Genomic DNA, 57519 nt, shown 5'->3' with positions numbered 1-57519 from the left:
CAGCCCTCGGCCCGGATCAATACTTCCAGTTGATCGCCACGCTGCCGTTGATCGGCTCGGCGTAGTAGCCCGATCCCTGCGACACGCTGTAGAGATATTTCTTGTTGAACACATTGTTCAGGTTGAGCGAGACGGAGAGGTTCTTGCTGATCTCATAGCTGGACATCAGGTTGAGCACCGAATAGCCGCCCTGGTAGGCGGCATTGGTGGTGTCGTAGCTGGTCTTGCCCTGGTAGAGCAGGCTGGCGCCGATCTTGACCTGCTCCAGCTGCGGCAGGCGGTAGGTGGTGGACAGGCGCAACTGCCGGCGCGGCACGTAGGTGCGCACCTGGCTGCCGTCGTCGCCGGTGATGCGCATGGCCACCAGGCCCGCGGTGGCTTGCCAGTTGCGCGACAGCTGGCCGTTCAGGTTGAACTCCACGCCTTCGGACTTGGCGCTGATGCCGTTGTAGTAGTACGAAAAGTCGGCGAAGGCGCCGGCGTAGTTGGCCAGGTTGTTCTGCTTGACGCGGAACACCGACGCCGACGCGTTGAGGCGGCGCTGGAAGAATTCTCCCTTCAGTCCCAGCTCATAACTGTTGCCGGTGGCCGCCGCCAGCGTGGCGTGGTTGGCGTCGACCTGGTATTGCGGGTTGAAGATCCTGGTGTAGCTGCCGAAGGCGGAGATGTTCTCGTTCAGGTCCACCACCAGGCCGGCGTAGGGCGAGACGGCCGACTGGCTCAGCACGTGGGTGTTGCTCTCGGTATAGCCGGTGGAGTCGGCCTGGGTGTAGTTGGCGCCCAGCAGCAGCTTGACGCGGTCATGCAGGTTCAGGCGGGTGGCGGCGTAGACGGTTTTCCGGGTGTCGGTGTAGGCCTCGGTGGTCATGTCGCCGTCATAGACCGGCGCCGGAAAGGCGCCGCCGAAGGCCTGCGACAGCGGAATATCGTAGTAGTAGCCGTCGCCGCTGGGCGAGGCCGTGTTGCGGCTCAGCTGGCTTTGCCGCGAGCGCGACCAGCTCAGGCCGACGGTCAGGTCGTGCTCGCGCCCGAACAGCTTGAATTTGCCGTTCACGTTGCTGTCGGCGAAGCTGCGCTTGTTGCTGCTGGTGGTCATCGAGGGGAAGCCGAACAGCCCGGTCCCGGTCGAGGCATCGTAGGCGCCGGCGACATAGAACAGCGAGCTGTCGCTGTCGATCTGGTCGTAGTTCAGCGAAGTCTTCCATTGCCAGCCGTCGCCGAGCTGCTGGCTCAGCTCGGCAAACGAGCGCTGCTCCTTCGAGTCGTAGTAGGACCAGTCGGCCGAGGTGTTGGCGCCGACGGCGTATTGCGCCTGGCTGCCGTCGGCGTTGGTCAGCGGCAGCGCGCCCCACATCGCGCCCTTGGCGTGCACCTTCTGGTAGCTGTAGCCCAGCGTCGCCACGGTGGCGTTGCCGAGGTCGGCCTGCACCACGCCGTAGAACAGGTCCTTGGTCGGCTGGTAGCGGTCGAGGTAGGAATTGCCCTCCTGGTGGGCCGCGACGATGCGGCCGGACAGCGTGCCGGCCTCGTTGAGCGGGCCGGAGATGTCGGCGTCCATGCGTTTGGTGTTCCACGAGCTCAGCGTCAGTCCGGCCGAAGCCTGGAATTGCGCGGTCGGGCGCTTGCGCACGAAGTTGACCGTGGCCGAGGGATTGCCGGTGGAGGCCGACAGGCCGTTGGCCCCCTGCAGCACCTCGATGCGGTCGAACATGGCCGTGTCGAGGTCGCCGGCCTGGGTGCTGTAGGTCAGCGGCACGCCTACGCCGTCGAACAGGAAATTGGTGACGTCGAATCCGCGCGCGGTGAAGTAGGTGCGCTCGGTCTCGGCCTTCTCGACCGTGATGCCGGAGCTGCTGGCCAGCACCTGGTTGATGTTGTTGAGCTTGAAATCATCCATCTTCGCGCGGGTGGTCACGCTGATGGTCTGCGGCGTCTCGCGCGGCGACAACGCCATCTTGGCGGCGGCGCTGCTCTCGCGCACGGTGTAGGTGTCCGAGCCCTGGGTCGGCATCTGCGTGGCCTGGGTGGCCGACACCGTCACTTCCGGCAGGCTGGATTGGGCGCCTTCCCCGGCTTGTTTGCGCCTGACGGTCAGCGTGCCGTTGCCGGTCTGCTGCAATTGCAGGTCGCTGTTGCCGATGGCCTGCTGCATCGCCTCGGCGGCGGTGAAGTTGCCGCGGATGGCGGGCGCCTGCAGGCCGCGCACCAGGTCCGGGTCGACCGAGATGGCTTGCCCGCTTTGCTGCGCGATCTGCATCAGCGTCGCGCCCAACGGGCCTGCCGGCAACTGGTAGGCGCGCACGGCCGATGCAGCGCCGGCCGGCGCTGCTGTTTGGGCCGTGGCGGCCGGCGCGCAGATGAGCGCGCACGCCGCCGAGACGGCCAGGGCGATGAGGCGGGGTTGCAATGCGAGACGCTGGGGCAGGAGACGCTGGTTCATGGCGAAGGGATTCCTTTTTAGAGTGAATGTGGCGTTCTAAAAAGGAGGTAACGCGAGGCGCCTGAAAGTGATCATCGGCGCAGAAAATTTTTCAGGGCGTTATTTCACGTCGATGCTCACCAGCAGGTCGCCGTAACGGCGTATGCGCAGCGGCATGGTCTGCTCCAGCGAACTGAGCACGTTGTCGGTATCGTCCAGCGGGAAGGCGCCCAGCACCCGCAGGCGCGCGGCTTCGGGCGAGAGGCGGATGAAGCCCTTGCGATAGGGGCGCAGCGCCGCCACCACGTCGGCCAGGCTTTCCTCGTTGGCCACCAGCATGCCGTCGGCCCACGCGGCCCGCCCGGAGACATCGCCCACCACCCGTTCGATGGCGCCGGCGCGATACCAGGCGGCCTCGCCGCGCGTGAGCACCTGTTCGCCGACGCCTTCGCCGTCGCGCACGCGAATGCTGTGTTCGAGCACCAGGGCCAGCGTGCGCTCTGCTTCGCGTCGCACCAGGTAGCGGGTACCCAGCGCGCGCGCCGTGCCATGGGGCGTTTGGACGATGAAGGGACGCGCGGCATCGGCGGCGACGGCGGCGATCAGTTCGCCCTGGCGCAGGCGCACGCGCCGCAGGCCCGCGCTGAAATCGACGTCAGCCGCGGAGCGCGCATTGAGGGTCAGGCGGCTGCCGTCGGGCAGGGTGAAGGTCTTGCGCTCGCCGGTGCCGGTGCGCAGGTCGGCGCCCAGCATGTCCAGCGGCCAGGTACGGTGCAGCAGCAGCCCGGTCGCCACGCCGGCGCCGGCGAAGGCCAGCGTCCTGCGCAACATCTTGCGCCGTTCGGGCGAGGTGGATGAGGTGGGCGGGCGCAGCATGACGCGCTCCACCGCCCCGGCCTGGCCGGGCGAGCGGGCCTGGGCGCTGCGCACCGGCGCGAACGAACGCTGCAATACGCCCTGCATGCGCTCCCAGGCCTGCGCATGGCGCGGATCGGCCGCACTCCAGGCGCCAAAGCGGCGATAGTCTTCCGGCGTCGCCTCACCCGAGCGAAACAGCACCATCCATTCGATGGCCTGCTCGGCGACCGGATTGTCCAGCGCGCCGGCGGCGTGTTCGGCGTTCGCCTTCATTGCGTCCCGGCCGCCAGCCAGCATGCCCGCAGGGCTTGCGTCATGTAGCGGCGCACGGTGATGACCGGCATCCCCAGGCGTTCGCCGATTTCCTTGTAGCCCAGCTCATGCAGCTGGCTGAGCAGGAAGACTTCGCGGACCCTGGGTTTGAGGCCGCCGAGGATGGCATCGATCTGCTGCAGGGCTTCCAGCACCAGCGCGCGATCTTCTTCGGAGGGCACGCATTCGGCCGGCAGCAGCGCCAATTCTTCGAGGTAGGCCCGCTCGATGTCGCGCCGCCGCCAGAAGTTGAACATCACGCGCTTGGCCAGCGTGACGAGGAAGGCGCGCGGCTCGGCGATCTGCTCCACGTTGCGCGCGGCCACGACCTGGATGAAGGTGTCCTGGCTCAGGTCGGCGGCATCGTGGCCGCAGCCGAGCCGCTGCCGCAACCAGCCTTGCAGCCAGTCGTGATGAGCTTCATAGAACTGCGTCAGGAGGACATCTTGCGCGCAGGCGGGCATGGCACGGTCTGTATTTGTTTTTAAAAATGAGAATTATTACTATTGACGTCGTTCTGCGCAAGAGGATGCGCCTGTTGCAGGTGTAAAGACGCGCCGCCTGTGGCTGGCCGGCCATTGCGGGCGTTGTCGTCACTGCAAGATGTGTCGTCGGGGGAAATGAATCGTCGCCGTCGCCCTGCTCGACAGCGGGAGGAGGGGGGAGGGGCGGAGGCGGTAAGGCTTCAGGCACCGGGATGGAGGCCATCCTTTTCGACCAGCAGGCTGAGCGTGGCGCGATCGGGCCGGTCGTTGAAATACAGCGCCAGCGCGGCGGCGAACTCGGGTTGTTCGGGCGCGACCTGGGCGAACAGCGTCATCGACGAATGGAATTTCATGTCGTCGGGCTCGCCGAAGATGTCATGGGCGCTGCGTCGCGGCTGAGCCTTGTGGACGTCGAGCACCAGCCGCGTGCATTCGGTCAGGCGCGGCCCCAGGATGGGATGGCGCACGTAGGCCTGCGCTTCGGCGGCCGACCGGATCGCATAAAGACGCGCGGTCTCGCTGCGGCCCAGGCCGGCCATTTGCGGGAAGATGAACCACATCCAATGGCTGCGCTTGGCGCCGGCGCGAAGCTCTTCGGTGACGGCGGCGAACACCGCCTCCTGGGCATCGACGAAGCGCTGCAGGGAGTAGGGATCCTTCATCGCGGGCCTCCTGCCGTCGCGGCTTCAGGCCCCGACGGGCGGCGCCAGGTCGCCGTCCTTGCGCGCGGCGGACTCGCGAGGCGCTGCGCGGTGGGCCAGGGTGCCATCGGCGACCACGCTGCTCTCCTGCGCCACGGCCTGCATGTCTTCCTCGGCCATGGTGGCCGGCAGGCCCGACAGCGTTTCGCCGCGCCGGCGGCGGATGATCTCGTCGGCCTTGCGCATGGCCGGCTTGGCCAGGGCCGCTACCGCCAGCGAACCCAGCGCAAGCATGAACATGGATTTCTTCTTCATCGCCGCTCCTGTTGAGGTGATCGTGGAAGGAATCTTCATTATCGCCACGATGGGGCGCTTTTCAATGTCGGACAAATGCGCAATGCGGCGTCGGCGATGGGAGGGAATGATCCGGCGCGGGGAGGGATGCGCGAGAAAGGGAAGAGAACGGGAACGTGGAAAAGAAAAAGGGCCCATCTTGCGATGGACCCTTTTTCATACTGCATATGGTGCGGCTGGCAGGAATCGAACCCACGACCCCTTGGTTCGTAGCCAAGTACTCTATCCAGCTGAGCTACAGCCGCGTAAGGAGCGAGATTATATAGCGGTTTTTGATTTATGCAAATCTTTTTTATCGAGCCCCCGCAACAAGCCTAGAAACGGTAGCCCAGCGTCGCCGTCATGGTCCGTCCTTCGCCGTACAGGCAGTAGGTCTTGGAGCACACGCCGGGGTAGTAGACCTTGTCGAACAGGTTCTGCACGTTGAAGGCGAAGCGCATGCCCTTGAAGGACGGGCCGAGCTTGGACAGGTCGTAGCGCAGCATCGCATCCACCAGCACGAACGACGGGATCTTCTGCGTGTTGGCGGCGTCGGCCCACATGCTGCCGGTGTAGCGTGCGCCGGCGCCCATGCCCAGTCCGGCCAGCGGGCCCTGCTGCAAGGTGTAGTCGGCCCACAGCGAGGCGGTGTGCGGCGCCACCGAGGTAGCCGCCTTGCCCTTGGTGGCGGCGTCCGAATTGCTGTAGACGGCGTCGGTATAGGTGTAGGCGGCGGTCAGGTTCAGGCCGTTCTGCAGCGTGGTCTTGGCTTCCAGCTCGACGCCCTCGGTCTTCATCTCGCCGGTCTGCACCGAGCACAGCGTGTTGCCTGCGCAGACGTGGGTCGGGTCGGGATCGGTCATCGTGATGTTCTTCTGCTTCTGGCGATAGAGCGCCGCCGACAGCATCGCGTTGTAGCCCTGCGGCTGGTAGCGGATGCCGGCTTCGTGCAGCACGCCGCGCGTGGGACGGAATTGCGCGCCGAAGAAGTCGGTGCCGCTGACCGGCTCGAACGACTCCGCATAGCTCAGGTAGGGCGCGATGCCGTTGTCGAACAGGTAGAGCGCGGCGATGCGCTTGGTGAAGGCGCTGTCGTCCAGCGACGCGGTGGTGGCGCCGCTGTTCATGTTACGCGTGCTGGTGCGCACCTGCTCGTAGCGGCCGGCCAGGGTGAAGCGCCATTTGTCCAGCGCGATCTGGTCCTGCACGTAGACGCCGGGGCGTTCCTGTTTTTGCAGCGTGGGCGCGGCGCTGACCCAGGCCGAGGTCGGGCGCGTGCCGTACACCGGATTGAAGATGTCGATGGAGGCCGCGCTGGCGCTCTGGCTGCGGGTACTTTCGTCATAGGCCGAATAGTCGAAGCCGGTCAGCATCGTATGGCGCAGCATGGCGGTGTCGAACCTGGCTTCCAGGTGCGTATCGACGTTGGTGGTCTGGCTCTGGCGCCAGGCCTGCGAGGCCGACCGCAGCACGGTGCGGTTGTTGGCCTGCAGGTTGGCGAATCCGGTCGGGGAGATCGAACGCGTGTAGGCGTTGATATCGGCGTAGCGGAAGTTCTGGCGCAGCGTCAGCGACTCGTTGAAGCGGTGCTCGAAGGCGTAGCCTATCGCGTGCTGTTCGCGCTGGTAGACGTTGTAGTCCGGCTCGCCCAGGTTGCGGTTGCGCGCGATCTGTCCCAGCGGATTGGAGAGCATGGTGCCCACCGTGGGCAGGAAATTGCGCGGGCTCAGGTTCTCGTTGAGGTAATGCGCCAGCAGCGTGAAGCTGGTGTCGGGCGTGATGTTCCAGGTCAGCGCCGGGGCGATGTAGCGGCGATCGTTGTGGACGCCGTCAACACTGGTGCCGGCGTCGCGTATCAGGCCGTTCAGGCGGAACAACAGCTTGCCGTCGGCGTCGATGGCGCCGCCCAGGTCGAAGGCGCCCTGCTTGCGATGGAAGCTGCCGCCCTGCAGTTCGACCGAGCGCACCGCTTCAGCCGTGGGGCGTTTGCTGACGGCGTTGGAAATCCCGCCCGGCGCGTTCTGGCCGTACAGCACGGAGGCCGGGCCGCGCAACACTTCCACGCGCTCCAGTCCCCAGTTCTCGGTGCGCATGGTGACCGCGCCGCCGCCGCCCGAGTAGACCACCCGCAGGCCGTCCAGGTATTGCGAGGAAAAGTAACCGCGGATGTAGGGCCAGTCGCCGTGCGGATCAGGGTAGGGCGCGCCCACGCCGGGCGTGTAGGCCAGCGATTCGACCAGGGTCTGGGCGCCGCGCGCGTCCATCTCGTCGCGGGTGACGATGGAGACCGACTGCGCCGTTTCCAGCAAGGGCGTCTCGGTCTTGCTGCCGGTCAGCGTCTTCTTCGCGACGAAGCCGCGCACCGGCCCGGTGGCGGTCTGTTCGGCATCGGCGTTGATCTCGATCTGCGGCAGCGTCTCGCCGGTTTGTGCGGCTGCGCCGAAGCTCAGGCCCAGGCTTGCAGTCAGGGCGCCGGCCAGGGCGCGGGGGCGCGCACGGCGGGTGCGCGGTCGGGTGATGCTCATGGTATCCCTCAGTCAGGTTGATGGTTTGCCTGGCCTGACGATCCTTGGGGATATCACGTGCTGGGTGCTTGTTGGCTCCTGTTGGCGCGGAGGGTCTTGTTGTTGTTCTTTACAAAATTTTGCGAATGATAATGGTTGTCATTTGCAAAGTCATCTTTTCTCTATGTTTTTCTGTTGTTCTTTATCCAAAAACGAAAAATAAAAAGGCCGGCGACAGCCGGCCTTCAGCGCGTGGAGAACAGCCGGTTCAATAAACCGGGCTGGTCTTGAACGGGTGATACTGGAACAGCCAGGTCTCGGACAGCGCCTCTCCCTTGTCGCGCAGGAACAGGCGCAGCTCGACCGGATCGCCGCCGTCCACCGTCAAATCGAACTGCGCGCGCCAGTGGCCGGCCACGCCATTGGGCACGGGTTCGGTGAAGACGTAGGAAAAGCTTCCGCGCGAGGCGCTCAGGACCGCTTCGGGTTTGGCGCCGAAGGGCAGCTTTTCCAGCGGCGCGCCCTTGAACTCCACCATGAACTTGCGCACGTTGGGCGGGCGCGGCTGGCCCGGCTGGCCGCCGTTGCCCAGGCGCGTGGCCACGCAGCGCGCCAGCGGCGAAGGGAAGGGCTCGTCCTGTTGCCAGTACAGCCGGTAGCGCAGGCGATAGGCGGCGCCGGCGACCGCTTTGGCCCTGGGCACCCACATGGCCACGATGTTGTCGTGGATCTCGTCGTCGGTGCGCAGCTCGATGAGCTGAACCTCGCCATCGCTCCAGCCCTCCAGCGGCTCGACCCACAGGCTGGGGCGGCGTTGGTACATCACGCCGTCCTGGTAATGGTCGAAATCACGGTCGCGCTGCAGGAGGCCAAAGCCGCGCAGCTTGCTGTCGGCGAAGGCCGACGCCATCGTGTGCGGCGGGTTGTTGAGCGGGCGCCAGATGTATTCGCCGTTGCCGCTCCATATCGCCAGGCCGTCGGAGTCGTGCACCTCGGGCCGCCAGTCCACGCCGGTGCCTTTCACCGTCTCCGAGAACCAGTACATCGAAGTGGCCGGCGCCAGGCCCAGGCGGGCGACGTCGCGGCGCAGGAACAGCGATTTGTCGATTTCCATCGTCACGCCTTCGGCGCGGCGCATCGTGAACTTGTAGGCGCCGGTGACGCTGGGGCCTTCCAGCAGCGCGTAGACCACCACGGTGTCGCTGCCGGGGGCTGCGGGCTCGAAGAAGAATTGCGTGAAGTCCGGGAATTCCTCCTTCTTGCCTGCCTCGGCCACGTCGATGGCGATGCCGCGCGCCGACAGGCCGTACTGATAGAGGTCGCCGATGGCGCGGAAATAGGAGGCCCCGAGGAAGGCCACCCAGTCGTTCTTGCGCCAGTCCTTCTTGTCCTGGTCGGCCAGCCGGCTCTCCTGGAAGCGGAAGCCGGCGAAGCCGCTGCCAGGCGGCAGCTTGTGCGCGGGGCTGTCGGCCGGCATGTCGAAGTAGCGGTCGTCGTAGAGGATCTCGCGCGCGCGGGTGGGCGGCGATGCGCTGCCAGCGCCGTCCAGCACGAACATGCGCACCGGCACCAGGAAGAATTTGCCGAGGTGGAAGAAGGTCAGCGGAAACTGGCCCGGGCCGTCGGCGAAGGGCGCGAAATCGGTATTGAAGCGGATCTTGCCGTGCGCTTCGTAGTCGATCTGGTCGAGGATCTCGCGCGGCACCTTGTTCTGCGGCCGGTAGGGCGTCTTCGCCATGTCGCGCGCGCGGGCGATCAGCGCGTCGAAGGAAAAGCGCTCGGAGGATCCCATCCTGATGCGCCCCGCCGCCAGCGCCTGCGGCGGCACGCCCAGCGCGCTCAGTGCGGCGGCAGCGGTGGCGGAGGCGAGGAAGCGGCGTCTTGTCGGCATAGGCGTCATAGGCGTAAGTGGTAGTCGCGGTAGGGAAGGTCGTGGCCGGAAGGCCGATGAAGGGCAGGCGATGCTCGGCCGTGCCTGATACAGAGTCGCCGGCCGCGGCGATGGTTCCGCGCGTCGCCCGCCGCGATGCCATCCTGCCAACGCGAGGGCGCCCGGCATGGACTGCGGGCGGCAAAGCCGGTACAATGCGCCCCGTCATTGGGGAGTAGTCGCCTTCCACCCTGAGGAGGGGCCTGCGTCAACATACTTGATCCACAGATCATGGCGCCGGCGGTTCCAACAGCTTGACAAGACCTTTGACCACGTTGCCTCTGGAATGGCCGGAGAGCGCGCGTGGTCATTCGTCCGTGTCCGGCCATGGAGAGAAAAACCCAATGGATGCATTCCTTGTTTCCACAGGCATCGTCGCACTCGCCGAGATCGGCGACAAAACCCAGCTGCTGGCCTTCATCCTGGCCGCCAAATTCCGCAAGCCCGTTCCCATCATTCTTGGCGTACTGGTCGCAACCATCGCCAACCACGCCTTCGCCGGCGCGCTCGGCGCATGGATCACCTCGCTGCTCTCGCCGGAAATCCTGCGCTGGGTGCTGGGCATCTCCTTCATCGCCATGGCCGGCTGGACGCTGATCCCCGACAAGTTCGACGAGAGCGAGGCCAAGTTCGGCCGCTTCGGCGTGTTCGGCACCACCTTGCTGACCTTCTTCCTGGCCGAGATGGGCGACAAGACCCAGGTCGCTACCGTGGCGTTGGCCGCGCAATACCATGCCTTCGTGCCGGTGGTGGCGGGCACGACGCTGGGCATGATGATCGCCAACGTGCCGGCCGTGGTGCTGGGCGACAGGATCGCCGGCAAGATTCCGGTGAAGGTGGTGCACGCGATCGCCGCGGCTATCTTCGCCATCCTGGGTGTGGCCACCTTGCTGGGTGCGGGCGAGTCGCTGGGTTTCTGATCCTGCGCCACCCCTAAAGAAAAAGCCCGCCGCATCTGGATGCGGCGGGCTTTTTCGTATCGATTGCCGATGGCGCGCCGGCAGGCGCGCCATCAGGGGCGATCAATATTCCCAGAACATCTTCTGGATTTCCTTGGTGTCGGTGGTCTTGGTCAGCGCCAGCATCAGCAGGATGCGGGCCTTTTGCGCGTTGAGCGTATCGGAGACCACGAAGTCCAGCTTGTCGTCGTCGGCTTCGCCGTTGCGCGCCACGATGCCCTGGCCGACGCGGCTCGAACGCACGATCACGACGCCCTTCTTGCGGGCTTCGGTCAGCGACGGCACGACGGTGTTGTTCAGGCTGCCGTCACCCACGCCGGCGTGGATGATGCCCTGTGCGCCGGCGGCCACGAAGGCGTTCAGTGCGATCGGGTTCATGTTGGCGTAGCCGTAGACGATGTCGACTTGCGGCAGCTTGTCCAGGTTGGTGATGTCGAACGGGGTGTCAGCGGTGTTCTTGCGGGTCGACTGGCGATAGAAGAACGGCTTGCTGCCCTGGATGTAGCCCAGGTAACCCAGTTCCGGGGTCTTGAAGGTGTCCAGCGTGGAGGTGTTGGTCTTGGTCACTTCGCGACCGGCGTTGATCTGGTCGTTCAGCGTCACCAGCACGCCCTTGCCGATGGCTTCCTTGGAGCCGGCCAGCAGCACGGCGTTGTACAGGTTGATCGGGCCGTCGGCGCTGATGGCGGTCGACGGGCGCATCGCGCCGACGATCACGACCGGCTTCTTGCTCTTGACCACCAGGTCCAGGAAGTAGGCGGTTTCTTCGATGGTGTCGGTGCCGTGGGTGATCACGATGCCGTCCACGTCGCTCTGCGCCAGCAGGACGTTGATGCGCTTGGCCAGCTTCAGCCAAGCGTCGTTGTTCATGTTCTCGCTGGCGATCTGCATGGTCTGCTCGCCGCGCACGTTGGCGACCTTCTTCAGTTCAGGCACGGCTGCGATCAGCGCATCCACGCCGACCTTGGCGGCGGTGTAGCCGACGGTGGTGGTGGTGGTCGCGCCGGTGCCGGCGATGGTGCCGCCGGTGGCCAGGATGACGACGTTGGGAAGGTTCTGCGCTTGCGCGGCCGCTGCTGCGGCCAGGCAGACCAGGACCAGGATCTGGCTGAAGAATTTCTTGATGAGCATGTGTGCCTCTGTACGTGTGGATTGGAATATTTTTTTATGCCCTTGCGCATCCGCCGCGCACGTCATGCCGGCGGACGCGGCAGGCTGCGGAGCGCGACCAAGATAGCACTCGCTCGCGTTGCGATCAAAGCTTTTTTTACCTGGTGAGAATCATGCACCGGCGCTGGGATGGCATGCACCTTGATGACTTGCGAAAGCACCATTGCGGAGCGAAAAAACGCGAGCTTTCGCCGCTGTTGCTCGCAATTTTGGATCCATCGTTTCCGGCTTTGGAGCCAAAGCACGTGACGACAAAGAAGACTTCAACGATATCACCGAACCGGCAGGGCTCAAAGCAAAGGAAGCGAGGGTTTGCCGCGCGTGTTGCCGCAATCGTGAAGGCTTGCCGACTCGGGTAATATGGATCGTGCACACGAGAAATTTTCAATGCCCGGCGCTGGCCGGAATGACGGAGAAAGACCATGTTTGCGACAGAAAAATTCACCGACCCTGAAGCCGCTTATGCGCGCGTGCTCGAGATCTACGAACACAACACCGCCATCCTGCGCGATGCCTTCCGCAAGTTCTCGGCCAACGAAGCACTGGAGCAGCGCGTGCGCGCCTGCTATCCCTTCGTGCGCATCACCACCGAGAAGGCGACCCACACCGATACCCGCCAGTCCTTCGGTTTCGTCGCCGGGCCGGGCGCCTACGAAACCACGATCACGCGTCCTGCGCTGTTTCACAATTACCTGCTGAGCCAGTTCAAGCTGGTGCTGCAGAACCATCAGGTGCCGCTGGAGGTGGGCGTGAGCGACATGCCGATCCCGGTGCACTTCGCCTTCCCCGAGGGCATCCACGTCGAGGGCAGCCTCGACCCGGATCACCTGCGCTCCCTGCCCGATCTGTTCGACCTGCCCGACCTGGCGGCGATGGACGACCGCATCGCCAACGGCACCTATGAAGCCGACAACGGCGCCTGGCGCGACGGCGTGCATCCGCTGGCGCTCTTCACCGGCCCGCGCATCGACTATTCGCTGCACCGCCTGCGCCACTACACGGCGACTTCGCCGGACCAGTTCCAGCGCTATGTGCTGTTCACCAACTACGCCTTCTACGTGGATGAGTTCGTGCGCCTGGGACGCGGCCTGATGGAAGCCACCGACGATCCGGCCGAGCGCGCCTATCGCCAGCAGTACACAGCCTTCGTCGAGCCGGGCAACGTCACCACCTACAGCGCCAACCAGGAAGGCGGGCGCGCGCCATCGTCGACCGGCGTGGCGCCGGCGCGCCAGCCGCAGATGCCGGCCTACCACCTGCAGCGCGCCGACGGCACCGGCATCACCTTGGTCAATATCGGCGTGGGCCCGTCGAACGCGAAGACCGTCACCGACCACGTCGCGGTGCTGCGTCCGCACGGCTGGCTGATGCTGGGCCATTGCGCCGGGCTGTCGGCCTCGCAGCGCATGGGCGACTATGTGCTGGCGCACGCCTATGTGCGCGACGACCATGTGCTGGACGACGACCTGCCGCTGTGGGTGCCGATTCCCGCGCTGGCTGAAGTGCAGCTGGCGCTGCAGGACGCGGTGGCCGGCATCACCCGGCTGGAGGGCTACGAATTGAAGCGCATCATGCGCACCGGCACCGTGGCGTCGGTCGACGACCGCAACTGGGAGCTGCGCGACCATCGCACCCCGCTTTTACGCTTTTCGCAGAGCCGCGCCATCGCGCTGGATATGGAAAGCGCCACGGTGGCCGCCAACGGCTTCCGCTTCCGGGTGCCCTACGGCACGCTGCTGTGCGTTTCCGACAAGCCGCTGCACGGCGAGATCAAGCTGCCGGGCATGGCCAACAGCTTCTACGAACAGCGTGTGAAGCAGCACTTGCAGATCGGCATCCGCGCACTGGAGCTGTTGCGCAACAACGGCATCGAACAGGTGCACAGCCGCAAGCTGCGCAGCTTCGCCGAACCGGCGTTCCGCTGACGAGGCTCCAGGTCCGGCGCCGACCGGGGCCGGCAAGAAAAACGCCCGCTGCATCTTCATGCAGCGGGCGTTTTTTCATGTGTGTCGGAACCGGCCCAGCTTGTGCTCAGGCCGTGCGGTGCTGCAGCTTGTGGCTCAGCGTCAGGCGGTAATACAGGAAGGCGCCCAGCAGCAACGCCACCACCGCCACGCACAGCGACGGCGTGAACGAGCCGCTGCTGTGCACCAGCGCCGTCGCCAGCGGCGGACCGGCGATCTGGCCGATGCCGTAGGCCGCGGTCATCAGGCCCATCAGGCTGCTGGCGTGCGCCTGGCGCAGGCGGCGCGCCTCGCGCATGGCGAACAGCGTGATGGCGGTGAACGGCAGTCCCAGCAGCAGGCAGCTCAGTGCGAAGCCGATGGCGTTGGGCAGCACGATGGACAGCGCCACGCCGGCGGCCTGCATCACGTAGCTCCAGGCCAGCAGCGTGCGCTGGTCGCCATGCACCGGCAGGCGGGTGGCGCCGAAGGCGCCCAGCGCCACGCCGAAACCGAAGATGGGCCAGAAGAAATCCGGCCAGCTGGAGCCGGGCAGGGCCTGGCGCGCGATCACCGGCAGGAAGGTGGCGGTGATGATGTAGCCGAAACCGGCCATGCCGTAGGCGATGACCTGCTGGCGCACTTCGCGCTTGAGTTCGGGCGTTTCTTCCTGGGTCTCCTGCGGGTGCGCGGTGGTCGCCGCCTGCGCCTGGCCGGCGTCGAAGCTGAAGGTCTTCCAGATCAGGGCGGTAAGCGCCAGCGCGATGATGCCGAAGGAGATCCAGCCGGCCGCGGCCAGCCAGCCGGCCGTGACCATGGCGCCGGTCAGCAGCCCGGTCAGCGCGATGCCGATGCCCGGCCCGCAGAAGATCACACCGCCCAGCTCCGGGTGCCTGAGTTGCGTCAGCTGGTGCAGGCACCAGCCGGCGGTGTAGACGAACACGTAGGCGCTGGCGATGCCCGAGATGAAGCGCAGGCCCAGCCACATGGCGTCGTTGTGCAGCACGCCCATGGCCAGCGTCAGCAGGATGGTGGCGGCCAGGCCGGCGCGCATCAGCGGTACCGGCTTGTTGCTGCGGTGGAAGGCGCACAGCATGGCGCCGACAAAGTAACCGAGGTAGTTGGACGTGGCCAGCCAGCCGCCCATCTGCAGGTTCAGGCTGCCCTCGTGCAACATCATCGGCAGCAGCGGGGTGAAGGCGAAACGTCCTATGCCCATCGCCACCGACAGCGCCAGCATGCCCGACAGACAGATCTTCCACGCCATGGCGCGGCTTTGTTCGGTATGGGATACGGTGTTCGAGGCGTTGTTCATGCGCGTTCTCCCAGGCTTGGAACGGGAGTGACCATCGCGACAATCGGGGCGGGACACTGGGGTCCGTGCCCCCGGCTACAGGGGAGAGTCATGGCGTCTGGATATTCTTATTGACAGGACGCTTATGCTATCGTGTTTCCAGCATTCGAAAAAATGAATAATTAGAATGACTTCATCTTGAATGGAGATTGTCATGGAACTGGCCGAACTGGAAATATTTCGCGCCGTGGTTGCAGAAGGAGGCGTCACGCGCGCCGCCGAGCGGCTCAACCGCGTGCAGTCCAACGTCACCACGCGCATCAAGCAGCTGGAAGAGTCGATCGGCGTGCCGCTGTTCGTGCGCGACCGCCGGCGCATGGTGCTGACCGCCGCCGGCGAAGCCTTGCTGGACTACGCCGAGCGCATCCTGGACCTGGTGCAGGAAGCGCGCGCCGCGGTGGCGCCGCAAAGCCCGCGCGGACGTCTGCGCATCGGCTCGATGGAAAGCTCCGCGGCCAGCCGGCTGCCGGCGCCGCTGGCCGAATTCCACCGGCGCTGGCCGGAGGTGCGGCTGGAGCTGTCGACCGGGCCCACCGAAATGCTGATGGCGCAGGTGCGCGAGTTCAAGCTGGACGGCGCCCTGGTGACCGGGCCGGTCGCCGATCCGGCCTTCGACGCCACGCCGCTGTTCAAGGAGGAGCTGCTGCTGGTGACGCCGAAAAGCCACCGGCGCGTGCGCGCGCCCGAGGATGTCACGCTCGATACGCTGATCGTGTTCGAGGAAGGCTGCGCCTATCGCCGTCACGCCGAGATCTGGTTCGCGGCCGGCGGGCGGGGGCGTCGCCCCGGACGGACGCTGGAGTTGGCGTCTTATCATGCCATCCTGGCATGTGTGGCCGCCGGCGCCGGCGTGGCGGTGGTGCCGCGCTCGGTGATCGCCATGCAGGGCGAGCCGCATGGCTTCTCGACCTATTCGCTGGGCAAGGACGGTCGCATCGCCACCTATCTCATCAGCCGCCGCGGGCAATATTCGGCCTCATTCCTGGCGCTGCGTTCTTTACTTATGGCGAGTGTTTGATATATTGAATTCAGTTCGCGCCGTGTTTTGGTGCGGCGTCGTGTGACATATGAAGGTGGAGTAACAATTTGTAAAAATCACTGCGACGCAACAGCGATTTTTTTATATTGAAGTTCCCCCTCCATTCTCCCCCCCGAGAATGGGATTTACCCCACGGACTGCAAAGGACGTGGGGTTTTTCTTTTCCGGAATCGAAAATCGCGATCGCCGGAAGTCCTTTACTGTACTGGGTTTGCGCCGGAAGGCATGGCGCCCGGAGAAGTGTGCGCGGGCACATCGGATCGCGAAGGCGCCAGGCGATCCCGTTGTGCGGGAAGTCGTTCTCAGGCTGGTAGACTCACCTCATCTGTTGTGCGCATCGCCATGCGGTAACAATTGCAGCGATCAAACTGCGCGATGGATGTTGTCAGGCAGATCATCCCCGTGCGCTGCCGACCACCAGGTTGTCGCGCGCGGACGACTGGATCGCCAGCACTGCCGGATGCGTCAGCCGGCGCTCCACCGAGATCGCGTAGAACTGCTCCCGCACCGCATCGGTCCTGCCGATTTCCACCAGTCCGTATTGCCTGCGCACCTGCGCCGCGATCGCCGCCGGCGCGGCGAAAATCCCGGCGCCCGCGTCGCCGAAGGCAAGCAGCAGGGCGCCGTCGTCGAATTCGCCGGCGATCTGCGGACGGACCTTCTCTTTTTCGAACCAGCGCAGCAGGCGCGGGCGCACCGCCGCGTCTTCGCCCGGCATCAGGAACGGCGCGCCGTCGAGGCTGGCCGGGAAGCCTTTCTTGTAGCGTTTGGCCAGGTCGGGCGTGGCAAAGAAGCTGGTGTCGCATTCTCCCAGCAGGTGATGGAAGCCGCGCACATCGATGTTGGCCGGCATGGGACTGTCGGCGATGACGATGTCCAGGCGATGGATCGCCAGTTCGCCCAGCAGCGCATCGAGCTTGCCTTCGCGGCAGACGATGCGAATCGGTTCTTCCATGGCCAGCGCGCTCTCCAGCAACAGATAGGCGATCGCCTTGGGCACCGCATCGGCCACGCCCACGCGCAATTGCAGCGCGCGACCGCCAGGCCGGAAGCGCAGCGCTTCTTCCAGTTCCTCGCCGATGGTGAAGATGCGGTCGGCGTAATCGAACACCATGCGGCCTTCATCGTTGAGCTCCAGCCGTCGCCCGACGCGGTTGAAGAGTTTGTATCCCAGGCTCTCCTCGAACAGCGCGATCTGCCCGCTGATGGTTTGCGCCGTCAGGTGCAGCCGCTCGCTGGCGCGCGCCACGCCGCCGGACTTGGCGACCGTCCAGAAGTAATGAAGATGTTTGTAGTTGAGCGCGGCCATGATTTCATCTCATCGGTTTTTCCGATGGATTATCTCAGAATATTCGAATTTTCATGAATGTCGCTTTCGCCTAAAGTGGCGTTGTCGTCCGGTGCGGCTTGCGCTTATCGTTGTCGTACCGGCATTTGCCAAACCTGCATGAAGGAGAAGCCGGATGAAATGCCCCGTTTGCACATCGACCAACCTGCTGATCTCGGAGCGCCAGGGCATCGAGATCGACTATTGCCCGCAATGCCGCGGCGTGTGGCTGGACCGCGGCGAGCTCGACAAGCTGATCGAGCGCGCACCGGCCGCCGCCGCGCCGGCGCCCGCCATGCACCAGCAGCGCGCCGCGCCGCCTGCGCCGCAGGCGTACGACCCGCGCTACGGACATGGCGGCCATAGCGGCCATCATCATCGCGACAGCCATGGCTATGACTACAAACGAAAGAAGAAGGGCGGCTTCCTCGGCGAGATTTTCGACTTCGACTGAGCGCCCGGATCGCGCAACCAACAAGAAAGAGTGAGGTAATGAAGTGAGCGGCGTAGAAACCTTTGCAACCGGCCCGATGTGGCTGGGATTCATCCTGTTTGTGCTGGGCATGCTGGCGCTGGACATGTTCGTCCTCGGCGGCCGGCATGCGCATCGCGTCGGGCCGCGGGAAGCGCTGGGCTGGTCGCTGGTCTGGGTGGCGCTGGCGCTGGCCTTCGGCGGGCTGATCTGGTGGTATCTCGACGCCAACGTGGGGCGCGAGATCGCCAACCAGAAGAGCGCCGAGTTCCTGTCCGGCTACCTGATCGAGAAGGCGCTGTCGGTCGACAACATCTTCGTGTTCCTGATGATCTTCAGCTACTTCTCGGTGCCGCCCGAAATGCAGCGCCGCGTGCTGCTGTACGGCGTGGTGGGCGCGATCGTGATGCGGGCCGTGATGATCCTGCTGGGCGCCTGGCTGATCGCGCAATTCAGCTGGATCCTGTACCTGTTCGGCGCTTTCCTCGTGTTCACCGGCGTGAAGATGCTGGTCTTCGCCGACAAGGAGCCGGACCTGGGCGACAACCCGCTGCTGCGCTGGCTGCGCAAGCACCTGCGCATCAGCCATGACTACGACGGCGAGAAGTTCTTCACGATGCAAAACGGCGTCAAGTACTTCACGCCGCTGATGCTGGTGCTGATCCTGATCGAGCTGTCCGACCTGATCTTCGCGGTCGACAGCATCCCGGCGATCTTCGCGATCACCAAGGATCCCTTCATCGTGTTCACGTCGAACATGTTCGCGATCATGGGCTTGCGTGCGCTGTATTTCCTGCTGGCCGATTCGGCGGAGCGTTTCCATCTGTTGAAGTACGGCCTGGCCCTGGTGCTGCTGTTCGTGGGCATCAAGATGCTGGCGGCGTACTGGTTCCACATCCCGGTGCTGTGGTCGCTGGCGGTGGTAGGCGCGATCCTGCTGGTGTCGATTGTGCTGAGCCTGGCCTTGTCAGGCAAAAACAAGGCGACGGGAAGCTGAATGTAGTGAGTAGCGTGGTGGAGGGCCCTTGCCGGCCGGAGCGATCCGGCCGGTTTTTTATTGCCTGTCGGAATGATGCCGAATTTGCATCTCCTGATTAATTGGGGACGGAGTACATTAGAATGTCGCCTCCATCATCCGCTTCCCAGTGAATTGCCATGGCCCGTCTTCCCCGCCTCGTCGTCCCCAGCCAGCCGCACCACATCATCCAGCGCGGCCATGATGGCCTGGTCGTCTTCCGCGACGCCGATGACCACCTGGCATTCCTGGGATGGCTGAAGGAAGCGTCGCGCCAGTTCAAGGTGGCCGTCCACGCCTATGTGCTGATGCCGGACCACCTGCACCTGCTGGCCACGCCGGCCGACGACCAGGGCCTGGCACGGATGATGCAATGGATAGGGCGCCACTACGTCCCCTATTTCAACCAGAAGCACGGGCGCAGCGGCACGCTGTGGCAGGGGCGTTACCGCGCCACCGTGGTGGATGCCGAGCTTTATCTGCTGGCCATCTGCCGCTACATTGAACTCAATCCGGTGCGAAACCGCCTGGTCGCAGCGCCCGGAGAGTACCCGTGGTCCAGTTACATGCATCACATTGGCGCAAAGCAGGATGGCTTGATTACCGACCATCCCATGTATTGGTCAATCGGCAACACGCCTTTCGACCGCGAGATCGCCTACCGGCAACTGACCGAAGAGGGGATCGCGCAGGACGACGTGGCGCGCATCACCGATGCCACGCTCAAGGGCTGGGCGCTGGGATCGGACGATTTCAAGCAGGCGCTGGAGCGCCAGACGCACCGTCGGGTCAGCCCGGCCAAGCGCGGCCGGCCGACGCTGGCGAAGTCGCCGGCCGAGCAGGAAGCCGCTCTCCAGGAACAGCAGAAGTAGGCATTTAGAAAATTAGTCTTTCGGATCAATGACTTAATTCGGGATCATTAACTCTGTCCCCAATTAAAAATTCCTAAAAATCGTGTGGAATTTAATATGACTCCGACCCCTTTTATTCTTATTGAACTATTGGGTGCACTGCACTATTCTTCAAATCCTTACTGTCAATGTGGTGGAGTACCGTTATGCACGCGCAAGGCCTTTACGACCCAGCAAATGAACATGACGCCTGTGGCGTCGGTTTCATCGCCCACATCAAGGGCAAGAAATCCCATTCCATCGTTGACCAGGGTTTGCTCATTCTGAAGAACCTGGACCACCGGGGCGCCGTGGGCGCCGACCCGCTGATGGGTGACGGCGCCGGTATCCTGATCCAGATTCCCGACCAGTACTACCGCGAAGAGATGGCCAAGCAGGGCGTGGACCTGCCGCCGCCGGGCGAATATGGCGTGGGCATGGTGTTCCTGCCCAAGGAAAACGCCTCGCGCATCGCCTGCGAACAGGAAATCGAACGCGCCGTGCTGGCCGAAGGCCAGATCGTGCTGGGCTGGCGCGACGTGCCGGTCGACACCGACATGCCGATGTCGCCCACCGTGCGCGAAAAAGAACCGGTGATCCGCCAGATCTTCATCGGCCGCGGCCCCGACATCATGGTCACCGACGCGCTGGAACGTAAGCTCTACGTGATCCGCAAGTCCTCCGGCCACGCCATCCAGGCGCTGAACCTGTTGCACGGCAAGGAATTCTTCGTGCCCTCGATGTCCGCCCGCACCGTGGTCTACAAGGGCCTGCTGCTGGCCGACCAGGTCGGCGTGTACTACAAGGACCTGCAGGACGAGCGTTGCGTCTCGGCCCTGGCCCTGGTGCACCAGCGCTTCTCCACCAACACCTTCCCCGAGTGGCCGCTGGCCCACCCGTACCGCCTGATCGCCCACAACGGCGAAATCAACACCGTCAAGGGCAACTTCAACTGGATGCGCGCCCGCGAAGGCGTGATGCAGTCGGCCGTGCTGGGTTCGGACCTGAAGAAGCTGTTCCCGCTGATCTATGAAGGCCAGTCCGACACCGCCAGCTTCGACAACGCGCTGGAACTGCTGGTCATGGCCGGCTACCCGCTGCCGCAGGCGATGATGATGATGGTGCCCGAAGCCTGGGAAAACCACACCTCGATGGACGACAACCGTCGCGCCTTCTATGAATACCACGCCGCCATGATGGAGCCGTGGGACGGCCCGGCCGCGCTGGCCTTCACCGATGGTCGCCACATCGGCGGCACCCTGGACCGCAACGGCTTGCGTCCGGCGCGCTACATCGTCACCGACGACGACCTGGTCGTGATGGCCTCCGAATCCGGCGTGCTGCCGATTCCCGAATCCAAGATCATCCAGAAGTGGCGCCTGCAGCCGGGCAAGATGTTCCTGATCGACCTGGACGCCGGCCGCATCATCGACGACAAGGAACTGAAGGACACCTACGCCAACGCCAAGCCTTACAAGCAGTGGATCAACTCGGTGCGCGTCAAGCTGGACGAGCTCGAGAACGAGCCGCGCCAGGCCGCGTCCGAGCTGTCGCTGCTGGACCTGCAGCAGGTCTTCGGCTACACCCAGGAAGACATCAAGTTCCTGATGGCGCCGATGGCCACCGGCGGCGAAGAGGCGATCGGTTCCATGGGCAACGACTCGCCGCTGGCGGTCATGTCCAACAAGAACAAGACCCTGTACAACTACTTCCGCCAGCTGTTCGCGCAGGTGACCAACCCGCCGATCGACCCGATCCGCGAAGCGCTGGTCATGTCGCTGGTGTCCTTCATCGGACCCAAGCCCAACCTGCTCGACACCAACAACATCAACCCGCCGATGCGCCTGGAAGTGACGCAGCCGGTGCTGGACTACGACGACATCGCCAAGCTGCGCAACATCAGCGCGCACAGCGGCGGCAAGTTCAAGTCCTATGAACTGAACATCTGCTATCCGGTCGCCTGGGGCAAGGAAGGCATCGAAGCGCGCCTGGCATCGCTGTGCGCCAAGGCCGTGGACGCCGTCAAGTCGGGCCACAACATCCTGATCATCTCGGACCGCAAGGTCGACGCCGACCAGCTGCCGATCCCGGCGCTGCTGGCCACCTCCGCGATCCACCAGCACCTGGTCAGCAAGGGCCTGCGCACCTCCACCGGCCTGGTGGTGGAAACCGGTTCGGCCCGCGAAACGCACCACTTCGCGCTGCTGGCCGGCTACGGCGCCGAAGCCATCCACCCGTACCTGGCGATGGACACCCTGTCGGAAATGGCCCGTGGCCTGCCGGGCGACCTGTCGGCCGACAAGGCCATCTACAACTTCCAGAAGGCGGTCGGCAAGGGCCTGCTGAAGGTCATGTCCAAGATGGGCATCTCGACCTACATGTCCTACTGCGGCGCGCAGATCTTCGAAGCCATCGGCCTGTCCAAGTCGCTGGTCGACAAGTACTTCAAGGGCACCGCCTCCAACGTCGAAGGCATCGGCGTGTTCGAAGTGGCCGAAGAAGCGCTGCGCCTGCACACCGCGGCCTTCAGCGCCGACCCGGTGCTGGCCAATGCGCTGGACGCCGGCGGCGAGTACGCCTTCCGCATCCGCGGCGAAGAGCACATGTGGACCCCGGACGCGATCGCCAAGCTGCAGCACTCGACCCGTTCGAACAGCTACAACACCTACAAGGAATATGCCCAGCTGATCAACGACCAGTCCAAGCGCCACATGACGTTGCGCGGCCTGTTCGAGTTCAAGATCGATCCGTCCAAGGCGATCTCGATCGACGAGGTGGAACCGGCCAAGGAAATCGTCAAGCGCTTCGCCACCGGCGCCATGTCGCTGGGCTCGATCTCGACCGAAGCGCACGCCACCCTGGCCATCGCGATGAACCGCATCGGCGGCAAGTCCAACACCGGCGAAGGCGGTGAAGACGTCAACCGTTACCGCAACGAGTTGAAGGGCATCCCCATCAAGCAGGGCGCGACCCTGGCATCGGAAATCGGCCGCGAGCACATCGAAGTCGACATTCCGCTGCAAGAAGGCGACTCGCTGCGTTCGCGCATCAAGCAGGTTGCCTCGGGCCGTTTCGGCGTGTCCGCCGAATACCTGATCTCGGCCGACCAGATCCAGATCAAGATGGCGCAGGGCGCAAAGCCCGGCGAAGGCGGCCAGCTGCCGGGCCACAAGGTGTCGGAATACATCGCCAAGCTGCGCGTGTCGGTGCCGGGCGTGGGCCTGATCTCGCCGCCGCCGCACCATGACATCTACTCGATCGAAGACCTGGCGCAACTGATCCACGATTTGAAGAACGTCAATCCGCGCGCTTCGATCTCGGTCAAGCTGGTGTCTGAAGTGGGCGTGGGCACCGTGGCCGCGGGTGTGGCCAAGGCCAAGTCCGACCACGTCGTGATCGCAGGTCACGACGGCGGCACCGGCGCTTCGCCGCTGTCCTCGATCAAGCACGCCGGCTCGCCCTGGGAACTGGGCCTGGCTGAAACCCAGCAGACCCTGGTGCTGAACGGCCTGCGCAACCGCATTCGCGTGCAGGCCGACGGCCAGATGAAGACCGGCCGCGACGTCGTCATCGGCGCCATGCTGGGCGCCGACGAGTTCGGCTTCGCCACCGCACCGCTGGTGGTGGAAGGCTGCATCATGATGCGCAAGTGCCACCTGAACACCTGCCCGGTGGGCGTGGCCACGCAAGATCCGGTGCTGCGCGCCAAGTTCTCCGGCAAGCCGGAACACGTGGTCAACTTCTTCTTCTTCATCGCCGAAGAAGCGCGCCAGATCATGGCCCAGCTGGGCATCCGCAAGTTCGACGAGCTGATCGGCCGCGCCGACCTGCTGGACCGCTCCAAGGCCATCGCGCACTGGAAGGCCCGCGGCCTGGACTTCAGCCGCATCTTCTTCCAGCCGGAATCGACCCTGCCGGTGTATCACACCGACAATCAGGATCATGGCCTGGACAAGGCGCTGGACCACAAGCTGATCGCACAAGCCCAGATCGCGCTGGAAAAGGGCGAGAAGGTTTCCTTCATCTCCCCGATCAAGAACCTGAACCGCACCGTCGGCGCCATGCTGTCGGGCGAGGTGGCCAAGCGTTACGGCGACGAAGGCCTGCCGGACGACACCATCCACATCCAGCTGCAAGGCACCGCAGGCCAGTCGGCCGGCGCTTTCCTGGCCAAGGGCGTGACCCTGGACCTGGTCGGCGAAGGCAACGACTACGTCGGCAAGGGCCTGTCGGGCGGCCGCATCATCGTGCGTCCGAACACCGAATTCCGCGGCCGCGCCGTGGACAACATGATCTCGGGCAACACCGTGCTGTACGGCGCCATCACCGGTGAAGCGTTCATCAACGGCGTGGCCGGCGAGCGTTTCGCGGTGCGCAACTCCGGCGCCATCGCCGTGGTGGAAGGCACCGGCGACCACGGTTGCGAATACATGACCGGCGGCACCGTGGTGGTGCTGGGCAATACCGGCCGCAACTTCGCAGCCGGCATGTCGGGCGGCATCGCCTACGTGTACGACCCGGAAGGCGATTTCGCCGGCAAGTGCAACACCTCGATGGTGACGCTGGAGAAGGTGTTGTCGGATTCCGAGCAGGAGCACGAGCTCGGCCGCAACATCTGGCACAGCCTGACCCGCGGCGGTGCACGCCAGACCGATGAAGCCATCCTGCGCGGCTTGATTGAGCGGCACTTCAAGTACACCGGCAGCACGCGTGCGCGCTACCTGCTGGACAACTGGGCGGCCTCGCGCGCCAAGTTTGTGAAGGTCTTCCCGACCGAATACAAACGCGCGCTGGCAGAACTGGCCGCCGCTGCCGAAGCCAAGAAGGAAAAGGTCGCTGCCTGAGCGGCGGTCTTTTCGGATCAATCAAGTACATAAGCACGTCGGCGGGCACGGCGGAATTGAATCGCCGCCCGTCGCATCCTTAGCGAGAAATGTGAGAGGAAAATGGGAAAAGCAACCGGTTTCATGGAATACCAGCGCCTGAAAGAGGCCAGCGAAGCGCCAGCCGCACGCACCAAGCACTACAAAGAATTCGTCCTGCACCTGACCGACGGCGACGCCAAGATCCAGGGCGCGCGCTGCATGGACTGCGGCATTCCGTTCTGCAACAACGGCTGCCCGGTCAACAACATAATTCCTGACTGGAATGACCTGGTCTATCGCGGCAACTACAAGGAAGCGCTGGACACGCTGCACTCGACCAACAACTTCCCCGAGTTCACCGGCCGCATCTGCCCGGCGCCCTGCGAAGCGGCCTGCACGCTGGGCATCAACAACGACGCCGTGGGCATCAAGTCGATCGAGCACTTCATCATCGACAAGGGCTGGGAAAACGGTTGGGTGGTGCCGCAACCGCCCGCCATCAAGACCGGCAAGAAGGTCGCCGTGGTCGGCGGCGGTCCCGCCGGCATGGCCGCGGCCCAGCAGCTGGCGCGCGCCGGTCACGATGTGACCCTGTTCGAAAAGAACGACCGCATCGGCGGCCTGCTGCGTTACGGCATCCCCGACTTCAAGATGGAAAAGTCCCACATCGACCTGCGCGTGGAGCAGATGCAGGCCGAAGGCGTGACCTTCCGCACCGGCGTGTTCGTCGGCAAGGATTTCCCGGAGACCGTCAACAACTGGTCCAAGGAAACCATCTCGCCCGAACAGCTGCAAAAGGACTTCGACGCCATCATCATCTCCGGCGGCGCCGAAGCGCCGCGCGACCTGCCGGTCCCGGGCCGTGAGCTGAAGGGCGTGCACTTCGCGATGGACTTCCTGCCGCTGCAGAACAAGGTCAACGCCGGCGACAAGCTGAAGAACCAGATCATGGCCACCGGCAAGAACGTGGTGGTGATCGGTGGCGGCGATACCGGTTCCGACTGCGTCGGTACCTCCAACCGTCACGGCGCCGCATCGGTGACCCAGTTCGAACTGATGCCGCAACCGCCGGAATCCGAAAACAAGCCGCTGGTGTGGCCGTACTGGCCGATCAAGCTGCGTACCTCGTCCTCGCACGAAGAAGGTTGCGAGCGCGATTTCGCAGTCACCACCAAGCGCCTGGAAGGCAAGGGCGGCAAGGTCGAGAAGCTGATCGCCGCACGCGTCGAGTTCAAGGACGGCAAGATGGTCGAAGTGCCTGACTCGGAATTCGAGATCAAGGCCGACCTGGTGCTGCTGGCCATGGGCTTCGTCTCGCCGGTGCAGCAGGTGCTGGACGCCTTCGGCGTCGAGAAGGATGCGCGCGGCAACGCCCGTGCCACCACCGACGGCGAAGGCTGCTACAAGACCTCGGCCGACAAGGTGTTCGCCGCAGGCGACATGCGTCGCGGCCAGTCGCTGGTGGTGTGGGCGATCCGCGAAGGCCGTCAATGCGCCCGCGCAGTCGACGAGTTCCTGATGGGTGCGTCGCTGCTGCCGCGCTGATAGCAATGACTCAACGAATCATTGAATCATTGAATCATTGAATCAATGATTCGATAACGATTTAGCTTCATTTGACCTGGACCCGGACAGACGCAAGTCTGTCCGGTTTTTTTTGTCCGCGCGGGAGCGCGCCCCGCATGCCGCAGCGGATGGCCTCAAGTAAAATGACCGGATTCGCCCACCCGAGGCTGGCACAGGACCCCATGGCTACTCCGATCCGCTACACCATTACTTCCAACGATCCCGCATCCCACGTCTTCGAGGTCACCGTCACGGTCGACAAACCGGCCGCCGACGGCCAGGTGTTCTCGCTGCCGGCGTGGATTCCCGGCAGCTACATGATCCGCGAGTTCGGCAAGAACATCGTGCAGCTGAAGGGCGAGTCCGGCGGCCGCAAGGTGGCGGTGAAAAAGCTCGACAAGCACACCTGGCAGGCCGCTCCCTGCACCGGCGCGCTGACGCTGTCCTACCAGGTCTACGCCTGGGATCTGTCGGTGCGCACCGCGCACCTGGACCAGACGCATGGTTTCTTCAACGGCACCAGCGTATTCCTGGCCGTGCATGGCTTCGAAGGCGGCCAGCATGTGGTCGATATCCGCCGGCCCGAGGGCGAGGCCTTCAAGCGCTGGCGCGTGGCCACCGCGATGCCTGAGCTGAAGGCCAAGCGTTACGGTTTCGGCACCTATGTCGCGCGGGACTACGATGAGCTGATCGATCACCCGGTCGAGATCGGCGACTTCGCGCTGGCCAGTTTCAAGGCGCACGGCACGGCGCATGACGTGGTCATCACCGGTCGCGTGCCCAACCTCGACATGGCGCGCCTGTGCGACGACCTGAAGAAGATCTGCGAAGCGCAGATCGCCTTCTTCGAGCCCAAGACCCGGCGCGCGCCGATGCAGCGCTACGTCTTCATGACGCTGGCCGTCGGCGACGGCTACGGCGGGCTGGAGCATCGCGCCTCGACCGCGCTGATCTGCTCGCGCGCCGACCTGCCGGTCAGGGGCAAGCCGGAGCAGACCGATGGCTATCGCACCTACCTCGGCCTGTGCAGCCATGAATATTTCCATACCTGGAACGTCAAGCGCATCAAGCCGGCGGTGTTCGCGCCCTATGACCTGCGCCAGGAGAACTACACCTCGCTGTTGTGGCTGTTCGAAGGTTTCACCAGCTACTACGACGACCTGTTCCTGGTGCGCACCGGCGTCATCGACACCGACAACTACCTGAAGCTGCTGTCCAAGACCGTCACCGGCGTGCTGCGCGGCGCCGGCCGCAAGAAGCAGAGCGTGGCCGAATCCAGCTTCGACGCCTGGGTGAAGTACTACCGCCAGGACGAGAACGCCGCCAATGCCATCGTCAGCTACTACACCAAGGGTTCGCTGGTGGCGCTGGGCCTGGACCTGACCATCCGCAGCCAGACCCGCGGCCGCCGATCGCTGGACGACGTGATGCGCGGGCTGTGGCAGCGTTATGGCCGTGAGTTCTACGAGGGCGGGGCGCAGGGCGTGCCGGAGGACGGCATCCTGTCGCTGATGGAGGAACTGGGCGGCGCCGACCTGAAGCGCTTCTTCGAGCGCTGCATCCGCGGCACCGAGGATGTGCCGCTGGCCGAGCTGCTGCCGGCGTTCGGCGTCAGCTACGACGAGGCTTTGCCCAAGGATGCCAAGCCATGGCTGGGCGCGCGCGTGACCAAGGACGGCGGCGACGCCAAGCTGGCCACCGTCTATGACGGCGGTCCGGCGATGCAGGCGGGCTTGTCGGCCGGCGACCGGCTGGTGGCGCTGGATGGCCTGCGCGTGCCGGCTGCGGGCGTGGACGGCTTGCTGGCGCGCTATCGTTTGAACGACACCGTGCGCGTGCATGCCTTCCGTCGCGACGAGTTGATGGAATTCTCGGTCAAGCTCAAGGCCGATGCGGCGCCCCAGGTCAAGCTGGCTGCGCTGGGCAAGCCGGCGGCGGTGGTGCGCCAGCGCGAGTCGTGGCTGAAGATGTAGGGGATTGCAGCGGTGTGGCCGCGCCTTCGTGTGCGTGGCGGCTGTGATTGGCGGCCGTTTCGCCCAGCGGGTGCAGGGCGGCGTGTCGCAGGCGCGCCATGTAGTGCTCGCGCATCAGGCGCATATCGGGCGCATATCAAGCGCATTACGCAGCAGGCAATAAAAAAACCCGCCTTCCGGCGGGTTTTTCATTTGAGGCAGAAGCGGATTACTTGGCTTCTTCAGCGCCGCCGGCGGCAGCTTCGCCTTCAGCGGACACTTGACCGGCCGGCACGGTGGCGGTGGCGATGGTCAGGTTTTCCTGGGTCACGGCGGTCACGCCGTTGGGCAGCTTCAGGTCAGCCAGGTGGATCGATTGGCCGACGTCCAGCTTGGCCAGGTCGACTTCGATGAATTCCGGCAGGTTCTTCGGCAGGCAGGTCACGTCCAGTTCAGCAGCCACGTGGCTGATGATGCCGGCGTGCAGCTTGACGGCCGGCGAGATCTCGGCGTTCACGAAGTGCAGGGGCACCTTGGTGTGCAGCTTTTGCGATGCATCGACGCGTTGGAAGTCGACGTGCAGGACCAGTTGCTTGTATGCGTGGACTTGGAAGTCGCGCAGCAGCACTTGTTCAACCTTGCCTTCGATTTCCAGGTCCAGGATGGACGCGTGGAAGGTTTCCTTCTTCAGCGCGTGGTACAGCGCGTTGTGGTCCAGGGCGATGTTCAGCGGGGCAGCGGTGCCGCCGTAGACGATACCCGGGGTTTGACCGGCATTACGCAGGCGGCGGCTCGCTCCGGTGCCCTGATCTTTGCGCGGAAAGGCGATAACTTTCATTTTGAAGCTCCAATGTTGGCAAGGCGCGTCGGTGCGTTGACGTATGCCCTGCGTGGTAAATATCCCCCGCGACCAGGGGATATGAAAAAACCTCGCCGCAGGATTGCGACGAGGCGAATTCTATTTCTTACTCTGCGAACAGCGACATCACCGAGTCGCCCTTCGTGATGCGCTTGAAGGTCTCGGCCAGCAGGTCCGCGCAGGTCAGTTGGCGGACCTTGGTGCAGGCGCGCGCGGCCGGCGACAGCGGGATGGTGTCGGTCACGACCAGCTCGTCCAGCGGCGAATTGCTGATGCGGTCGATCGCGGGGCCCGACAGCACCGGGTGGGTACAGTAAGCCACCACCTTCTTGGCGCCGCGTTCCTTCAGCACTTCGGCGGCCTTGGTCAGGGTGCCGGCGGTGTCGACCATGTCGTCCATGATCACGCAGTTGCGGCCTTCGACTTCACCGATGATGTTCATCACTTCCGAGACGTTGGCCTTCGGACGGCGCTTGTCGATGATCGCCAGGTCGCAGCCCAGGCGCTTGGCCAGCGCACGCGCGCGCACCACGCCGCCGACGTCGGGCGACACGACCAGCAGGTCGTCGTAGTTCTTGGCCACCAGGTCGCCCAGCAGGATCGGCGAAGCGTAGATGTTGTCGACCGGAATGTCGAAGAAGCCCTGGATCTGGTCAGCGTGCAGGTCCATGATCAGGACGCGTTCGACGCCGGCTTCCTGCAGCATGTTGGCGACCACCTTGGCGGAGATCGCAACGCGCGCCGAACGCGGGCGGCGGTCCTGGCGGGCATAACCGAAATACGGAATGGCGGCGGTGATACGGCCGGCCGATGCGCGCTTCAGTGCATCGACCATGATCATGATTTCCATCAGGTTGTCATTGGTCGGCGCGCAGGTGGACTGCAGCACGAAGACGTCCTTGCCGCGAACGTTTTCATTGATCTCGACCATGACTTCACCGTCGGAGAACTTGGAAACGTTGGCCTTGCCCAGCGGGATACCGAGTTTGTCAGCGACGCCTCGCGCCAATTCCGGGTTGGCGTTGCCGGTAAAAACCATCAGGTTTTCAAGTGCCATGTGGGTATCCCTGAATTCAATCGTAAAAAAAAGTCGAAAAGCAAAAAGTCGAAAAGCCGACAATGCTTGACTGATCGGTCTCACATTGACGGCTTATTTTTTTGACTGGACATCTGGCCGACTGGCCGGTCCTGAATTTAATGGCAGGGGAACAAGGAGTCGAACCTTGGAATGCCGGAATCAAAATCCGGTGCCTTAACCAACTTGGCGATTCCCCTACACAATCTGCTGTCTGCCGTGTCATCGCGCATCTGCTGCGCAACTCTTCGTCAAACCAATTCTTTACTCACGACTTCAAGAAACGGGCGAGAGGATGTTCCTGCATCGCTTTGGCTTTCCAGCCGATCCAGCGCGAAGGCAATTGTTTCAGCACTTCGTCTGCCTGATGTTCGTGTTCGAATGCACTAAACACACAGGCGCCGGATCCGGTCATTCTGGCATTCCCGAATCTGCTCAGCCATTCGACGGCTTCCGCGATTTCAGGGAAATGTTCTGTTGCCACCATTTCCAGATCGTTTTTCCCGAAGCTGGAAGCGATTTGTTTCGTCGCATCAGGAAAGTCCGTTATTCTGACGGCTTCAGTATCCCTTGTCAATCGTTTCGATGAAAAAATTATCGAAGTCGGAACAGATACTCCCGGTTCTATCACCACATACCAACAATCGGCCGTCTCCAGCGGGGACAGCGCCTCGCCCACGCCTTCGGCAAAAGCGTTGCGCCCGAAGATGAAGAAGGGCACGTCGGCGCCCAGTTTCAGGCCGATGTCCATCAGCTCTTGGCGCTTCAATCCGGTCTGCCACAGGTGATTGAGCGCCACCAGCGTGGTGGCCGCATCCGAGGAGCCGCCGCCCAGGCCGCCGCCCATCGGCAGGATCTTGTTGACCGTGATCGATGCGCCCAGCTCCGGGCGCCCCGCCGTTTGGCGCAACAGTCTGGCTGCGCGCACCACCAGGTCCGACTCCGCGGGCACGCCGGGAATATCGTTGGTGCGCACGATTTGGCCGTCGTGCCGCACGGCGAAGTCCAGCGTGTCGCAGCGGTCGATCAGCTGGAAGGCGGACTGCAGCAGGTGGTAGCCGTCCGGCCTGCGGCCGGTGACGTGCAGGAACAGGTTGAGTTTGGCGGGCGCCGGGCAGGCGTTGAGGATGGCGGTCATGCGTGATGCGGCTTGATCAGGGGGTCTTCCAGCTGTCGACCGCGATGCGGATCGAGACCTTGCCGGCTTGTTCGGTGTCGCGCGTCATGTCGATGCGCTTGGGACGGATTTCGCCGCTGTCCGGGTCGGGCTGCCAGTTGGCATAGACCACGCGCCAGCCGTCCCTGGTCGAGAAGCTTTCGTAATCTTCCCCGGGTTTGGCGGTGAAGGTCTTGCCGGCGGCATTGGTGCCGGTGCCTTGCAGCCACTGCCGCATGCCGGAAACCGGCAGCGGCCAGCCCAGCGATTGCGCGGCCAGCTGGTCGACGTCAGGCGCCACCTGCGGCGCGCGGCCGGATTGCACCAGCGTGGAAATGCCGGGCTTGACGTTGATGGTGGCCACCGTTTGGCCCAGCGGCGACAGCAGCTCCAGGTTCAGCTCCTTGGGCGTCTGCGCCCAGATGAAACTGCCATGCAGCGACTGCGGGCGGTCGCCCTGCTCGTATTGCACGGAAATGCGGCCGTTGATGGCGATGCTTTCCTGGTAGCCCGGGGCGGTCGCGGTGAGCGCGGGCGCGGCCTGCTGCTGCAGGCCGGCGCAACCGCCCAGCAGCAGCGCCATGCCGGCCGCGCCTGTCGCGGCCATGCGGCGCAGGCCGCAGGCCGATGAGAGTACGCGCGTCATCATGGCTTGGCGTTGAGCCGCGCCAGCGTGCTTTTCAGTACCTCGTTGTCGGGATCCTTGGCCTGCACTTCGCGCCAGACCTGCCGGGCTTCATCCTGCTTGCCGCGCGTCCACAGCACTTCGCCCAGGTGCACGCCGATTTCGGGATCAGGGCGCAGCGCGTAGGCGTGGCGCATCTGCGTCTCGGCCTGCTCCAGCTTGCCCATGCGGAACTGGATCCAGCCCAGGCTATCGGCGATGAAGGCGTCTTCCGGCGCCATGTCGGCGGCCTTCTGGATCAGTTCCAGCGCCTCCGGCAGGCGGATGTTGCGATCGGCCAGCGAGTAACCCAGCGCGTTGTAGGCGTGCTGGTTGCCCGGCGCCAGCTTCATCACGCGGCGCAGGGTCTTTTCCATTTCGTCGTACTTGCCCAGCTTCTCCAGCACCATCGCGTAGTCGTAGAGCAGGTCGGTGTTGTTGGGGAAGCGGTCGATGCCGCCCTTGAGCACGTCGGCGGCTTCCTGGTTGCGGTTGGCGTCGCGCAGCAGCAGCGACTCGGCCTGCACCAGCTGCAGCTGCTCGGCGTCGTTGGCCGATTCGGACTGCGCCGCTTCCAGCGCCTTGCGGGCGCCGTCGATGTCGGACTTGCGCGCCAGCAGCTGGGCGCGACGCACCTGGATGTTGACGTAGCCGTCCGAGCCCGGCTCGGCCTGGTCGAGGTAGCGCAGCGCGCCGTCGTAGTCCTTGCGTTCCTCGGCGATGCGCGACAGCAGCAGGATGGCCTGGCTCGGGTCGCGGTCATCTTCGGGCTGCGACGCCAGCACCTGCAGGTAACGCTGCAGGTAGTTTTCGGCGTCCTTCAACTGGTCGGTCTGGGCCGACAGCACGCCCAGCGCGAACAGCGTGGTCGGATCTTCGCCGTCTTCCTTGAGCAGCGCCTCGAACTGGGCGCGCGCTTCCTTGTAGTTCTTCTGTTCCACCAGGCTGCGCGCGTAGGCGATGCGCACTTCGCGCGAATCCGGGTACTTGCGCAGGAACTCCGAGATCAGCTTGGTCGCTTCCTTGGTGTCGGGCGCGACCTGGGCCGCGGTCAGGATCGCCAGTTCGGAGTCGGGCTTGATCTTCAGTGCGGCGCGCGCCTCGCGCTGGGCGTAGGTGGTGTCGCCCACGCTCAAGGCGCCTTGCGCCAGCGCCAGGTGGGTTTCCAGCAGGTCGCCGTAGGGCTGGGTCACTTTCTGCAGGATCGCGAAGCTGGCCTGCTTGTCCTTGGCGCGCACCAGCAGCCGCTGGATCTGCAGGATCATCGGGCCGCGCGCCTGCGGGGCGGCGTCGGCCAGGCGCTGGGTCAGCAGCGGCTCGATCTCGTCGACGCTGTCCGAGAGCATGATCAGGCCGAGGTAGTTCTGCAGCGCCTCATCCGAGTGCGGCGCCAGTTCGGTCCACAGGCGCACCGCCACCAGCGCTTCGCTGGGCTGGCGCGCGGTGATCGCGATCTCGGCGGCGCGCTTGGCCAGGCGCGGGTCGCGCGTCTGCTGCGCGGCCGAGAGGATGGTCACATAAGCCGATTGCCACTGGCCGCGCTGGAAGGCGATCTCGGCCGTCAGCACCTTGTAGAGGATGTCTTCGCTCAGCTCGACCGCCGGCAGCGTGTCGTCCTGCTGCTGCGCCTTGGCCTTGGGCGACTTCTTGCGGGCCGCCGCGGCGGACATGGCCGAAGCCGTCTTCTTGTCCTGCGCCGCTTCGGCGTTCGCCTTGTCGCCGGACTGCTGGAAGCTCGCGCATGCGGTCAGCAGCAGGGAGCTGGTGAGGAGGGCGATGGTTTTTTTCAAGGTGTCGTCCTGACTATTCGGGAAGTTTCGATTTTACGCCCAAGCGCAATTGCTTTGCTGTAAGCGGAGTGTAATCCATCTTGCAGGGCGGCCGCTGCCGGCCGCGCCTGCCGCAGGCCTTGTTTTCGGCATCTGCATTATCATATGGAGCTTCCCACCCGCCAGCTCTTCCGAAGTAGCCAGATGCCAGAATTGCCAGAAGTAGAAGTCACCCGCCGCGGGGTCGCGCCCTATCTCGAGGGCAAGACCGTCAGCGGCGTCGTCATGCGCCACAGCGGCCTGCGCTGGCCGTTTCCCGCCGGGCTGGACGCGCTGCTGGCCGGTCGCGTCGTGCGCAGCACCGGGCGCCGCGGCAAATACCTGCTGATCAACTTCGACCACGGCACGCTGATCGTGCACCTGGGCATGTCCGGCCACCTGCGCATTTTGCCGCCGGGCATCGTCCCGCAGAAGCACGACCACTTCGACCTGCTGGTAGGCGGGCAGGTGATGCGTATGACCGACCCGCGACGTTTTGGTGCAATCCTCTGGCACGATATCGCCGAGGGCTCGGTCGAAGAGCACATGCTGCTGCGCAGCCTGGGCCTGGAACCGCTGGAAGACAAATTCTCGGCGCGCGAGCTGTTTCGCCAGACGCGCGCCCGCTCGGCGCCGATCAAGCAGGTGCTGCTGGCCGGCGACATCGTGGTCGGCGTGGGCAACATTTACGCCTCCGAGAGCCTGTTCAAGGCCCGCATCAATCCCAAGACGCCGGCCTACAAGATCAGCCTGGCGCGCTACGAGCGCCTGGTCGAGGCGATCCGCGAAACGCTGGCCGCCGCCATCGAGCAGGGCGGCAGCACGCTGCGCGACTTCATCGCGGTCAACGGGCAGTCGGGTTATTTCCAGCAAAGCTATTTCGTCTACAACCGCACCGGCCTGGAGTGCCGCGTGTGCGCCAGCCCGATCCGCCAGATCAAGCAGGGCCAGCGCTCGACGTTCTATTGCGTGAGCTGCCAGAAATGAAGGGCCTGGTCGACAAACCGAAGCGCGGCGCCGCGCCGGCCGGCGGCGAGCGCTATGAGGATCCGGGCTTCTCGGCCGAGGTGATCGCCTGGCAGCGGCAGCATGGCCGCCACAAGCTGCCCTGGCAGAACACGCGCGACGCGTATCGCGTCTGGCTCTCCGAGATCATGCTGCAGCAGACCCAGGTGACTGCCGTCATTCCCTATTACCAGCGTTTCCTGGAGCGTTGCCCCGACGTCTTCAGCCTGGCCGCCGCGCCTTCCGAGGATGTGATGGCCTTGTGGAGCGGGCTGGGCTACTACACCCGCGCGCGCAACCTGCACAAATGCGCGCAGCGCGTGGTGGCCGAATACGGCGGCCGTTTTCCCGACGATCCGGCGCTGCTGGCTGACTTGCCCGGCATCGGCCGCTCCACCGCCGCGGCGATCGCGGCGTTTTCCTACGGTCGCCGCGCCGCCATCCTGGATGGCAACGTCAAGCGCGTGTTCGCGCGGGTGTTCGGGGTCGACGGTTATCCCGGCGCCAAGCCCGTCGAGGACAAGCTGTGGTTGCGCGCCGTCGCCCTGCTGCCGGAGGAAGGCATTGAGGCCTATACGCAGGGGTTGATGGACCTGGGCGCCACGCTGTGCGTGCGCGGCACGCCTTCATGCGCCAAATGCCCGCTGGCCGGGCGCTGCGTCGCGCTGGCGCAGGACCGCGTGAAGGAGCTGCCGGTTTCCAAGCCGAAGAAGGCCGTGCCCGAGCGGGAGACGGTGATGCTGGTGGTCACCCATGGCGCCGATGTGTTGCTGGAGCAGCGCCCGGACAGCGGCATCTGGGGAGGTTTGCTGTCGCTGCCGGAAATCGCGGTGGGCGATGCGGCGCACTTCGATACCGCCGTGCGCACGGTGGTTGCACCCTATGGCGAACTGGAAGGCTGCCGCAAGCTGCAGCCGTTCTCGCATGTCTTCACGCACTTCAAGCTGCATGTCGCGCCGTTCCAGGTAGCGCTGGCCAGCCGCTCGCAGCGCATCGCACAGAATGCGCTGGTCTGGTATCCGGTGGAAAAGCTGGCTGACGCGCCCTTGCCGGCGCCGGTGAAGAAGCTGCTGCTGGGCGTGCTGCGCAGCGACGACCTGCTGGCCGCGGTTTAGGCGGTGCGGCGGTCCAGTTGCCGGTGGCGGCAGACCACCTGTTCGCTGGCGCGGAAGTGCTTCGACAGCTGTTCGGCGATATAGACCGAGCGATGCTGGCCGCCGGTGCAGCCGATGGCTACCGTCAGGTAGCTGCGGTTGTCCTGCTTGAACGCAGGCAGCCATTTCTCGACGAAGCTGCGGATGTCGCCGAGCATGTTGCCCACTTCCGCGTAGCCTGAGAGGAATTCGATCACCGGATCATCGCGTCCGGTCAGCGGGCGCAGTTCGGCATCGTAGTGCGGGTTGGGCAGCATGCGCACGTCGAACACCAGGTCCGCGTCCAGCGGAATGCCGTGCTTGAAGGCGAAGGACTCGAACAGCAGGGTCAGCGGCGAGCGCTCGATGTCGACCAGTTCCTTGATCCAGGTGCGCAGCTTGTTGGAGCTCAGCTGGGAGGTGTCGATGACATGCGCGATCTCCTGCATGTCGCCCAGCATTTCCTTTTCTATCTCGATGCATTCGGCCAGCGTCAGCCGGTCGGCCGGGTTGCGTCCGGGCAGCAGGCGGTGCGACAGCGGATGGCTGCGGCGGGTTTCTGAGAAGCGGGTGATGAGCGTCTCGTTGGAGGCGGTCAGGAAGAACACCTTGACGTCGTGGCCGGCGGCCTTGAGCTTGTCGATGTCGGTGCGCAGGGTGGCCAGCGAGTCGGCGCTGCGCGCGTCGGTGGCCACGGCCAGCATGCTGGCGCCTTCCCTGATGCGGGTGTCGACCAGGTCGCACAGCAGGGCGGGAGGCAGGTTGTCGACGCAGAAATAGCCGGCGTCTTCCAGCACATGCAGTGCCACGGATTTGCCGGAGCCGGAAATGCCGGTGATCAGAACGATACGCATGCGTCAATAATAACGCATGCGATATGAACGCCGCGTGACAGTTGCGACGGTTCCCGTGCGGCGGGATTATTCGCCGTTCATGGCGCGACGCTGGCGCTCGATGAATTCCTTGAGGGTGTCGATGCCGCGCAACTGCAGGATGGTGTTGCGCACCGCGGCTTCCAGCAGCACCGCGATGTTGCGGCCGGCCGCCACAGGGATCACCACCTTGCGGATCGGCAGGCCCAGCACTTCCTCGTATTGGGCGTCCAGCGGCAGGCGCTCGTAGTTCTCTTCCAGCGTGCTGCGGCGGACCAGGTGCACGATCAGCTTGAGCCGCATTTTGCGGCGTACCGCGGTCTCGCCGAAGATGGCCTTGATGTCCAGCAGGCCCAGGCCGCGCACTTCCAGCAGGTTCGCCAGCAGCGGCGGGCAGCGGCCCTCGATCATGTTGGGCGCGATACGCGCGAATTCCACCGCGTCGTCGGCCACTAGGCCGTGGCTGCGCGAGATCAGTTCCAGCCCCAGTTCGCTCTTGCCCAGGCCGGATTCGCCGGTGATCAGCACGCCCACGCCCAGCACGTCCATGAACACGCCGTGCATGGTGATCTGCTGCGCCAGCTTCTTGGACAGATACACGCGCAGGTAGTCGATCACCTGCGCCGCCGGCAGCGGCGTGGAAAACAGCGGGATGTTCTTTTCGTCGCACACCGCCAGGATGTCGGGCGGCGTCGACAGGCCCTGGGCGATGATGAAGGCCGGCGGCTCGCCGGCCACCAGCTCCGCGGTCTGGTAGGCGCGCGAGGTATTGGACAGGCGCTGGTAGTACTCGATTTCCTGGTGGCCGAAGACCTGGATGCGCCCGGGGTGGATCAGGTTGAGGTGGCCCACCTGGTCGGCGGCCGACACGGCGTCGCCGGAGATCAGGCGCTCGCCGCCGGGGAAGCCGGCAAACCAGCCCAACTGCAGGGATTCACGGTTTTCTTCGTAAAGCTGCTGTATCGACAACGCGGAGTAATTGGGCATGTAGGTCCGGTTCGGCTGGCTAAAGAGGGGCGATGCAAACGATGTCGCCGGCCATCCGGCTTGGCTTGAGCCATGGGCGACGTCGCTTCTCAGATGCAGGGTACAGAATTTGCCGGCCGGCGGGAAGCCGCCGGCGCAGCGTCGGGCGTATCAGCCCGCTTTTTCGAGGGACGGCTGCCAGGTCACGATGCGTGCGTGGACCACCGCGGCATCCGGCTCGGAAGTCAGTTCATTGCGGAAGGCGTCGTCGGAAAACATCTCGGCGATTTCGGAGAGGATTTCCAGGTGCTGCTGGGTGACATGATCCGGAATCAGCAGAAAAACCAGCAGTTTGACCGGCTGGCCATCGGGCGACTCGAAGGGGATCGGCGCAGACAGGCGCATGAACAGCGCCAGCGGGGCCTTGAGCCCCTTGATGCGGCCGTGCGGGACGGCGACGCCATGGCCAAGCCCGGTCGAACCGAGGCGCTCCCGGGCAAACAGGTTTTCGGAAACGGTCGAGCGGGCGATGCCGCTGTTGTTTTCGAAGGTCAGGCCGGCTTGTTCGAAAGCTCTTTTTTTGCTGGAGACTTCCAGGTCCAGAACCACATTTTCTGGAGACAGGATTTTTGCAAGATTAGTCATGACGCTCAAAGAATTACCACGGGGTGAAGCTTTGAGCAGAATTATAGGCCTGTTTGAGGCCCCCGCAATGTTTTGAAAGCGCCGAAAAAGAGGTGAATTTGACCGGAATGAAAAGTTTTGCCCCGGGGGCGCCGCCGCAGCGCGGAAAATTCGGAAAAGTTGTTGTAAATCAATCCCTTCCGCGCTTTCCCCTTCTTTACTTTTGCTGACGCGGCGTGCCTCGCCGGGGTCACATTTCGATGCGGCCGAAGATCAGCAGCACGTCGCCGTTGTTCTTGTTGGAACCCAGTCGCGGCACATAGGCAAACATGATCTTGCCCTTCTGGGTGCCGATCGAGGCCAGCGGCAGCGGCACCGGGAACGGGACGCTGTGCAGATAATCCTGGCGGCTTATCAGCATGGCGGTGCCGCCGATGCCGACCTCAAGCCCGGTCTTGGCCACCGGGAACACCCATTCATGGGCGTAACCGGCCATCCACTGCGGATGCCGGTGGGAATCCTTGAGCACGAAAGCGTACAGGGATTCGTCGTTGCCGCTCTCGTTGCGCAGGGTCTTGCCATAGCCCAGGCCCCAGGCGTGTTCGTTGAGTTCGTTCAGCTTTTCGCGGGTATAGGTGCTGCGACCGTGGTGGGCGACGCCGGAGAGGTAGATGGCGTGGTCGCCCTTGTCCCAGATGTTGGACATGTGGTCCTTGGTGTCCTGCCACAGCAGGCTGAACTTGTTTTCTTCCGCATGGGCGGCCGGCGCGGCGCACAGGGCCATGCCGGCGACGCAGGCGGCCATGATGCCGGCCACATGCCTGATGCCGGAAACGGGGGAGGGAAAAGCGCCTTGGCGCTGGATGGTGTTTTTCATATTGTTATCGACTACGGGCTAATACCCTGCGCCTGCGCGAAGCGGAGCGTGGGCATGGCGGGATGGTTGTTGCGTTTGGAGTGACCGGACGGCTTCTTGAAGCAGTTCCTGCATGAAGGCCGTCGGTGGAACAGACACGCATTTTCAGGGAAAAATTCCCCAAAGGCGTGCATTGTCCGCGGGCAAGATGTTACCAAATTCAGGATCGAGCTTACCGGAGCCCCACGGGCGGCGGGGCTGCGGCAAGATCCGGTAACAATTTATTGATGCCGCGCGCGATGCGCGGGCATGGGCTTACTGGCGAGCGTTGCGCAGCTGCGAAGGCGGCTTGCCGCTGGAGAAATTGCTGCGCCAGGGATTGATGTCCAGGCCGCCGCGCCGCGTGTAGCGCGCGTAGACCGCCAGTTTCTGGGGTTTGCAGTGGCGCAGGATGTCGGTGAAGATGCGCTCCACGCATTGCTCGTGGAATTCATTGTGCTCGCGAAAGCCGATGATGTATTTCAGCAGCCGCTCCTGGTCGATCGGCGCGCCCACGTACTGGATCTGCACGCTGCCCCAGTCCGGCTGGCCGGTGACCGGGCAGTTCGACTTGAGCAGGTGCGACACGAAAGTCTCTTCCACCGTCGCTTCGTCATGACTGGCGCGCAGGATGCTGCCGTCGGGATGCGAGGCGGCTTCGATTTCCACGTCCAGCCGGTCCAGCGGCAGTCCCGAGAGCTCGCCGAACTGCAGCTGGCCGAACTGCGCCGGCTCGGTCAGCGCGACCTGCACCGCGGCGCCGGCGGCGGCCGACAGGTCGGCGCGCAGCTTGTCGAGCAACTCTCCGGAGCTTTCCAGGCGCTCTTGGTTGAAGGAGTTCAGGTACAGTTTGAACGACTTGGACTCGATGATGTTGGGCGAGTCCGCCGGCACCATGAAGGTGGCGATGGCGATCTGCGGCTTGCCGCGCAGGTTCAGCCACGAGATCTCGTAGGCGGTCCAGATGTCCACGCCGAAGAAGGGCAGGCTGCCCGTGATCTGCAGTTCGGCGCGCTTGGGCGCGCGCGGGATGGGGAACAGCAGCGACGGGTCGTAGGCCTCGGGATACTCCGAGCTTTTGCCCAGCGGCGAGGTTTCCGGCGAATGGCCGGCGGCGGATGCGGACGGGGTTGGCTTGTCCATGATGATTCTCCTGCGGTGTTGCGGGCTGTCTGAACTGTCTGCTGCGTCGCGTCGCCCGGGGCAACGCGACACAGCCGGCGCTTAGCCGAGGAACAGCTTGTACAGCGGGTTCTTGGTTTCGTCCCAGTGGCGGTAGCCGAGCTGGGCGAGGAAGGTGCGGAATTCCTTCATTTCCTTCTTGGGCACCTGCACGCCGACCAGGATGCGGCCGATGTCGCTGCCCTGGTTGCGGTAGTGGAACAGGCTGATGTTCCAGTTCGGGTTCATGCTCGAGAGGAACTTCATCAGCGCGCCCGGGCGCTCCGGGAATTCAAAGCGATAGAGCAGTTCGTCGCCGGCCAGTTCGCTCTTGCCGCCCACCAGGTGGCGGATGTGCACCTTGGCCAGTTCGTCGTGCGTCAGGTCGAGCACGCCGAAGCCGGCCTTCTCGAAATTGCGCGCGATCTTGCCGGCCTCGTCGGCGTTGGTGATCTGGATGCCGACGAAGACATGCGCGGCCTTGGCGTCGCTGATGCGGTAGTTGAACTCGGTCACGTTGCGCGGGCCGACGGTCTCGCAGAAGCGGCGGAAGCTGCCGCGCTCTTCGGGGATCGTCACCGCGAACACGGCTTCGCGCGCCTCGCCGGCGTCGGCCATCTCGGCCACGAAGCGCAGGCGGTCGAAGTTCATGTTGGCGCCGCAGGCGATGGTCACCAGCGATTCGCCCTTGATCGGTTTCTTGCTGTTCTTGGCGCGCTCCACGTAGGCCTTGGCGCCGGCCACGGCCAGTGCGCCGGCCGGCTCGACGATGCTGCGCGTGTCCTGGAAGATGTCCTTGATGGCGGTGCACACCGCATCGGTGTCGACGATGATGATGTCGTCCACCAGCTCCTTGGCAATGCGGAAGGTTTCTTCGCCCACCAGCTTGACGGCGGTGCCGTCGGAGAACAGGCCCACGTCCGGCAGCGCCACGCGGCGGCCGGCCTTCAGGCTGCGCGCCATGGCGTCGGAGTCGGTGGTCTGCACGCCGATGATCTTGATGTCGGGGCGCACGGCCTTCACGTAGGACGCCACGCCGGCGATCAGGCCGCCGCCGCCGATGGCCACGAAGATGGCGTGGATCGGTTCCGGGTGCTGGCGCAGGATTTCCATGCCCACCGTGCCTTGGCCGGCGATCACGTAGGGATCGTCGAACGGGTGCACGAAGGTCAGCTTGTGCTTTTTCTCCAGCGTCAGCGCGTGGTTGTAGGCGTCGGTGAAGGAGTCGCCGAACAGCACGACTTCGCCGCCGCGCGCCTTGACGGCCTCGATCTTGACTTGCGGCGTGGTGGTGGGCATCACCACCACGGCGCGGCAGCCCAGCCGGGCCGCCGACAGCGCCACGCCCTGGGCATGGTTGCCGGCCGAGGCGCAGATGACGCCGCGCTTGAGTTGCGCCTGCGTCAGGTGGGCCATCTTGTTGTAGGCGCCGCGCAGCTTGAAGCTGAACACGCTCTGCATGTCTTCGCGCTTGAAGTAAATTCGATTATCAATCCTTTGCGACAGCGTGTTCGCCAGTTCGAGCGGCGTTTCTTGGGCGACGTCATAGACGCGGGCGGTCAGGATTTTTTTCAGATAATCGTTACTCATTTTTGTCATCAAGAATGAAGTGCTGTAGGGCGTTGATAGCGTTTAAGCGCGGTCATATCGCAAGCGGGTAAAGGAAAAAACGGCTCGGTAAGCCGGTCGTGGATTCCCGCAGGCGGCCGGCCGGGATGGCCTGCCGGCGCGAGGGGAACTGATCATTATAATGGAGCCGCGCCGCGCGCCGACATCGCAGATCGATACCGGGCATGCGATGGCGCTGATGGCGCCGGTTTCTTGCCAGCTTGATATTGGCGGCGCCGGCCTCAGCTAGAATGCGAGCTTCGCCATTTGCCGCGGCATTCCCGTGGGCAAGTTTTCACCCCGGCAAGCGTTCGCCCGGCCTCCTGCCGCCTTCAACCCACCATCTTTGCGCATGATCGAATCCGCCGTTCTCTGGCTGTTGAATGTCCTCGCCGTTCCCACCGTTGGCCTGACCTCCGTCTTCCTTATCAGCTTCGTCTCCGCGACCTTGCTGCCGCTGGGTTCGGAGCCCGCGGTCTTTGCCGTCATCAAGGCCAATCCCGAGATGTTCTGGTCGGTGATCCTGGTAGCCACCGTCGGCAACACGCTGGGCGGGGTGGTGGATTACTGGATGGGCTACGGCGCGAAACAGGCGTTCGCCAAGGAGCGCTCGACACGCTGGTTCCACTGGCTCGAGCGTTTCGGCGCCAAGACCATGCTGCTGGCCTGGCTGCCCGGCATCGGCGACCCGATCTGCACGCTGGCCGGCTGGCTGCGCCTGCCGTTCTGGCCGTCGGTCATCTACATGGCCATCGGCAAGTTCGTGCGCTACATCCTGATGACCTGGCTGCTGCTGAACGTGCCGGATGGATTCTGGCGCAGCGTGGCGGACTGGCTGGCCTGAAGCGGCGACTTGCCCTCGCGCACCCGCATCAATGAAAACGGCGCCCGCGAGGCGCCGTTTTTTCATGCCATGCGAAATACGCTCAGCCGAGGATCACGTCCAGCAGCATCATCGTCACGAAGCCCGCCAGCAAGCCCAGCGTGGCTTGCGACTCGTGCCCCTGGCGGTGCGACTCGGGGATCACTTCGTGGCTGATCACGAACAGCATCGCGCCGCCCGCGCCGGCCAGCGCCCAGGGCAGGGCGGTGGTGGAGACGCCGGTCGCCATCGCGCCCAGTACGCCGCCGATCGGCTCCACCAGGCCTGACAGGATGCCGGCCGCGGCTGCCTTCCACGGCGAGTAGCCCAGCGTGCGCAAGGCCAGCGCCACCACCAGGCCTTCCGGGATGTCCTGGATGCCGATGCCGGTGGCCAGCGCCACGGCCTTGCCCATGTCCTCGCCGCCGAAGCCCACGCCGATGGCCAGGCCTTCGGGGAAGTTGTGGATGGTGACGGCCATCACGAACAGCCAGATGCGGCTGGCGCGGCCCGGATTGGCCTGGTCGCTGGCCATGGCCAGGAAATGCTGGTGCGGGATCACATGGTTCAGCGCCAGCACGAACAGCCCGCCCAGCATGATGCCGGTGGCTGCCAGCAGCACCGAGGCGTGCTTGGCGTAGCCGATGGCCTGCGCCGCGTCCATGGCCGGAATGATCAGCGAAAACACGCTGGCGGCCAGCATCACGCCGCCGCCGTAGCCCAGCATGACGTCCTGCGCCTTGACCGAGATGCGCCGCGTGAAGATCACGCCCAGCGCGCCCAGTGCGGTCAGGCCGGCGGCCGCGCCCGAGCCCAGCAGGGCGTTCCACACATGCGGGTTGAGCGCGAAGTAGGCGTGCAGGCTTTCGTAGGACTTGATCAGCAGGAACACCAGCGCCACCAGCAGCATGGCGATCTGGCGCGGTTTCAGGTTCAGCGTCAAGCTGTCGCCGATGTCGGGTCCGGCGGCGTCCTGTTGACGCGGCGCGTGCGCATCGGCACTGGCGAAAGGCGACGTCGACGACTCGTCGGACGCGCTCGGTTTGGCGGGAAAATTTTTGTTCAACGGTGCCGGTATCATGGCAGTCTCCCTGGCTGGCGGGTTGGCTGGACGTCCCCGCTGTCTGTTCAAGGAGTGACAGGCGGGATGGAAAGGACGTTCCTTTGGGCTATGCCTTGCATGCGGCGTAGTCGGCCAGGGTGATGGCTAGATTTTCCAAGAATTCGGTAATCAGATCTTGCAACATAACATCCTCCATGGTTTTTCGGGGCAACACCCATGACGTCTGGAGGGATTATAGATTTTTGATATCAACAAAATGAAATTGATTGTTTTTATAAATTTCATTGCCGCCGACTATCGCGCCATCCCGACTCCATTCCCGCTTCATTCCCGATTGAGGGCCGCGCCTGGCGTCTTGCCGAAGATCCGGCGATAAACTTGCTGCGTCGCAAAAATTGCCTGCGGGGCAATTTCCACCCGGGTTTCGTTATTAAAGAATAATCATTTGCATTGCGGGCGCAAAACCGGCCCGATCCCGTCGCGAGTTTTGGCAATAGGCTAAAATGTACCTCCGGCAGCAGATTTACCCTTTCTACATAGATGAACGCCCCCGCCCACATCCAAGCATTGCTCACAGACGCGCCGCATGGCGCCACGCCCACTCGCTTGCGCGAAATTCCGTACAACTACACCTCGTTCTCCGACCGCGAGATCGTGATCCGGTTGCTGGGCGAAGAGTCTTGGTCCCTGCTGGACGAGCTGCGCGCCAAGCGCCAGACCGGCCGTTCGGCGCGCATGCTGTATGAAGTGCTGGGCGACATCTGGGTCGTTCGCCGCAATCCTTACCTGCAGGACGACCTGCTGGACAACCCGAAGCGCCGCGCCGCGCTGATCGAGGCGCTGAACCATCGCCTGAATGAAGTCGACAAGCGCCGCATCGACGTCGGCCAGGCCGATGCCGCCGATGCGGATGCAGCGCGCCGCAGCGCCAGCGTGGAAGCGCTGGTGAAGGCGGCCAAGAAGGCCATCGCCGACTTCGCCGAGGAATTCCGTCGCAGCTACGATCTGCGCAAGCGCGCCACCAAGGTGCTGGGCCGTTATACGGCCAAGGACAACATCAAGTTCGACGGCCTCTCGCGCGTGTCGCACGTGACCGACGCCACCGACTGGCGCGTCGAGTATCCGTTCGTGGTGCTGACCCCGGACAGCGAAGACGAAATGGCCGGCCTGGTCAAGGCCTGCATCGAACTCGGCCTGACCATCATCCCGCGCGGCGGCGGCACCGGCTACACCGGCGGCGCCATTCCGCTGACGCCGATGTCGGCCGTCATCAATACCGAAAAACTGGAACAGCTGGGCGCTGTCGAAATGGAAGTGCTGCCCGGCCTGGACAAGCCCTACGCCACCATCTACTCGGGCGCCGGCGTGGTCACCAAGCGCGTCTCGGACGCGGCCGAGAAGGCCGGCTTCGTGTTCGCGGTCGACCCGACCTCGGCCGAGGCCTCGTGCATCGGCGGCAACGTCGCCATGAACGCCGGCGGCAAGAAGGCCGTGCTGTGGGGCACCGCGCTGGACAACCTGGCCAGCTGGCGCATGGTCGACCCGCAGGGCGACTGGCTGGAAGTCACCCGCCTGGACCACAACCTGGGCAAGATCCACGACGTCGAGGTCGCCACCTTCAAGCTCGAGTGGTCGCATCCCGGCGAAAAGGGCCAGAAGACCGAAGTCTTCAAGACCGAGATCCTGGAAATCTCCGGCAAGAAATTCCGCAAGGAAGGCCTGGGCAAGGACGTCACCGACAAGTTCCTGTCGGGCCTGCCCGGCGTGCAGAAGGAAGGTTGCGACGGCCTGATCACCTCGGCCCGCTGGATCCTGCACAAGATGCCCAAGCAGACCCGCACGGTCTGCCTGGAGTTCTTCGGCCAGGCGCGCGACGCGATTCCCTCGATCGTCGAGATCAAGGATTTCCTGGACGCCGAAACCAAGCGCGGCGGCGCCATCCTGGCCGGCCTCGAACACCTGGACGAGCGCTACCTGCGCGCGGTCGGCTACGCCACCAAGTCCAAGCGCGGCGTGCTGCCCAAGATGGTGCTGATCGGCGACATCGTCGGCGACGACGAGAACGCCGTGGCCTCGGCCGCCTCGGAAGTGATCCGCATGGCCAACAACCGCGTCGGCGAAGGTTTCGTCGCGGTGAGCCCGGAAGCGCGCAAGAAATTCTGGCTGGACCGCTCGCGCACCGCCGCCATCGCCAAGCACACCAATGCCTTCAAGATCAACGAAGACGTGGTGATCCCGCTGCCGCGCATGGGCGAGTACACCGACGGCATCGAGCGCATCAACATCGAGCTGTCGATCAAGAACAAGCTGCAGCTGCTGGCCGAGCTGGAAAACTTCTTCGTCAAGGGCAACCTGCCGCTGGGCAAGAGCGACGACGCCGAAGGCGAGGAGATTCCCGCCGCCGAAATGCTGGAAGACCGCGTGCACCAGGCCGAAGCGCTGATCGAGCAGACGCATGCGCGCTGGTCCTATCTGCTGGCCAACCTGGACAAGCCGCTGAAGGTCGCCAAGGGCGAACTGGCCTCGCTGGGCCTGGACAAGATGATGGCCATGTTCGACCAGCGCCTGGTCGAACAGCCTGAGGCCAACGTGTTCCACGTCGTGCAGGACCGCACCGTGCGCGTGTCCTGGAAGCAGGAAGTGCGCGCCCAGCTGCGCCAGATCTTCAGCGGCGCCGCCTTCAAGCTGATCCTGGAAGAATGCCAGGCGATCCACAAGCGCGTGCTGCGCGGCCGCGTGTTCGTGGCGCTGCACATGCACGCCGGCGACGGCAACGTGCACACCAACCTGCCGGTCAACTCCGACCACTACGAGATGCTGCAGGATGCGCACGAGGCCGTGGCGCGCATCATGACGCTGGCCCGTTCGCTCAACGGCGTGATCTCGGGCGAGCACGGCATCGGCATCACCAAGCTGGAGTTCCTGACCGAAGACGAGATCGGCGAATTCCGCGAATACAAGAAGCGCGTCGATCCCGAAGGTCGCTTCAACAAGGGCAAGCTGCTGAACCTGCCGGGCATGGAGGCCGACCTCTCCAACGCCTATACGCCTTCGTTCGGCCTGATGGGACACGAGTCGCTGATCATGCAGCAAAGCGACATCGGCGCCATCGCCAACAGCGTCAAGGACTGCCTGCGTTGCGGCAAGTGCAAGCCGGTCTGCTCGACCCACGTGCCGCGCGCCAACCTGCTGTACTCGCCGCGCAACAAGATCCTGGCGACGTCGCTGCTGGTCGAAGCCTTCCTCTATGAAGAGCAGACCCGCCGCGGCATCTCGATCAAGCACTGGGAAGAGTTCGAGGACGTGGCCGATCACTGCACCGTCTGCCACCGTTGCGTGACGCCTTGCCCGGTCGATATCGACTTCGGCGACGTCTCCATGAACATGCGCAACCTGCTGCGCAAGATGGGCAAGAAGTCGTTCAACGCCGGCACCAGCGCGGCGATGTTCTTCCTCAACGCCAAGGACCCGGCGACCATCAACGCCACCCGCAAGGTCATGACCGACTGGGGTTTCAAGGCGCAGCGCCTGGGTAACGACATCCTGAAGAAGTTCGCCAAAAAGCAGACCGCCAAGCCTGCGGCGACCGTCGGCAAAGCTCCCGTGAAGGAGCAGGTGATCCACTTCATCAACAAGAAGATGCCGGGCAACCTGCCCAAGAAGACGGCCCGCGCGCTGCTGGATATCGAGGACGACAAGATCGTGCCGATCATCCGCAATCCGAAGACCACCACGGTCGATTCGGAGGCGGTGTTCTACTTCCCGGGCTGCGGCTCGGAGCGCCTGTTCTCGCAGGTCGGCCTGGCGACCCAGGCGATGCTGTGGAACGTGGGCGTGCAGACGGTGCTGCCGCCGGGCTACCTGTGCTGCGGCTATCCGCAACGCGGCTCCGGCGACTACGACAAGGCCGACAAGATCATCACCGACAACCGCGTGCTGTTCCACCGCATGGCCAATACGCTGAACTACCTCGACATCAAGACCGTCGTGGTGTCCTGCGGCACCTGCTACGACCAGCTGCAGGGGTATGAATTCGAGAAGATCTTCCCCGGCTGCCGCATCATCGACATCCACGAGTTCCTGCTCGAGAAGGGCGTCAGGCTAGAAGGCGTCTCCGGTACCCGCTACATGTACCACGATCCCTGCCACACCCCGATGAAGTTGCAGGATCCGCTGAAGACGGTCAACTCGCTGATCACCACCGTGGACGCGCAGAAGATCGAGAAGAACGACCGCTGCTGCGGCGAGTCGGGCACCTTCGGCGTGTCGCGTCCCGACGTGTCGACCCAGGTCCGCTTCCGCAAGGAAGAGGAAATGCGCAAGGGCGCCGACAAGGTCCGCGCCGACGGCTTCACCGGCGACGTCAAGATCCTGACCTCGTGCCCGTCCTGCTTCCAGGGCCTGTCGCGCTACAACGAAGACTCGGGCACCACCGCCGACTACATCGTGGTCGAGATGGCCAAGCACCTGCTGGGCGAGAACTGGATGCCGGAATACGTCGAACGCGCCAACAACGGCGGCATCGAACGCGTGCTGGTGTAAGCGATGAGCGACGCTGTTTCTTCCTGCGAACTGTGCGCCGGCGACGGCGGCGAAGTGCTCTGGCGCCACGCGGATTTTCGCGTGGTGCTGGTCGATGAGCCCGACTATCCCGGCTTTTGCCGCGTGATCTGGAACGGCCACGTCAAGGAAATGACCGACCTGGCGCCGGCCGCGCGCACGCTGCTGTCCAACGCCGTGTGGGCGGTGGAGGCGGCGGTGCGCGAAGTGATGGCGCCCGAGAAGGTCAACCTAGCCACGCTGGGCAACATGACGCCGCACGTGCATTGGCACGTCATCCCGCGTTACTTGGACGACCGCCATTTCCCCAGCCCGGTGTGGGCCGCGCCGCGGCGCGAGGCCGATGCCGCTTCGCTGGAAGCGCGCCGCGCACGGCTGCCGCAACTGCGCGAGGCCATTGGCCGCCAGCTGGATGCGGCGGGTTTGCAGGCCGCCTGATCGGGTTTCGCGGCGCAGTCACACAACGGCGTCGCCGGGCGCGACAGCGCCTGGGACGGCCCGGCAACATACATACAAATGGTTAGCGCATGAGCTCCCAATCTTCCCCCATCCCCGTTTCGTTCAAGGTGCGCAAGGTGTCGCGCGTGGTCGAAGTCGAGTTCGACGACGGCGTCACCCACTCCCTGCCTTTCGAGTTGATGCGCGTGTATTCGCCCTCGGCCGAAGTGCGCGGCCATGGCCCGGGGCAGGAAGTGCTGCAGACTGGCAAGCGCAACGTCGAGATCAACGGCATCGAGCCGGTCGGCAACTACGGCGTCAAGCCGCTGTTTTCGGACGGTCACACCAGCGGCATCTTCACCTGGGATTACCTCTACCAGCTCGGCCGCGACCAGGCCGCGATGTGGGAAACCTACCTGCAGAAGCTGGAAGCCGCCGGCTTCACCCGCGAGTCCGGGCGCGACCAGGAAATGGGCGATGGCGGCGCATCCGGCTGCGGCCATCACCACTGAAGCAATATCGGCCGGGCTGGTTCGTCCACCGGCATATAATGTGCGACTGCGCGCGAGCTTGCGCCAACAATACTGATCAGCCATGACCAACACCACGCATTTCGGTTACGAAACCGTCAAAGAAGAAGACAAGGTCCGCAAGGTCGCGGAAGTGTTCCACTCCGTCGCCGCCAAGTACGACGTCATGAACGATTTCATGTCGGCCGGCCTGCATCGCGTCTGGAAGGCCTTCACCATCGCCCAGGCGGGCATCCGCCCCGGCTTCAAGGTGCTCGACATCGCCGGCGGCACCGGCGACCTGTCCAAGGCCTTCGCCAAGCAGGCGGGCCCGACCGGCGAAGTCTGGCTGACCGACATCAACGAATCCATGCTGCGCGTGGGCCGCGACCGCCTGTTGAACAAGGGCATCGTCACGCCGACCACCTTGTGCGACGCCGAGAAGCTGCCGTTTCCGGACAACTACTTCGACCGCGTGTCGGTGGCCTTCGGCCTGCGCAACATGACCCACAAGGACGTCGCGCTGTCGGAGATGCGCCGCGTGCTCAAGCCCGGCGGCAAGCTGCTGGTGCTGGAGTTCTCCAAGGTGTGGGAGCCGCTGAAGAAGCCCTATGACATCTACTCCTTCTCGGTGCTGCCGTGGCTGGGCCAGAAGGTCGCCAACGACGCCGACAGCTACCGCTACCTGGCCGAGTCGATCCGCATGCACCCGGACCAGGAAACGCTCAAGAAGATGATGGAAGACGTCGGTCTCGAGCGTGTCCAGTACTACAACCTGACCGCCGGCGTGGCTGCGCTGCATACCGGCATCAAGATGTAATCGAGTTTCAGCGCACGGGCCCGGTCGGGCTCGTGGCATTTCAGGCGTACGGCAGCGGTTAAGGGTGGCTTAAGTCTGCCCCGCGACAATGGCGCCAGACCGGAGCACACGGGCTTGCTTTTTCGTGCAGCCGCCCCCAGCTCCGGCATCATCCACAAGAGGTAAGCGTATGAAAAAATTCATGCTCGCACTGATGCTGGCGATCACTTCGCTGGCCATGATCGTGTCCCCGGCTGACGCCAAGCGCCTCGGCGGCGGCGGTTCGTTCGGCAAGCAGTCGTCCAATTATTCGCGCCAGGCGACGCCGTCTTCGCCTTCCTACAACCAGGCGCCGAGCGCCGCGCCGTATCGCCCGTCGACTCCGGCGGCCACGCCGCAAAGCGTGCCGCCCAAGCCGGCCAGCCCGTGGCGCAACGTCCTGGGCGGCGCATTGCTGGGCTTCGGCCTGGGCGCGCTGATGTCGCACTTCGGCATCGGTGGCGCATTGGGCGGCATGTTGGGCTCGCTGCTGACGATCGCGCTGCTGGCCTTCGCGGTGATCTTCGTGATCCGGCTGTTCTCGCGCAACCGTTATGAACAGAGCAACAACCCGGCCTATGCCACGCCCATGCCCGGCCCCAGCCCCATCGGCAGCGCCGCGGCGGCTACGCCCGAGATCGGCTCGGGCCTGAAGGACATCAATCCGCCGCCGGGTTACCAGACCGGCGCGCCGGCTGCGCTGCAGGGCAACGGTGTCGGCGCCGGCGGGCAGCCCGCCGGCGGCGCCCCGGCCCGGATCGAGAAGTGGGGCATTCCCGCCGATTTCGACACCGCCGGTTTCGTGCGCAACGCCAAGACCTATTTCATCCGCCTGCAGGCGGCCTGGGATCGCGCCGACGTCAACGACATCCGCGAATTCACCTCGCCGGAGATGTTCGCCGAGCTGCGCATGCAGCTGACCGAACGCGGCCCCGCGCCCAACGCCACCGACGTGGTGCAGCTGGAGGCCGAACTGCTGGGCATCGAGCAACTGCCCTACGATTACCTCGCCACCGTACGCTTCCAGGGCCTGATCAAGGAAGCGCCGGATGCGTCGGCCGAGCCCTTCGCCGAGATCTGGAACCTGTCCAAGCCGCAAAACGGCGGCGGCGGCTGGGTGCTGGCCGGTATCCAGCAGGTTTGACGGTCCCGGCGGCGGTGCCGGATCAAGGAAGGCGCAATGGCCATCCTTGCCAAGCCGCCAAGCTGTTAAACTTGAAACCGCCCGGCTTTCTCGGGCGGTTTTATTTTGTGCGGCGGTTTCAGGCGCGTTCGCCGTATCCGTCTCAGACGCTGCCGCACATCGACATTGCCACCAGATCAACTATCGCCGACGTCATGCCAGCATTGCCCGCCCCATCCGCCCTCGATCCGATGAAACCTGCCGCCGCGGTGATCAACCACCTGCTGGCGCAGGAGCCGTGGGCGCGCAAGGCGCTGGCCGCGCACGCCGGCAAGCTCGCCTGCATCGACACCGGCGCAATGCAGCTGCGCCTGAAGGTGGCCGGCGACGGCTACGTGCAGGATGCGCCGGCCGATGCGCCGGCGGCCGTCACCATCCGCGTCAAGCTGTCCGACCTGCCGCTGATCGCGGCCAACCGCGAGCGCGCGGTGTCCTACGTCAAGCTGGAGGGCGACGCCGATTTCGCCAACGCCATTTCGCAGCTGAGCCAGAACCTGCGTTGGGACGCCGAAGACGACCTGTCGCGCGTGTTCGGCGACATCGCCGCCACGCGCATGGTATCGGGCGCGCGCGGCCTGTTCGAGGCGCTGCGCACCACACACAAGAAGGTGACCGAAAACGTCGCCGAGTATTTTCTGGAAGAACAACCGATGCTGATCCGCCCCCGCATGCTGCAGGATTTTTCCGCCGACGTCGTGCGCCTGCGCGATGACCTGGAGCGCCTGTCCAAACGCATCGAAAAGCTGGAGCGCCGCTGATGCTGCTGCGTTCCCTGCGTCTGTTCAAGATCATCCGCGTCGCCATCCTCTACGGCCTGGATGAGATCATCACCACCGAGTTCGCGCCGCCGCGCATCGGCCGCCTGATCAACACCGTCTTCTTCTGGCGCGACCTGTCCGCCCCGCGCGGCGAACGCCTGCGCCGCGCGCTGGAAGAGCTGGGTCCGATCTTCATCAAGTTCGGCCAGGTGCTCTCGACCCGGCGCGACCTGATGCCGCCCGACATCGCCAACGAGCTGACGCGCCTGCAAGACCGCGTGCCGCCGTTCGATTCCGAACTGGCCGTGCAGCAGATCCAGAAATCGCTGGGCGCGCATCCGGAGGAGCTGTTCGCCAGCTTCGAGCGCACCCCGGTGGCTTCGGCCTCGATCGCCCAGGTCCACTTCGCCACCCTGAAGGACGGCAAGGAAGTCGCCGTCAAGGTGCTGCGGCCGGGCATGCGCGAGGTGATCGACCACGACATCGGCCTGATGCACGTCGCCGCCGACTGGCTGGAGCGCCTGTGGGAAGACGGTCGCCGCCTCAAGGCCAAGGAAGTGGTGGGCGAATTCGACAAATACCTGCACGACGAACTCGACCTGATGCGCGAGGCCGCCAACGCCAGCCAGCTGCGCCGCAACTTCGCCGAGTCGACGCTCTTGATGGTGCCGGAGATGTACTGGGACTACTGCTCGTCGTCGGTGATCGTGATGGAGCGCATGCACGGCATTCCGATCTCGCAGACCGAGCGCCTGCGCGAGGAGGGCGTGGACTTGTCCAAGCTGTCGCGCGACGGCGTGGAGATCTTCTTCACCCAGGTGTTCCGCGACGGTTTCTTCCACGCCGACATGCACCCGGGCAACATCCTGGTGTCGGTGGCGCCCGAGACCTTCGGCCGCTATATCGCGCTGGACTTCGGCATCGTCGGCACGCTCAACGATTTCGACAAGGACTACCTGTCACAGAATTTCCTGGCCTTCTTCCGCCGCGACTACAAGCGTGTGGCCGAGGCCCACATCGAGTCCGGCTGGGCGCCCAAGGATACCCGCGTCGACGAGCTCGAAGCCGCCGTGCGCGCCTGCTGCGAACCGATCTTCGACCGTCCGCTGAAGGACATCTCCTTCGGCCAGGTGCTGCTGCGCCTGTTCCAGACCTCGCGCCGCTTCAACGTCGAGGTGCAGCCGCAGCTGGTGCTGCTGCAGAAGACGCTGTTGAATGTGGAAGGACTGGGGCGCCAGCTCGACCCCGACCTCGACCTGTGGAAGACCGCCAAGCCTTATCTGGAACGCTGGATGAGCGAGCAGATCGGCTGGCGTGGTTTCGTCGAGCAGCTCAAGGTCGAGGTGCCGCGCTACAGCCGCCTGCTGCCGCAGATCCCGCGCCTGGCGCACCAGGCGCTGACCAAGTACACCGAAGGCGAGAGCCAGCCGCAGAACGCCGAGCTGCTGAAGAAACTGCTGGCCGAGCAGCGCCGCACCAACATGCTGTTGGGCGTGATCGTCTACTTCGGCGGCGGGCTGATCGGCGGCATCATCGTGGTCCAGCTGCTGATGCATGTGCTGAAATTCTATTGAGATCCATGCGCAGGACCTGAGCGAACGCCGGCATCAGCCGGCGTTTCGCATCGGGGACGGCAAACCGAAGGGGAAGACAAGTGGGAACCACCGACAACGCCATGCCGGACACGCCTGATGTGCGCGTGCGCATGCTGCCCTACATCGTGGCGGCGACCTTCTTCATGGAGTACCTGGACACCACCATCATCGCCACCGCGCTGCCGCAGATGGCGCAGTCCTTCGGCATCGGCCCCAACGAGCTGAGCCTGGGCATGACCGCCTACATGCTGACGCTGGCGGTGTTCATTCCCATCAGCGGCTGGGTGGCGGACCGCTTCGGTTCGCGCACCGTGTTCGGCGCCGCCATCGCCATCTTCACCTTTGCCTCCATCCTGTGCGGCTTCTCGCAGAACCTGTGGGAGTTCACTGCGGCGCGGGTGCTGCAGGGCGTGGGCGGCGCGATGATGGTGCCGGTGGGGCGCATGATCGTGGTGCGCAGCACCGACAAGACGCGGCTGATGAAGGCCATCGCCACCATCACCTGGCCGGCCATCGTGGCGCCGGTGGTGGGGCCGTCCATCGGCGGCTTCATCACCACCTACGCGTCGTGGCACTGGATCTTCCTGATGAACGTGCCGTTCGGCATCGCCGCCTTCTGCGCGGTGATGGCCATCGTGCGCAACGAGCACGGCGCCGGCAAGCGCCCGCTGGACCTGGCGGGATTCTTCCTCTCGGGTGCGGCGCTGACCTCGCTGCTGTACGGCACCGAGATCGCCAGCCACATGGAGGCCAACATCAAGGTGGCGCTGGGCTTCATCGCCGGCGGCATCGTGCTGGGCTGGTTCGCGTGGCGCCACATGCAGCGCGCCGAGCACCCGCTGCTGGATTTCTCCAACCTGAAGATTCCCACCTATTCGGTCACCGTCATCACCGGGTCGCTCACGCGCATCGGCATCGACTCGGTGCCTTACCTGATGCCGCTGATGTTCCAGATCGGCTTCGGCCTGACCGCGTTCCAGTCGGGGCTGCTGTTGCTGGCCACCGCCTTGGGCAACCTCGGGATGAAGGCCTTCACCACGCGCATCCTGCAGCGCTTCGGTTTCCGGCGGGTGTCGGTGACCAACGCGGCCATTGCCGGCTGCATGATCATCGCCTGCGGGCTGTTGGCGCCGTCCACGCCGCTGCCGGTGATCCTGGGCGTGATCTTCTGTTACGGCCTGTCGCGCTCGATGCAGTTCTCGACGCTGGCCACGCTGGCCTACGCCGACATCAGCGACGCCCGCAAGTCCTCGGCCAGCACACTGTGGAGCGTGGCGCAGCAGATGACCATCGGCATGGGCATCGCCTTCGGTGCGCTGGCGCTGCGCATCGCCGCCTACCTGCGCGGCGAGAGCATCGAGGCCGCCGGCGCCCACTTCACGCTGGGCGACTTCCAGTGGGCCTTCGCCATGGCCGGCGTGGTGACGCTGATTTCGGTGCAGGGCTATCGCGGCCTGGCGCGCGACGCCGGCAGCAACATCGGCGGCGGGATGCGCCAGGCACAAGCCCAGGCCAGGCGCTGAGTCCGGTTCGGGCTATGCGATGGCCGAGAAGCGCTCGGCCAGTTTCTGCGCGCGGAAGTGTTCGACGATGAAGTCGACGAACACCCGCGTCTTGGCCGGCAGCAGACGCGCGGCCGTAAAGTACAGCGACAGCATGCCGCCATCCACGTACCAGTCCGGCAGCACGCGCACCAGCGTGCCGCGCCCCAGGTAGACCACCGCATGCGGCATCGCCACCAGCGTGATGCCCAGTCCCATCTCCGCGATCTCGCAGGCGACATTGGGGTCGTTCATCGTCATCTTCACTTTCAGGGCCACCGGCGCCTGTTCGCCGGCGCGGTCGCGCAGCGTCCAGGGGCGGATGCGCCCGGTCTGCGGCGAGCGGATCAGGATGCCGTCGTGCTGCGGCAGGTCGGCCGGCGTGCGCAGGGGCGGGTGAGCCTCCAGATAGGCGGGCGAGGCCAGCAGCACGCGATGCGCCGGCGCCAGCTCGCGCGCCACCACGCCGGGCGAGAGCTCGATGCCGCCGCCGATGGCGGCGTCGAAGCTCTCGCTGATCAGGTCCACCGGGCGGTTGTCGAAATGCCAGTCGGGCGAGATGCCGGGATAGCGCTGCAGGAAGTCGCCCAGCAGCGGCACGATGTACTCGCGCCCGAACCCCGTTCCCATGCTGACCTTGAGTGTGCCGGCCGGCTGCCCGCCGGCGCTGGCCAGGTTGGCGACGGCGTTGCGGATGGTTTCCAGGCCGCCGCCGACTTCCTGCAGGAAGCGCTCGCCGGCCTCGGTCATCGTCAGCTTGCGGGTGCTGCGGTGGAACAGGCGTACGCCGAGATTGCCTTCCAGCCGCGCCACGTTCTTGCCGACCGCAGCCGAGGTCAGGCCCAGCCGGCGCGCGGCGGCGGAGAAACTGCCGGCGTCGGCGGCGGCGACGAAGCATTCGATGCTGCTCATGGTTTCCATGGGGCGGCTCACTGTGGAAAAGGGGAATATTCCGATTTTAAACCTTTGGTTTAAAAAGAAGATAGAGATTGCTAGCTAGTCGCAACATAATCGATTGACGATACTTGCTTCAACCCAGCCGGGTTTAACTCTCAAACGAAACGAACAAGGAGCAAGATCATGTCGAACCAAGCCAACACCACCCGTACCCTCTCCAACAAGATCGCCTTCGTGCAAGGCGGCTCGCGCGGCATCGGCGCGGCCATCGTGCGCCGCCTGGCCGCCGAAGGCGCCACGGTCGCCTTCACCTACGTCACCTCGCCGGCGCCGGCCCAGGCGCTGGTCACCGAGATCGAAGCCGCCGGCGGCCGCGCCCTGGCCATCCAGGCCGACAGCTCGGACGCTGTTGCACTCAAGCAAGCCATCAGCATCGCCGCAGAAACCTTCGGTGGACTGGACATCCTGGTCAACAACGCCGGCGTGCTGGCAATGGGCCCGATCGATCAGTTCAGCCTGGAAGACCTGGACCGCACCCTGGCCGTGAACGTGCGCAGCGTGTTCGTCGCCACCCAGGAAGCCGTGCGCTACATGAAGGAAGGCGGCCGCGTGGTCACCATCGGCAGCACCAACGCCGACCGCATGCCGTTCGCCGGCGGCGCCGCTTACGCGATGAGCAAGTCGGCCATCGTCGGCCTGACCAAGGGCCTCTCGCGCGACCTCGGTCCGCGCGGCATCACCGTCAACAACGTGCAGCCCGGCCCGGTGGATACCGACATGAACCCGGCCGACAGCGATTTCGCCGATTCCCTGAAGGGCCTGATGTCGCTGCCGCGTTACGGCAAGGTGGAAGAGATTGCCAGCTTCGTGGCTTACCTGGCAGGTCCGGAAGCCGGCTACATCACTGGCGCCAGCCTGATGATCGATGGCGGTTTCTCGGCCTGATGCTTCAGAGACAGCAAGCGTAAGAAAAGCCGTCGTCCCCGCGAAGGGGGGGGGCCAGCGACGTTGGCGGAGGCAGCAAGAACGCTGAACGACACTGGGTCCCCGCCTTCGCGGGGACGACGGATTATTTTTTTCGACGGGGTGATCAGGGTGAGGTCGGAGATGCGTGGCCTACGCGAACAGCCATGCCAGCTACACGCCCGGCTCCGGCACGCGCATGAAGGCTCCACCAACGAGGAAGGCATGCGTGTTGGTATCGCGCATGCAAAAAGACCGTCGTCCCCGCGAAGGCGGGGGGCCAGCGACGTTGGCGGAGGCAGCAAGAACGCTGAACGACACAGGGTCCCCGCTTTCGCGGGGACGACGGATTATTTTTTTCGACGGGGTGATCAGGGTGAGGTCGGAGATGCGTGGCCTACGCGAACAGCCATGCCAGCTACACGCCCGGCTCCGGCACGCGCATGAAGGCT

General features: G+C 64.5%; 44 protein-coding genes, 2 tRNA genes and 1 riboswitch. Of the genes, 21 read left to right on the top strand and 25 right to left on the bottom strand.

The window, feature by feature from the left end; genetic code table 11:
- Window positions 1–16: 16 nt before the first annotated feature.
- From CEJ42_RS16890 to CEJ42_RS16855, 8 genes are all read right to left on the bottom strand, one after another.
- Window positions 17–2440 (bottom strand): TonB-dependent siderophore receptor, encoded by a 2424-nt coding sequence (locus CEJ42_RS16890; protein WP_088751912.1) that lies wholly within the window; start codon window positions 2438–2440, stop codon window positions 17–19.
- A gap of 99 nt (window positions 2441–2539) precedes the next feature.
- Window positions 2540–3550: a FecR family protein gene (locus tag CEJ42_RS16885; RefSeq protein WP_088751911.1), complete on the bottom strand. Its 1011-nt coding sequence runs from the start codon at window positions 3548–3550 to the stop codon at window positions 2540–2542.
- Complete coding sequence (locus CEJ42_RS16880) at window positions 3547–4053, bottom strand: sigma-70 family RNA polymerase sigma factor (protein WP_088751910.1); 507 nt, start codon at window positions 4051–4053, stop codon at window positions 3547–3549. Before CEJ42_RS16880 ends, CEJ42_RS16885 begins: the two co-directional genes overlap by 4 nt.
- 221 nt (window positions 4054–4274) lie before the next feature.
- On the bottom strand, window positions 4275–4736 hold the full coding sequence (locus tag CEJ42_RS16875) for a DUF1810 domain-containing protein (RefSeq protein ID WP_088751909.1): 462 nt from the start codon (window positions 4734–4736) through the stop codon (window positions 4275–4277).
- 24 nt (window positions 4737–4760) lie between these two features.
- Window positions 4761–5030 (bottom strand): hypothetical protein, encoded by a 270-nt coding sequence (locus tag CEJ42_RS16870; protein WP_079218207.1) that lies wholly within the window; start codon window positions 5028–5030, stop codon window positions 4761–4763.
- Window positions 5031–5237: 207 nt separating this feature from the next.
- Window positions 5238–5314: transfer RNA gene (locus CEJ42_RS16865), tRNA-Arg, on the bottom strand.
- Between the two features lie 69 nt (window positions 5315–5383).
- Window positions 5384–7573 carry a TonB-dependent siderophore receptor gene (locus CEJ42_RS16860; RefSeq protein WP_088751908.1) on the bottom strand — a complete coding sequence of 730 codons (2190 nt, stop codon included), beginning with the start codon at window positions 7571–7573 and terminating at the stop codon, window positions 5384–5386.
- Between the two features lie 247 nt (window positions 7574–7820).
- A complete protein-coding gene (locus tag CEJ42_RS16855) occupies window positions 7821–9443 on the bottom strand; it encodes an OpgD/OpgG family glucan biosynthesis protein (protein ID WP_088751907.1) in 1623 nt (540 codons plus the stop codon).
- 197 nt (window positions 9444–9640) lie between these two features.
- A riboswitch (yybP-ykoY riboswitch) is annotated at window positions 9641–9816 on the top strand.
- 10 nt (window positions 9817–9826) lie between these two features.
- Between CEJ42_RS16855 and CEJ42_RS16850 the strand changes: the two genes are divergently transcribed.
- Window positions 9827–10402, top strand: coding sequence for a TMEM165/GDT1 family protein (locus CEJ42_RS16850; RefSeq protein WP_088751906.1), 576 nt, complete (start codon window positions 9827–9829; stop codon window positions 10400–10402).
- 102 nt (window positions 10403–10504) lie between these two features.
- Here CEJ42_RS16850 and CEJ42_RS16845 read toward each other — a convergent pair whose 3' ends face one another.
- A complete protein-coding gene (locus CEJ42_RS16845) occupies window positions 10505–11572 on the bottom strand; it encodes a type II asparaginase (protein ID WP_079218211.1) in 1068 nt (355 codons plus the stop codon).
- Window positions 11573–12033: 461 nt separating this feature from the next.
- Here CEJ42_RS16845 and CEJ42_RS16840 point away from each other — a divergent pair, with 461 nt between their 5' ends.
- Window positions 12034–13536, top strand: a complete 1503-nt coding sequence (locus CEJ42_RS16840; protein WP_079218212.1) for an AMP nucleosidase — start codon at window positions 12034–12036, stop codon at window positions 13534–13536.
- A gap of 106 nt (window positions 13537–13642) precedes the next feature.
- Here CEJ42_RS16840 and CEJ42_RS16835 read toward each other — a convergent pair whose 3' ends face one another.
- A complete protein-coding gene (locus CEJ42_RS16835) occupies window positions 13643–14869 on the bottom strand; it encodes a YbfB/YjiJ family MFS transporter (RefSeq protein WP_088751905.1) in 1227 nt (408 codons plus the stop codon).
- Window positions 14870–15062: 193 nt separating this feature from the next.
- On the opposite strand from CEJ42_RS16835, the gene CEJ42_RS16830 reads away from it, so the two are divergent.
- Window positions 15063–15926 carry a LysR substrate-binding domain-containing protein gene (locus CEJ42_RS16830; protein WP_088751904.1) on the top strand — a complete coding sequence of 288 codons (864 nt, stop codon included), beginning with the start codon at window positions 15063–15065 and terminating at the stop codon, window positions 15924–15926.
- A 415-nt stretch (window positions 15927–16341) separates the two neighbouring features.
- Here the strand turns inward: CEJ42_RS16830 and nhaR are convergent, their stop codons facing one another.
- Window positions 16342–17256, bottom strand: coding sequence for a transcriptional activator NhaR (gene nhaR, locus CEJ42_RS16825; protein WP_088751903.1), 915 nt, complete (start codon window positions 17254–17256; stop codon window positions 16342–16344).
- Window positions 17257–17410: 154 nt separating this feature from the next.
- On the opposite strand from nhaR, the gene CEJ42_RS16820 reads away from it, so the two are divergent.
- The 6 genes from CEJ42_RS16820 to CEJ42_RS16795 all read left to right on the top strand — a co-directional run bounded on the left by CEJ42_RS16820 (window position 17411) and on the right by CEJ42_RS16795 (window position 28055).
- Window positions 17411–17728, top strand: coding sequence for a TFIIB-type zinc ribbon-containing protein (locus CEJ42_RS16820; RefSeq protein WP_088751902.1), 318 nt, complete (start codon window positions 17411–17413; stop codon window positions 17726–17728).
- A 43-nt stretch (window positions 17729–17771) separates the two neighbouring features.
- Complete coding sequence (locus tag CEJ42_RS16815) at window positions 17772–18743, top strand: TerC family protein (protein WP_088751901.1); 972 nt, start codon at window positions 17772–17774, stop codon at window positions 18741–18743.
- Window positions 18744–18901: 158 nt separating this feature from the next.
- Window positions 18902–19633: a transposase gene (locus tag CEJ42_RS16810; protein ID WP_088751900.1), complete on the top strand. Its 732-nt coding sequence runs from the start codon at window positions 18902–18904 to the stop codon at window positions 19631–19633.
- A 185-nt stretch (window positions 19634–19818) separates the two neighbouring features.
- A complete protein-coding gene (locus CEJ42_RS16805; RefSeq protein WP_079218219.1) occupies window positions 19819–24495 on the top strand; it encodes a glutamate synthase-related protein in 4677 nt (1558 codons plus the stop codon).
- A 102-nt stretch (window positions 24496–24597) separates the two neighbouring features.
- Window positions 24598–26061, top strand: a complete 1464-nt coding sequence (locus CEJ42_RS16800) for a glutamate synthase subunit beta (protein ID WP_079218220.1) — start codon at window positions 24598–24600, stop codon at window positions 26059–26061.
- A gap of 203 nt (window positions 26062–26264) precedes the next feature.
- Window positions 26265–28055, top strand: a complete 1791-nt coding sequence (locus CEJ42_RS16795; protein WP_088751899.1) for a M61 family metallopeptidase — start codon at window positions 26265–26267, stop codon at window positions 28053–28055.
- Window positions 28056–28263: 208 nt separating this feature from the next.
- Here CEJ42_RS16795 and CEJ42_RS16790 read toward each other — a convergent pair whose 3' ends face one another.
- The 6 genes from CEJ42_RS16790 to CEJ42_RS16765 all read right to left on the bottom strand — a co-directional run bounded on the left by CEJ42_RS16790 (window position 28264) and on the right by CEJ42_RS16765 (window position 33578).
- The gene (locus tag CEJ42_RS16790; RefSeq protein WP_079218222.1) at window positions 28264–28872 is read right to left on the bottom strand and encodes a 50S ribosomal protein L25/general stress protein Ctc; all 609 of its coding nucleotides are present in this window, start codon (window positions 28870–28872) and stop codon (window positions 28264–28266) included.
- A 127-nt stretch (window positions 28873–28999) separates the two neighbouring features.
- On the bottom strand, window positions 29000–29950 hold the full coding sequence (locus tag CEJ42_RS16785) for a ribose-phosphate pyrophosphokinase (protein WP_079218223.1): 951 nt from the start codon (window positions 29948–29950) through the stop codon (window positions 29000–29002).
- Between the two features lie 141 nt (window positions 29951–30091).
- Window positions 30092–30168: transfer RNA gene (locus CEJ42_RS16780), tRNA-Gln, on the bottom strand.
- A 68-nt stretch (window positions 30169–30236) separates the two neighbouring features.
- Window positions 30237–31106: a 4-(cytidine 5'-diphospho)-2-C-methyl-D-erythritol kinase gene (gene ispE, locus CEJ42_RS16775; protein WP_088751898.1), complete on the bottom strand. Its 870-nt coding sequence runs from the start codon at window positions 31104–31106 to the stop codon at window positions 30237–30239.
- Window positions 31107–31122: 16 nt separating this feature from the next.
- Window positions 31123–31731, bottom strand: a complete 609-nt coding sequence (gene lolB, locus CEJ42_RS16770) for a lipoprotein insertase outer membrane protein LolB (protein ID WP_088752018.1) — start codon at window positions 31729–31731, stop codon at window positions 31123–31125.
- A gap of 38 nt (window positions 31732–31769) precedes the next feature.
- On the bottom strand, window positions 31770–33578 hold the full coding sequence (locus CEJ42_RS16765; RefSeq protein ID WP_088751897.1) for a tetratricopeptide repeat protein: 1809 nt from the start codon (window positions 33576–33578) through the stop codon (window positions 31770–31772).
- A 183-nt stretch (window positions 33579–33761) separates the two neighbouring features.
- Here CEJ42_RS16765 and mutM point away from each other — a divergent pair, with 183 nt between their 5' ends.
- Window positions 33762–34583 carry a bifunctional DNA-formamidopyrimidine glycosylase/DNA-(apurinic or apyrimidinic site) lyase gene (gene mutM / locus CEJ42_RS16760; RefSeq protein ID WP_079218226.1) on the top strand — a complete coding sequence of 274 codons (822 nt, stop codon included), beginning with the start codon at window positions 33762–33764 and terminating at the stop codon, window positions 34581–34583.
- Window positions 34580–35716, top strand: a complete 1137-nt coding sequence (gene mutY, locus CEJ42_RS16755) for an A/G-specific adenine glycosylase (protein WP_088751896.1) — start codon at window positions 34580–34582, stop codon at window positions 35714–35716. Before mutM ends, mutY begins: the two co-directional genes overlap by 4 nt.
- On the opposite strand, the gene rapZ is transcribed toward mutY, so the two are convergent.
- From rapZ to ilvA, 6 genes are all read right to left on the bottom strand, one after another.
- The gene (gene rapZ / locus CEJ42_RS16750) at window positions 35713–36588 is read right to left on the bottom strand and encodes an RNase adapter RapZ (protein ID WP_088751895.1); all 876 of its coding nucleotides are present in this window, start codon (window positions 36586–36588) and stop codon (window positions 35713–35715) included. The two genes, mutY and rapZ, sit on opposite strands and share 4 nt — an antisense overlap.
- A gap of 66 nt (window positions 36589–36654) precedes the next feature.
- The gene (gene hprK, locus CEJ42_RS16745; RefSeq protein ID WP_079218229.1) at window positions 36655–37593 is read right to left on the bottom strand and encodes an HPr(Ser) kinase/phosphatase; all 939 of its coding nucleotides are present in this window, start codon (window positions 37591–37593) and stop codon (window positions 36655–36657) included.
- 150 nt (window positions 37594–37743) lie between these two features.
- The gene (locus CEJ42_RS16740) at window positions 37744–38217 is read right to left on the bottom strand and encodes a PTS sugar transporter subunit IIA (protein ID WP_079218230.1); all 474 of its coding nucleotides are present in this window, start codon (window positions 38215–38217) and stop codon (window positions 37744–37746) included.
- Window positions 38218–38446: 229 nt separating this feature from the next.
- Complete coding sequence (locus CEJ42_RS16735; RefSeq protein ID WP_420809804.1) at window positions 38447–38980, bottom strand: hypothetical protein; 534 nt, start codon at window positions 38978–38980, stop codon at window positions 38447–38449.
- A gap of 387 nt (window positions 38981–39367) precedes the next feature.
- The gene (gene queF, locus CEJ42_RS16730) at window positions 39368–40234 is read right to left on the bottom strand and encodes an NADPH-dependent 7-cyano-7-deazaguanine reductase QueF (protein WP_088751894.1); all 867 of its coding nucleotides are present in this window, start codon (window positions 40232–40234) and stop codon (window positions 39368–39370) included.
- A gap of 81 nt (window positions 40235–40315) precedes the next feature.
- Window positions 40316–41842: a threonine ammonia-lyase, biosynthetic gene (ilvA, locus tag CEJ42_RS16725; protein ID WP_088751893.1), complete on the bottom strand. Its 1527-nt coding sequence runs from the start codon at window positions 41840–41842 to the stop codon at window positions 40316–40318.
- 370 nt (window positions 41843–42212) lie between these two features.
- On the opposite strand from ilvA, the gene CEJ42_RS16720 reads away from it, so the two are divergent.
- Window positions 42213–42704: a YqaA family protein gene (locus tag CEJ42_RS16720; RefSeq protein ID WP_079218234.1), complete on the top strand. Its 492-nt coding sequence runs from the start codon at window positions 42213–42215 to the stop codon at window positions 42702–42704.
- An 82-nt stretch (window positions 42705–42786) separates the two neighbouring features.
- Here the strand turns inward: CEJ42_RS16720 and CEJ42_RS16715 are convergent, their stop codons facing one another.
- Window positions 42787–43803: a ZIP family metal transporter gene (locus tag CEJ42_RS16715; protein WP_088751892.1), complete on the bottom strand. Its 1017-nt coding sequence runs from the start codon at window positions 43801–43803 to the stop codon at window positions 42787–42789.
- Window positions 43804–44325: 522 nt separating this feature from the next.
- Here CEJ42_RS16715 and CEJ42_RS16710 point away from each other — a divergent pair.
- The 8 genes from CEJ42_RS16710 to CEJ42_RS16675 all read left to right on the top strand — a co-directional run bounded on the left by CEJ42_RS16710 (window position 44326) and on the right by CEJ42_RS16675 (window position 55189).
- Window positions 44326–48327, top strand: coding sequence for a DUF3683 domain-containing protein (locus tag CEJ42_RS16710; protein ID WP_088751891.1), 4002 nt, complete (start codon window positions 44326–44328; stop codon window positions 48325–48327).
- 3 nt (window positions 48328–48330) lie between these two features.
- Window positions 48331–48783, top strand: a complete 453-nt coding sequence (locus tag CEJ42_RS16705) for an HIT family protein (RefSeq protein ID WP_088751890.1) — start codon at window positions 48331–48333, stop codon at window positions 48781–48783.
- Between the two features lie 89 nt (window positions 48784–48872).
- Window positions 48873–49295: a gamma-butyrobetaine hydroxylase family protein gene (locus CEJ42_RS16700; protein WP_079218238.1), complete on the top strand. Its 423-nt coding sequence runs from the start codon at window positions 48873–48875 to the stop codon at window positions 49293–49295.
- 82 nt (window positions 49296–49377) lie between these two features.
- Window positions 49378–50112, top strand: coding sequence for a bifunctional demethylmenaquinone methyltransferase/2-methoxy-6-polyprenyl-1,4-benzoquinol methylase UbiE (ubiE, locus tag CEJ42_RS16695; protein WP_079218239.1), 735 nt, complete (start codon window positions 49378–49380; stop codon window positions 50110–50112).
- A gap of 169 nt (window positions 50113–50281) precedes the next feature.
- On the top strand, window positions 50282–51274 hold the full coding sequence (locus CEJ42_RS16690) for a Tim44 domain-containing protein (protein ID WP_088751889.1): 993 nt from the start codon (window positions 50282–50284) through the stop codon (window positions 51272–51274).
- Between the two features lie 194 nt (window positions 51275–51468).
- Window positions 51469–52071, top strand: coding sequence for a ubiquinone biosynthesis accessory factor UbiJ (locus tag CEJ42_RS16685; protein ID WP_207760453.1), 603 nt, complete (start codon window positions 51469–51471; stop codon window positions 52069–52071).
- The gene (gene ubiB, locus CEJ42_RS16680; protein ID WP_079218242.1) at window positions 52071–53645 is read left to right on the top strand and encodes a ubiquinone biosynthesis regulatory protein kinase UbiB; all 1575 of its coding nucleotides are present in this window, start codon (window positions 52071–52073) and stop codon (window positions 53643–53645) included. Before CEJ42_RS16685 ends, ubiB begins: the two co-directional genes overlap by 1 nt.
- 101 nt (window positions 53646–53746) lie before the next feature.
- Window positions 53747–55189 (top strand): MFS transporter, encoded by a 1443-nt coding sequence (locus CEJ42_RS16675; RefSeq protein ID WP_079219320.1) that lies wholly within the window; start codon window positions 53747–53749, stop codon window positions 55187–55189.
- Between the two features lie 12 nt (window positions 55190–55201).
- Here CEJ42_RS16675 and CEJ42_RS16670 read toward each other — a convergent pair whose 3' ends face one another.
- Window positions 55202–56128, bottom strand: a complete 927-nt coding sequence (locus tag CEJ42_RS16670) for a LysR family transcriptional regulator (protein ID WP_088751887.1) — start codon at window positions 56126–56128, stop codon at window positions 55202–55204.
- 159 nt (window positions 56129–56287) lie between these two features.
- On the opposite strand from CEJ42_RS16670, the gene CEJ42_RS16665 reads away from it, so the two are divergent.
- Window positions 56288–57049: a 3-oxoacyl-ACP reductase family protein gene (locus CEJ42_RS16665; protein ID WP_079218244.1), complete on the top strand. Its 762-nt coding sequence runs from the start codon at window positions 56288–56290 to the stop codon at window positions 57047–57049.
- Window positions 57050–57519: the final 470 nt, after the last annotated feature.

This window comes from Herbaspirillum robiniae, assembly GCF_002213415.1.
Classification (GTDB): Bacteria; Pseudomonadota; Gammaproteobacteria; order Burkholderiales; family Burkholderiaceae_D; genus Herbaspirillum; species Herbaspirillum robiniae.
Note: the sequence above shows the minus strand (reverse complement) of the source record. Positions and strands in the feature narration are given on the sequence as shown.

What these genes read in the sequence shown, in the direction of transcription:
- CEJ42_RS16890 (WP_088751912.1), bottom strand. Translation starts at nt 2,440, where the DNA reads ATGAACCAGCGTCTCCTGCCCCAGCGTCTCGCATTGCAACCCCGCCTC.
- CEJ42_RS16885 (WP_088751911.1), bottom strand. Translation starts at nt 3,550, where the DNA reads ATGAAGGCGAACGCCGAACACGCCGCCGGCGCGCTGGACAATCCGGTC.
- CEJ42_RS16880 (WP_088751910.1), bottom strand. Translation starts at nt 4,053, where the DNA reads ATGCCCGCCTGCGCGCAAGATGTCCTCCTGACGCAGTTCTATGAAGCT.
- CEJ42_RS16875 (WP_088751909.1), bottom strand. Translation starts at nt 4,736, where the DNA reads ATGAAGGATCCCTACTCCCTGCAGCGCTTCGTCGATGCCCAGGAGGCG.
- CEJ42_RS16870 (WP_079218207.1), bottom strand. Translation starts at nt 5,030, where the DNA reads ATGAAGAAGAAATCCATGTTCATGCTTGCGCTGGGTTCGCTGGCGGTA.
- CEJ42_RS16860 (WP_088751908.1), bottom strand. Translation starts at nt 7,573, where the DNA reads ATGAGCATCACCCGACCGCGCACCCGCCGTGCGCGCCCCCGCGCCCTG.
- CEJ42_RS16855 (WP_088751907.1), bottom strand. Translation starts at nt 9,443, where the DNA reads ATGCCGACAAGACGCCGCTTCCTCGCCTCCGCCACCGCTGCCGCCGCA.
- CEJ42_RS16850 (WP_088751906.1), top strand. Translation starts at nt 9,827, where the DNA reads ATGGATGCATTCCTTGTTTCCACAGGCATCGTCGCACTCGCCGAGATC.
- CEJ42_RS16845 (WP_079218211.1), bottom strand. Translation starts at nt 11,572, where the DNA reads ATGCTCATCAAGAAATTCTTCAGCCAGATCCTGGTCCTGGTCTGCCTG.
- CEJ42_RS16840 (WP_079218212.1), top strand. Translation starts at nt 12,034, where the DNA reads ATGTTTGCGACAGAAAAATTCACCGACCCTGAAGCCGCTTATGCGCGC.
- CEJ42_RS16835 (WP_088751905.1), bottom strand. Translation starts at nt 14,869, where the DNA reads ATGAACAACGCCTCGAACACCGTATCCCATACCGAACAAAGCCGCGCC.
- CEJ42_RS16830 (WP_088751904.1), top strand. Translation starts at nt 15,063, where the DNA reads ATGGAACTGGCCGAACTGGAAATATTTCGCGCCGTGGTTGCAGAAGGA.
- nhaR (WP_088751903.1), bottom strand. Translation starts at nt 17,256, where the DNA reads ATGGCCGCGCTCAACTACAAACATCTTCATTACTTCTGGACGGTCGCC.
- CEJ42_RS16820 (WP_088751902.1), top strand. Translation starts at nt 17,411, where the DNA reads ATGAAATGCCCCGTTTGCACATCGACCAACCTGCTGATCTCGGAGCGC.
- CEJ42_RS16810 (WP_088751900.1), top strand. Translation starts at nt 18,902, where the DNA reads ATGGCCCGTCTTCCCCGCCTCGTCGTCCCCAGCCAGCCGCACCACATC.
- CEJ42_RS16805 (WP_079218219.1), top strand. Translation starts at nt 19,819, where the DNA reads ATGCACGCGCAAGGCCTTTACGACCCAGCAAATGAACATGACGCCTGT.
- CEJ42_RS16800 (WP_079218220.1), top strand. Translation starts at nt 24,598, where the DNA reads ATGGGAAAAGCAACCGGTTTCATGGAATACCAGCGCCTGAAAGAGGCC.
- CEJ42_RS16795 (WP_088751899.1), top strand. Translation starts at nt 26,265, where the DNA reads ATGGCTACTCCGATCCGCTACACCATTACTTCCAACGATCCCGCATCC.
- CEJ42_RS16790 (WP_079218222.1), bottom strand. Translation starts at nt 28,872, where the DNA reads ATGAAAGTTATCGCCTTTCCGCGCAAAGATCAGGGCACCGGAGCGAGC.
- CEJ42_RS16785 (WP_079218223.1), bottom strand. Translation starts at nt 29,950, where the DNA reads ATGGCACTTGAAAACCTGATGGTTTTTACCGGCAACGCCAACCCGGAA.
- ispE (WP_088751898.1), bottom strand. Translation starts at nt 31,106, where the DNA reads ATGACCGCCATCCTCAACGCCTGCCCGGCGCCCGCCAAACTCAACCTG.
- lolB (WP_088752018.1), bottom strand. Translation starts at nt 31,731, where the DNA reads ATGGCCGCGACAGGCGCGGCCGGCATGGCGCTGCTGCTGGGCGGTTGC.
- mutM (WP_079218226.1), top strand. Translation starts at nt 33,762, where the DNA reads ATGCCAGAATTGCCAGAAGTAGAAGTCACCCGCCGCGGGGTCGCGCCC.
- mutY (WP_088751896.1), top strand. Translation starts at nt 34,580, where the DNA reads ATGAAGGGCCTGGTCGACAAACCGAAGCGCGGCGCCGCGCCGGCCGGC.
- rapZ (WP_088751895.1), bottom strand. Translation starts at nt 36,588, where the DNA reads ATGCGTATCGTTCTGATCACCGGCATTTCCGGCTCCGGCAAATCCGTG.
- hprK (WP_079218229.1), bottom strand. Translation starts at nt 37,593, where the DNA reads ATGCCCAATTACTCCGCGTTGTCGATACAGCAGCTTTACGAAGAAAAC.
- CEJ42_RS16740 (WP_079218230.1), bottom strand. Translation starts at nt 38,217, where the DNA reads ATGACTAATCTTGCAAAAATCCTGTCTCCAGAAAATGTGGTTCTGGAC.
- CEJ42_RS16735 (WP_420809804.1), bottom strand. Translation starts at nt 38,980, where the DNA reads ATGGCCCTGTGCGCCGCGCCGGCCGCCCATGCGGAAGAAAACAAGTTC.
- queF (WP_088751894.1), bottom strand. Translation starts at nt 40,234, where the DNA reads ATGGACAAGCCAACCCCGTCCGCATCCGCCGCCGGCCATTCGCCGGAA.
- ilvA (WP_088751893.1), bottom strand. Translation starts at nt 41,842, where the DNA reads ATGAGTAACGATTATCTGAAAAAAATCCTGACCGCCCGCGTCTATGAC.
- CEJ42_RS16720 (WP_079218234.1), top strand. Translation starts at nt 42,213, where the DNA reads ATGATCGAATCCGCCGTTCTCTGGCTGTTGAATGTCCTCGCCGTTCCC.
- CEJ42_RS16715 (WP_088751892.1), bottom strand. Translation starts at nt 43,803, where the DNA reads ATGATACCGGCACCGTTGAACAAAAATTTTCCCGCCAAACCGAGCGCG.
- CEJ42_RS16710 (WP_088751891.1), top strand. Translation starts at nt 44,326, where the DNA reads ATGAACGCCCCCGCCCACATCCAAGCATTGCTCACAGACGCGCCGCAT.
- CEJ42_RS16705 (WP_088751890.1), top strand. Translation starts at nt 48,331, where the DNA reads ATGAGCGACGCTGTTTCTTCCTGCGAACTGTGCGCCGGCGACGGCGGC.
- CEJ42_RS16700 (WP_079218238.1), top strand. Translation starts at nt 48,873, where the DNA reads ATGAGCTCCCAATCTTCCCCCATCCCCGTTTCGTTCAAGGTGCGCAAG.
- ubiE (WP_079218239.1), top strand. Translation starts at nt 49,378, where the DNA reads ATGACCAACACCACGCATTTCGGTTACGAAACCGTCAAAGAAGAAGAC.
- CEJ42_RS16690 (WP_088751889.1), top strand. Translation starts at nt 50,282, where the DNA reads ATGAAAAAATTCATGCTCGCACTGATGCTGGCGATCACTTCGCTGGCC.
- CEJ42_RS16685 (WP_207760453.1), top strand. Translation starts at nt 51,469, where the DNA reads ATGCCAGCATTGCCCGCCCCATCCGCCCTCGATCCGATGAAACCTGCC.
- ubiB (WP_079218242.1), top strand. Translation starts at nt 52,071, where the DNA reads ATGCTGCTGCGTTCCCTGCGTCTGTTCAAGATCATCCGCGTCGCCATC.
- CEJ42_RS16675 (WP_079219320.1), top strand. Translation starts at nt 53,747, where the DNA reads ATGCCGGACACGCCTGATGTGCGCGTGCGCATGCTGCCCTACATCGTG.
- CEJ42_RS16670 (WP_088751887.1), bottom strand. Translation starts at nt 56,128, where the DNA reads ATGGAAACCATGAGCAGCATCGAATGCTTCGTCGCCGCCGCCGACGCC.
- CEJ42_RS16665 (WP_079218244.1), top strand. Translation starts at nt 56,288, where the DNA reads ATGTCGAACCAAGCCAACACCACCCGTACCCTCTCCAACAAGATCGCC.